This window comes from Frankia sp. R43 (assembly GCF_001306465.1).
GTDB classification, from domain to species: Bacteria; Actinomycetota; Actinomycetes; order Frankiales; family Frankiaceae; genus Parafrankia; species Parafrankia irregularis.
The window spans coordinates 461,157-518,827 of the sequence record NZ_LFCW01000007.1 but is presented as its reverse complement, the minus strand read 5'-3'; the positions used below and the strand labels follow the sequence as shown (position 1 = coordinate 518,827).

44 protein-coding genes and 1 pseudogene (1 of these 45 only partly in view) are annotated in these 57,671 nt (G+C 71.0%); 31 read left to right on the top strand and 14 right to left on the bottom strand.

Going from position 1 to position 57,671, the window contains the following annotated elements:
* Positions 1-217 precede the first annotated feature (217 nt).
* Entirely contained in the window at positions 218-829 is a 612-nt protein-coding gene (locus ACG83_RS29610) for a class I SAM-dependent methyltransferase (protein WP_054569511.1), read from the bottom strand.
* A gap of 278 nt (positions 830-1,107) precedes the next feature.
* Here ACG83_RS29610 and ACG83_RS29605 point away from each other — a divergent pair, with 278 nt between their 5' ends.
* Positions 1,108-1,347 carry a hypothetical protein gene (locus ACG83_RS29605; protein ID WP_131831086.1) on the top strand — a complete coding sequence of 80 codons (240 nt, stop codon included), beginning with the start codon at positions 1,108-1,110 and terminating at the stop codon, positions 1,345-1,347.
* Positions 1,348-1,375: 28 nt separating this feature from the next.
* Here the strand turns inward: ACG83_RS29605 and ACG83_RS29600 are convergent, their stop codons facing one another.
* The 4 genes from ACG83_RS29600 to ACG83_RS29585 form a co-directional block, all read right to left on the bottom strand.
* Positions 1,376-1,852, bottom strand: a complete 477-nt coding sequence (locus ACG83_RS29600; protein ID WP_054569509.1) for a ferritin-like domain-containing protein — start codon at positions 1,850-1,852, stop codon at positions 1,376-1,378.
* Positions 1,853-1,964: 112 nt separating this feature from the next.
* Positions 1,965-4,028, bottom strand: coding sequence for a PQQ-binding-like beta-propeller repeat protein (locus ACG83_RS29595; protein ID WP_054569508.1), 2,064 nt, complete (start codon positions 4,026-4,028; stop codon positions 1,965-1,967).
* Positions 4,029-4,305: 277 nt separating this feature from the next.
* Complete coding sequence (locus tag ACG83_RS29590) at positions 4,306-6,357, bottom strand: DNA/RNA non-specific endonuclease (RefSeq protein ID WP_054569507.1); 2,052 nt, start codon at positions 6,355-6,357, stop codon at positions 4,306-4,308.
* Between the two features lie 294 nt (positions 6,358-6,651).
* On the bottom strand, positions 6,652-7,416 hold the full coding sequence (locus ACG83_RS29585) for a hypothetical protein (protein ID WP_054569506.1): 765 nt from the start codon (positions 7,414-7,416) through the stop codon (positions 6,652-6,654).
* Positions 7,417-7,695: 279 nt separating this feature from the next.
* Between ACG83_RS29585 and ACG83_RS47085 the strand changes: the two genes are divergently transcribed.
* The 3 genes from ACG83_RS47085 to ACG83_RS29570 all read left to right on the top strand — a co-directional run bounded on the left by ACG83_RS47085 (position 7,696) and on the right by ACG83_RS29570 (position 10,308).
* A complete protein-coding gene (locus ACG83_RS47085; RefSeq protein WP_158230764.1) occupies positions 7,696-8,844 on the top strand; it encodes a sensor histidine kinase in 1,149 nt (382 codons plus the stop codon).
* Complete coding sequence (locus ACG83_RS43025) at positions 8,841-9,479, top strand: response regulator transcription factor (protein WP_235498272.1); 639 nt, start codon at positions 8,841-8,843, stop codon at positions 9,477-9,479. Before ACG83_RS47085 ends, ACG83_RS43025 begins: the two co-directional genes overlap by 4 nt.
* A 274-nt stretch (positions 9,480-9,753) precedes the next feature.
* A complete protein-coding gene (locus tag ACG83_RS29570) occupies positions 9,754-10,308 on the top strand; it encodes a DUF3592 domain-containing protein (protein WP_161934806.1) in 555 nt (184 codons plus the stop codon).
* A 44-nt stretch (positions 10,309-10,352) separates the two neighbouring features.
* On the opposite strand, the gene ACG83_RS29565 is transcribed toward ACG83_RS29570, so the two are convergent.
* Both ACG83_RS29565 and ACG83_RS29560 read right to left on the bottom strand, forming a co-directional pair.
* Positions 10,353-11,327: a zinc-binding dehydrogenase gene (locus ACG83_RS29565; RefSeq protein ID WP_054569503.1), complete on the bottom strand. Its 975-nt coding sequence runs from the start codon at positions 11,325-11,327 to the stop codon at positions 10,353-10,355.
* Between the two features lie 6 nt (positions 11,328-11,333).
* Positions 11,334-11,816, bottom strand: coding sequence for a nuclear transport factor 2 family protein (locus ACG83_RS29560; protein WP_054569502.1), 483 nt, complete (start codon positions 11,814-11,816; stop codon positions 11,334-11,336).
* 96 nt (positions 11,817-11,912) lie between these two features.
* On the opposite strand from ACG83_RS29560, the gene ACG83_RS47795 reads away from it, so the two are divergent.
* The 5 genes and pseudogenes from ACG83_RS47795 (at position 11,913) to ACG83_RS29535 (ending at position 16,341) form a co-directional block, all read left to right on the top strand.
* On the top strand, positions 11,913-12,713 hold the full coding sequence (locus tag ACG83_RS47795) for a LysR family transcriptional regulator (protein ID WP_304438447.1): 801 nt from the start codon (positions 11,913-11,915) through the stop codon (positions 12,711-12,713).
* Between the two features lie 407 nt (positions 12,714-13,120).
* Positions 13,121-13,369 (top strand): type II toxin-antitoxin system Phd/YefM family antitoxin, encoded by a 249-nt coding sequence (locus ACG83_RS29550; RefSeq protein WP_054569500.1) that lies wholly within the window; start codon positions 13,121-13,123, stop codon positions 13,367-13,369.
* Complete coding sequence (locus ACG83_RS29545) at positions 13,366-13,791, top strand: type II toxin-antitoxin system VapC family toxin (RefSeq protein ID WP_054569499.1); 426 nt, start codon at positions 13,366-13,368, stop codon at positions 13,789-13,791. Before ACG83_RS29550 ends, ACG83_RS29545 begins: the two co-directional genes overlap by 4 nt.
* A gap of 198 nt (positions 13,792-13,989) precedes the next feature.
* A pseudogene (locus ACG83_RS29540) lies at positions 13,990-14,421 on the top strand (MerR family transcriptional regulator); the annotation flags it as partial.
* Positions 14,422-14,568: 147 nt separating this feature from the next.
* Positions 14,569-16,341: a DUF2207 domain-containing protein gene (locus tag ACG83_RS29535; protein ID WP_235498269.1), complete on the top strand. Its 1,773-nt coding sequence runs from the start codon at positions 14,569-14,571 to the stop codon at positions 16,339-16,341.
* Between the two features lie 19 nt (positions 16,342-16,360).
* Here ACG83_RS29535 and ACG83_RS29530 read toward each other — a convergent pair whose 3' ends face one another.
* Entirely contained in the window at positions 16,361-16,954 is a 594-nt protein-coding gene (locus ACG83_RS29530; protein ID WP_054569498.1) for a TetR/AcrR family transcriptional regulator, read from the bottom strand.
* Positions 16,955-17,017: 63 nt separating this feature from the next.
* Between ACG83_RS29530 and ACG83_RS29525 the strand changes: the two genes are divergently transcribed.
* Entirely contained in the window at positions 17,018-18,130 is a 1,113-nt protein-coding gene (locus tag ACG83_RS29525) for a hypothetical protein (protein WP_063793235.1), read from the top strand.
* Between the two features lie 68 nt (positions 18,131-18,198).
* On the opposite strand, the gene ACG83_RS29520 is transcribed toward ACG83_RS29525, so the two are convergent.
* The gene (locus tag ACG83_RS29520; protein WP_054569497.1) at positions 18,199-19,041 is read right to left on the bottom strand and encodes an SDR family oxidoreductase; all 843 of its coding nucleotides are present in this window, start codon (positions 19,039-19,041) and stop codon (positions 18,199-18,201) included.
* An 861-nt stretch (positions 19,042-19,902) separates the two neighbouring features.
* Here ACG83_RS29520 and ACG83_RS29515 point away from each other — a divergent pair.
* The 6 genes from ACG83_RS29515 to ACG83_RS29490 all read left to right on the top strand — a co-directional run bounded on the left by ACG83_RS29515 (position 19,903) and on the right by ACG83_RS29490 (position 26,261).
* Complete coding sequence (locus ACG83_RS29515; protein ID WP_235498268.1) at positions 19,903-20,106, top strand: 2Fe-2S iron-sulfur cluster-binding protein; 204 nt, start codon at positions 19,903-19,905, stop codon at positions 20,104-20,106.
* Between the two features lie 55 nt (positions 20,107-20,161).
* Positions 20,162-20,917, top strand: coding sequence for an iron-containing redox enzyme family protein (locus tag ACG83_RS29510; RefSeq protein ID WP_054569496.1), 756 nt, complete (start codon positions 20,162-20,164; stop codon positions 20,915-20,917).
* Between the two features lie 92 nt (positions 20,918-21,009).
* Positions 21,010-22,299, top strand: a complete 1,290-nt coding sequence (locus ACG83_RS29505; RefSeq protein ID WP_054569495.1) for an acetyl-CoA carboxylase biotin carboxylase subunit family protein — start codon at positions 21,010-21,012, stop codon at positions 22,297-22,299.
* Positions 22,296-23,525, top strand: a complete 1,230-nt coding sequence (locus ACG83_RS29500; protein WP_054569494.1) for an acetyl-CoA carboxylase biotin carboxylase subunit family protein — start codon at positions 22,296-22,298, stop codon at positions 23,523-23,525. The genes ACG83_RS29505 and ACG83_RS29500 overlap by 4 nt, the downstream gene beginning before the upstream one ends.
* The gene (locus ACG83_RS45550; RefSeq protein WP_054569493.1) at positions 23,522-24,943 is read left to right on the top strand and encodes a biotin carboxylase; all 1,422 of its coding nucleotides are present in this window, start codon (positions 23,522-23,524) and stop codon (positions 24,941-24,943) included. Before ACG83_RS29500 ends, ACG83_RS45550 begins: the two co-directional genes overlap by 4 nt.
* Positions 24,936-26,261: an MFS transporter gene (locus ACG83_RS29490; protein WP_054569647.1), complete on the top strand. Its 1,326-nt coding sequence runs from the start codon at positions 24,936-24,938 to the stop codon at positions 26,259-26,261. The genes ACG83_RS45550 and ACG83_RS29490 overlap by 8 nt, the downstream gene beginning before the upstream one ends.
* A 105-nt stretch (positions 26,262-26,366) precedes the next feature.
* Here ACG83_RS29490 and ACG83_RS29485 read toward each other — a convergent pair whose 3' ends face one another.
* The 5 genes from ACG83_RS29485 to ACG83_RS29465 all read right to left on the bottom strand — a co-directional run bounded on the left by ACG83_RS29485 (position 26,367) and on the right by ACG83_RS29465 (position 39,950).
* Positions 26,367-27,245, bottom strand: a complete 879-nt coding sequence (locus tag ACG83_RS29485) for a DUF11 domain-containing protein (protein ID WP_054569492.1) — start codon at positions 27,243-27,245, stop codon at positions 26,367-26,369.
* A gap of 124 nt (positions 27,246-27,369) precedes the next feature.
* Positions 27,370-36,693, bottom strand: a complete 9,324-nt coding sequence (locus ACG83_RS29480; RefSeq protein ID WP_083473658.1) for a putative Ig domain-containing protein — start codon at positions 36,691-36,693, stop codon at positions 27,370-27,372.
* Between the two features lie 189 nt (positions 36,694-36,882).
* Positions 36,883-37,521 (bottom strand): hypothetical protein, encoded by a 639-nt coding sequence (locus ACG83_RS44635; protein ID WP_152991548.1) that lies wholly within the window; start codon positions 37,519-37,521, stop codon positions 36,883-36,885.
* Between the two features lie 524 nt (positions 37,522-38,045).
* A complete protein-coding gene (locus ACG83_RS29470) occupies positions 38,046-38,591 on the bottom strand; it encodes a hypothetical protein (RefSeq protein WP_235498267.1) in 546 nt (181 codons plus the stop codon).
* Between the two features lie 492 nt (positions 38,592-39,083).
* On the bottom strand, positions 39,084-39,950 hold the full coding sequence (locus tag ACG83_RS29465) for a TauD/TfdA family dioxygenase (protein ID WP_054569645.1): 867 nt from the start codon (positions 39,948-39,950) through the stop codon (positions 39,084-39,086).
* Positions 39,951-40,902: 952 nt separating this feature from the next.
* Here ACG83_RS29465 and ACG83_RS29460 point away from each other — a divergent pair.
* The 15 genes from ACG83_RS29460 to ACG83_RS29390 form a co-directional block, all read left to right on the top strand.
* Positions 40,903-41,205 (top strand): hypothetical protein, encoded by a 303-nt coding sequence (locus ACG83_RS29460; RefSeq protein ID WP_054569489.1) that lies wholly within the window; start codon positions 40,903-40,905, stop codon positions 41,203-41,205.
* 33 nt (positions 41,206-41,238) lie between these two features.
* The gene (locus tag ACG83_RS29455) at positions 41,239-42,114 is read left to right on the top strand and encodes a class II aldolase/adducin family protein (protein ID WP_054569488.1); all 876 of its coding nucleotides are present in this window, start codon (positions 41,239-41,241) and stop codon (positions 42,112-42,114) included.
* Between the two features lie 259 nt (positions 42,115-42,373).
* Positions 42,374-43,231 (top strand): NmrA/HSCARG family protein, encoded by an 858-nt coding sequence (locus tag ACG83_RS29450; protein ID WP_235498266.1) that lies wholly within the window; start codon positions 42,374-42,376, stop codon positions 43,229-43,231.
* A 370-nt stretch (positions 43,232-43,601) separates the two neighbouring features.
* Positions 43,602-45,062 carry an NtaA/DmoA family FMN-dependent monooxygenase gene (locus tag ACG83_RS29445; protein ID WP_054569486.1) on the top strand — a complete coding sequence of 487 codons (1,461 nt, stop codon included), beginning with the start codon at positions 43,602-43,604 and terminating at the stop codon, positions 45,060-45,062.
* The gene (locus ACG83_RS29440; RefSeq protein ID WP_054569485.1) at positions 45,059-45,835 is read left to right on the top strand and encodes a GNAT family N-acetyltransferase; all 777 of its coding nucleotides are present in this window, start codon (positions 45,059-45,061) and stop codon (positions 45,833-45,835) included. The genes ACG83_RS29445 and ACG83_RS29440 overlap by 4 nt, the downstream gene beginning before the upstream one ends.
* A gap of 604 nt (positions 45,836-46,439) precedes the next feature.
* Complete coding sequence (locus ACG83_RS29435) at positions 46,440-47,474, top strand: 3-oxoacyl-ACP synthase III family protein (RefSeq protein WP_054569484.1); 1,035 nt, start codon at positions 46,440-46,442, stop codon at positions 47,472-47,474.
* On the top strand, positions 47,471-49,603 hold the full coding sequence (locus tag ACG83_RS29430) for an HAD family hydrolase (RefSeq protein ID WP_063793233.1): 2,133 nt from the start codon (positions 47,471-47,473) through the stop codon (positions 49,601-49,603). The genes ACG83_RS29435 and ACG83_RS29430 overlap by 4 nt, the downstream gene beginning before the upstream one ends.
* Positions 49,600-49,827, top strand: coding sequence for an acyl carrier protein (locus ACG83_RS29425; protein WP_054569483.1), 228 nt, complete (start codon positions 49,600-49,602; stop codon positions 49,825-49,827). The genes ACG83_RS29430 and ACG83_RS29425 overlap by 4 nt, the downstream gene beginning before the upstream one ends.
* Complete coding sequence (locus tag ACG83_RS29420) at positions 49,824-50,714, top strand: 2-oxo acid dehydrogenase subunit E2 (RefSeq protein ID WP_063793232.1); 891 nt, start codon at positions 49,824-49,826, stop codon at positions 50,712-50,714. The genes ACG83_RS29425 and ACG83_RS29420 overlap by 4 nt, the downstream gene beginning before the upstream one ends.
* Positions 50,711-51,721, top strand: coding sequence for an alpha/beta hydrolase (locus ACG83_RS29415; RefSeq protein WP_054569482.1), 1,011 nt, complete (start codon positions 50,711-50,713; stop codon positions 51,719-51,721). The genes ACG83_RS29420 and ACG83_RS29415 overlap by 4 nt, the downstream gene beginning before the upstream one ends.
* A 699-nt stretch (positions 51,722-52,420) precedes the next feature.
* The gene (locus ACG83_RS29410; RefSeq protein ID WP_054569481.1) at positions 52,421-53,662 is read left to right on the top strand and encodes a cytochrome P450; all 1,242 of its coding nucleotides are present in this window, start codon (positions 52,421-52,423) and stop codon (positions 53,660-53,662) included.
* 89 nt (positions 53,663-53,751) lie between these two features.
* A complete protein-coding gene (locus ACG83_RS29405; protein WP_054569480.1) occupies positions 53,752-53,949 on the top strand; it encodes a ferredoxin in 198 nt (65 codons plus the stop codon).
* 385 nt (positions 53,950-54,334) lie between these two features.
* Positions 54,335-54,601 (top strand): acyl carrier protein, encoded by a 267-nt coding sequence (locus ACG83_RS29400; RefSeq protein ID WP_054569479.1) that lies wholly within the window; start codon positions 54,335-54,337, stop codon positions 54,599-54,601.
* 99 nt (positions 54,602-54,700) lie between these two features.
* Positions 54,701-55,561, top strand: coding sequence for an ACP S-malonyltransferase (gene fabD / locus ACG83_RS29395; protein WP_054569478.1), 861 nt, complete (start codon positions 54,701-54,703; stop codon positions 55,559-55,561).
* Between the two features lie 61 nt (positions 55,562-55,622).
* Positions 55,623-57,671, top strand: the start of a protein-coding gene (locus ACG83_RS29390) for a type I polyketide synthase (protein ID WP_054569477.1). 4,683 nt of this gene lie beyond the right edge of the window; the window shows 2,049 of its 6,732 coding nt (coding positions 1-2,049); it begins with the start codon at positions 55,623-55,625; its stop codon lies beyond the right edge, outside the window.

Here is a 57,671-nt window from a genome sequence, read left to right as displayed (position 1 = left end):
CACAGAGGCCGGTGAGGCTGTCGCACCCGAGTGGACTGTGGTCGGCGACGCCGGCCAGGGTGTCGAGCCGGTTGGTGATCGAGATGTGCCGGCGTTCGGCGAGCCCGTCGGCCGAGGAACGGGCCGTGCACGTCGTCGAGGTAGGTCGATTGATTCCATCAGGGTCGGTCAGTGGCCAGCCGCCGGCGGAGGTGGTGGACAGAGATGACCGGCCTGGTCAGTCGCGTCGAACCGCGACGCCCTCGTAGCCGAAGCCGATGATCTCCGGGCCGATCCGGTAGTTGTCGAGGCTCTCCAACGTCAGCCCGGCCTTCGTGACGAGCTCGTCGATGGGGCGGTCGAGGTGGCAGCCGCCGAACAGCCGGCCCCAGGCCGGGGTGAGCCGTGTCTGCCAGCGGGCGACCCGCGCCCGCGGAGACCGGCCGTGCTCGGTGAAATGCAGTGTCCCCTGGGGCCGCAGGACGCGATGGACCTCCCGCAGCGCCCGGTCGACGTCGGGGATCGTGCACAGCGTCCAGGTGACCAGCACGTGGTCGACCGAGGCGTCGGCCAGGTCCAGCCGCTGCCCGTCCCGGCCGACGAACTCGACCGGTACAGCCGTCGTGGCGATTCGCCGCCGCGCGAGCCGCTGGCCGGTTGCCGCCGGCTCGACCGCCAGCAGCCGGGTGACCTGCGCCGGCAGGTGCGGCAGGTTGCGCCCCGAGCCGAAGCCGATCTCCAGTACTTCCCCGCTCAGCCCGGCGGCCGCCCGGGCCCGTGCCGGGTCGACCATTCGCCCGAGCACCACGTCGATGATTCGTGGCAGCACCTGGTCCTCGTAGAAACCCACACCCGCTCCTTACCCGGATCGCCGTCGGCCGGATCAGTGCTCATGTGGTAACAGCAGGCGGCGGGCCGGCGCAAGGCTGCTCGTGAGCGGGATGCACCGCGCTCTCGCTGTGGGCACCGGTCGCGCTGGCGGCGCGGACCAGCGCGGCGATGCCTCGGGAGCGGGAGTGCTCGTGCCAGGCGATGGTGAGTGTCGCCGGCGGGGCGTCGGTGATCGGCACGTAGGTGATGCGTGGCCGCGGGTAGCGGGTGGCGATCGAGTGCGGCAGAACCGTGGTGGTGACCTGGAGGGCGACGAGGGCGAGGAGCCGCGGCAGGTCGGCGAACGATCGAATCGATGTCGCCAGCTACGTGCTCGACCGCAAGCCCGCGCGTCTGGCCGACCTCGCGGGAGACCTCGCCAGCGGCGCCGTCCACCCCGTCATCGGTGCGGAGATCGACCTCGCGGACGCCGCGAAGCCGACTCCGGTCGCGATCGCCGGCGCTCGAGGTAAGACCGTCATCCGTGTCCGTGGCTGAACGGGTGCGAGCCGGCTTCGGCCGGTCGCTACCGGTCTACGTTGAGAAGGGCGCTTGCGCGCGTCAGTCGGTCGGCGTGCTCTGAATCCTCACGGCCGTTGATCTGGAGCAGGTGCGCGATCTCCGGGTCGGGTTCGGCGCTGGCCCACCGCTGGTAGTCGGCGTCGCCGCCCCGTTCGCCGCGCGCGATCGCGGCCAGCAACGCCGCGTCCACCGGGGGCGGCACACCGAGGGGATATCCGCCGTCCATGTCCGCGGAAGGCTGGTAAGAGCGCCCCAGTCTGATCGTGAGGGCCTGTTGGATCCGCCTGGCATGGCCCAACTCCCCGCGGCCGTTACGGCGGAGGAATTCGGCCACCTCTTCGTTCTGGATGCTGTCGGCCAGCTGAAAGTAGAACAGCCCGGAGGTCGTTTCCAGCTTGTAGAGGATCTCAAGCTCTCGGACGTCCAGGTGATCAAGCGCCGAAAGAGACCGGGCGGCCTCCCTGAAGCCGTTCTCGCTCATTCTTCGCTGCCTCCTCGGTGACCCGGAGCACGCACGGGCTGACGAGTCACGTCCGCCGCGCGGCGCCGCTCGGTCGATGATCCCGTCGTCGCCTTCGCGTGCCCTTACGCCGTCAGGCGCCGAAGCAGAGCGCGGCGATCGCTGCCTGGTCCAACAGCTTCGACGGGCTGATGCCGTCGAGGCAATGGTCGGCACGCTGCTCGGCGTCCATCCGGACGACCCGCTGCGGCCGTACCCAGGGGCCACGACGGGTCGACACCAGGCCCGGCCTGGCGGCCCTGACCGGCGTGGCGGCCGAGATCGTTCTGGCACTGGCGGGCGCCCAGGCCAGGGCCGGGGAACCAGAACCTGTTCCCACGCTCGCCTCGGTCGTGCCGCTCGCCTGCGTCGCCGCAGCGCCTGCGCCGCCGCCGGCGTCGGGCGCCTCGTCGGTCAGTGACTGGGCGGCGACGGCCTCGAACCAGTTGAGGTTGAAACCATGCCGACCCGCCGGCACGTACAGCCGCAGCCGGTGCACGCCGGCCGGCAGCGCCACGCCGACGTTGACGGTCTGCCAGCTCTGCCATCCGCCGGTGTCGGGGACGTCCACCGTCGCCAGCACGCCCACCCCGGCCAGCTGCACCTCAAGACCGGGATCGGGCACTGGTGCGGGCATCGTGGTGTAGTTCGACGCCACCTGGAACGACAGCTGGTACGTCCCGGCGGACGCGATCTCGACCGGGTAGTCCATCACCGCACCGCCGCTCGGCAGGTAGCCCACCAGCAGGCCACCGCCGACGTCCTGGGCCGCGGTGGTGAACACCGGTGAGGTCGACGACTCCGCCTCGACCCGCCCGGGCAGTGCCGAGAGCGGCGCCGGGCCGTACGCCGCGACGTAGGAGTCGGTGTCGTAGCCGGCGCTCACCACCTGGCCGCCGGCGACGGCGAGCGTGTCCGGGAAGGGCCGCATCGAGGTCATCGACAGCGGTCGGCCGTCCGACGCGGCGAACGCGCAGAGGAACGACACCCGGTCGATCCGCGGGTAGCTGCATTGGGCGTAGATGACGTCGTTCGCGACGGCGACCGAACCGATGATGTTCAGGTCGCCCAGTTCCGCCACCCAGTGGGCGACGCCGGAGACGCCGTCCACCCGGTACAGCCGGTCGCTCTCGTCCGGCTGGTACTCCGACGCCTCCCGGGTGAAGAAGACCAGATCGTCACCGATTGCCGCCATGTTCGTCGGGATCTGGCCGCGATCGGCTCCATGGCCGTAGCTCAGCGAGAGCTTGTTGCCCACGTTCACGTCGAACGCCGTGAAGTCGGAGGCGATCGTGCCGGTCCCGGGGACGAAGAACTCCGGGGTCCACACGTGGATCCGGCCGGCGGCGACCGTGGCCTCCACGTAGGGCACGGCCCGGCCGTCCTGCGGCCGCAGTGGCGTCGACCAGACCAGTGCGCCGGTGGCCCCGTCCCGTTCGCAGATCGAGGTCCTGCCTTCGCAGAGGACGAACACCTGACCGGCCGGGCCGTAGGTGGAGGCCGCGAGGAGATCGACGTCCGGTTCGGTGACCGTCCACAGCGCGGCGCCGGTCCCCAGGGTGAAACCGCGCAGCTCGGACGTCCCGATCGACAGGAACACCCGGCCGCCGTCGACCCGGAGCCGCGACGGCGTCCCGAGCGCGAAGGTGAACGGCGTCGTCCAGGCCGGCGCGCCGGTCACGGCGTCGAAGGCCGCGACGCCGGCCGCCGGGTTGGCACCGGCGATCGTCACCACGACCAGCCCGTCGGCGGCGGCGACTGACTGCGGCAGGGTCACGCCTGCCGTGCCTACGGCCCGCGTCCACCGCACCGCCCCGTCGGAGCGCTGCCGTGCGACCAGCGACGTGCTGTTCTCCACGGAGTACATGAGGTCGCCCGCCAGCACGCCGGGCAGGTCGGGCTTGATTCCGGTGGACGGGAAGGTGAGTTCCCAGTTCCGGGTGAGTCCGGCCGCGACCCTGGAGGTGTCGAGCACCGAGGCGGCGGGGTTGTTCGCGGTGTTGCCGCCGTCGTGGTGCGACTGCCCCCAGTCGCCCCCGGGTACGGCCTGGGCGGCCCCGCCGGGCAGCAGTACCGCGGCGAGCGCGGCCGAGATCAGCGCCGCCACGATGTGGGCGGAGCGACGCCGGGCGGGAGAACCCGGGAGCCTTCTGAACACGTCGACTCCCTGCTCGGACCTGCGCGATCAGGACGCTGAGCAACCTATCGAATACATTCCGCCGCGATAAATACCACGAAGGTGGTAAATCGTCGGACTGGCGCGAGGGCTCGCCTCGCGCAGCCGACCCGAGCCGACCCGAGCCGACCCGACGAGGTCCCCGACGTCGCCCCGGCGGTCGACATCAACCGCGCCGACGCCCGCGATCGCGATCACCCCGGCCCTGACTCCGGGCGGCCGCCCCACAGGCGAAGGGCGGCCGCGAGAACAATCTCCGTCAAAGGGCGATCTGGTGAAGGTCGGTGATCTCCCGGGCGGCCTCGGTTGTTTCCAGCCGATCCAGGGGATCGGCCTCGGTGAGGGTGCCGAAGGAGAGCCGTGTGAGTGCCGCGATGCGCCGAAGGGGTACCTGGTAGGTTCTGTAGGCTCCGTAGGAGAAGGTCTCCGGTGTGATTTCCAGGCCGCGTATCAGGTCGGCCTGGCTGAGGAGATAGCCGGTGGCCGACAGCCTGCCAGCCGCCGTGACCATGACGGCGACCTTCCAGAACTGCCGGGGCAGCTGCACGCCCCGGTAGGAGTCGTCGTCGGCGGCGAGGACGGGACCGGCGAAGACGTTCACCTTGAAGTTCCGGTTGTCCGCGTTCTCCAGGATGTAGTCCTCCAGCCCCAGCCAGGTGGTTTTGTTCTGGTTGAAGTCGGCGTGCTGCGGTGTGCAGTTGGTGAAGTGGAAGGTGTCGTCGTTCGCCAGCTTGGCCTGGGTTCGGCTGGCCCCCCAGACGGGATCGAGGCGGCGGACGAGGTGGCCGCGGTCCAGTGGGTTGTTGCGGTAGACCTCCTCGCCGGTTTGCTCGTCCGCTGGCACGCGTGGGTCGAACGACCAGTGGTCCTGGTCGCGGGGCAGCCGGACCGCGCTACCGCCGTCGATGTTCACCGCGGTGAAGAACGCCAGCCGGCGTTGCCGGTTCAGCACGACGCTGAAGTGGTGGTAGGGCAGCACGTATGCGGGCCTCTGCCCGAGGGGACGCCGGTTGATCGCCGCCAACGGCACCAGGTCCGGGTGCAGGGCAGGCAGCGCGACCCGGTTGCCGCCTCCCAGGAAGTCCTCGTCGTAGCCATGCCGGCTCGTGTAGTCCGGGTCGATCCGGATCGCTTCCTCGGCGGGCGGAGAAAGGACCGGGCCGGCGAGGTCGCCGTGCAGCTGGACGTTGAACGACGGCACCGTGAGCGTCACTGACTGCTGGATTCTGCTCGCCTCGGGGACCAGCATCGGTCCGACAGCGGGTGCTCCTCCGAAGACCGGTATCACGACTTCTACCGCGGAAGCCGGTCCGCCGCGGCCGTCGAAGAGGCGGTCGACGAGTGGCTGTTGCATCGAGGGGAAGGACTGGTCGCGCAGGGACGCGAGCAGCCGGCTGATGCGAATTCCCTCGTTCAGGATGCCGCCGAGCTCTCCATGGTCCGGCGCCGGCACGGAGGCGTGGTGCAGCGCGACGATTTCCCACTGGTCGTTGAACACCGGCGACCCTGATGATCCAGGTTCCGTGTCGGTCTCGTAGTGCATGAACAGGTCAAGCACGTCCACGATCCGGTTCTCCCGCAGCGCGATCTGCTTCTTGCCGCCGCCGGGATGCTGAATGATCGTGACGAAGTCCCCGACGATTGCCTTGCCCTCCGCCGTGACCAGCCGGTTGAATCCGAACTGATTCAGCTCGGCCGGGGTCGCCCGCAGCGCGACCAGCGCGAAGTCCATCGCCTCGTCCGCGCAGAAGAACCGGTCCGGGTCAAACGCGAACTCCATCGGTGCCGCTGGCTGGCCGCCAGGCGCGTCCTGGAAGCCGAACTGGACACTGCTCAACCCGGCTGTCCGGGTGTCGCCGAGAACATGGTGGTTCGTCAGGAGAAGTTCGGGGGAGACCATGCTCCCGGTGCCGAAGCCGACCTCCCGGCCCCGGGCGTCCCGAATGACGATCCGGCCCACCGCCCGCGCGGCGGCGACGCCGTTCTCCAGATAGTCGACCCCGAGCAGGTCATTCGTCAGAATGATCTTCTCCAGGGCGACGCCCGCCTCCGCGATGGCCGCCGGATCCTCGGCGCCTATCGCGGCCGGACTGACCGACCGCGCAGCCGGGTGATATCTGGCCAGCCGCTCGATCCGGGCCGCCACCCGGGTCGGGTCGTCCGCCCGCGCGACCCCGCCTGGCTCCTGCAGCACGGAGATTTTCCCCCGGCGTGGTTCGGTCCTGTCCGCCGCCCGTGCCGCGAGCGCTGCCTCCTGCTCGGCGAGAAGTGCTGCCGCCCGTTCGGTTCGTGCACTGTCTACCGACACCATCGGTACCTCCCCGATTGCCCCCCGATCTACTGCCACGGCCTCGACACCGGTGTCTTGCGCCTCATTCCCGCAATGCGGCCGGCTGACCCCACACGCCGGCGCCAGGCTGCTCGGAAATGCGACGGCCTCGGCGAAAGGCCTGATACTCAGGCGTCCGGGCACGCCGACCGCACGAAGATCGCAGCGGTCCGGCTGACGAGTCGGAGCCCGCGGCCAGAGGTGGTCGCGGGCTCCGAAGGACGAAGCGGCGGTCAAGGCCGGCAGACCTGACCGCCGCGGCCACTTCACTGGTCCCTACTGGTCGCTGCCCTTGCGCAGCCAGTGCCAGGCGAGCGCCCCCACCCACAGTTCGAAGCCGAGCGTGCTCAGGGCGAGCAGCGGGAACACGTCGCTGGCCACCAGGGTGGCGCTGCCGACGAGGCTGACCGGCAGCAGCGCGACGCCGGTGCGCCGCAGCCACGGCGCCACATCCTGCGCACGCAGGCCGAGCAGGATCGCGCCGACGAAGAACACCCGCGGCAGCACCGAGAACGCCAGCGCGAACGGCGCGGCCGCGTCCCATCCGGCGAGAATCCGCACGTCACTTCCCGTGGTCGCCGTTTCCAGGGCGATGTCGTGTAGCACCCCGGCGAACGGCCAGATGAGGGCCAGCAGGGTGCCCGCGGCGACGGCGACCGTCGCGAGCATGCCGGTGTCGTCCACCCGGCGCAGGCGCATGTGTGTCACGCCGAGAAACCCCAACAGCAGCGACCCGGAGATCATGAACACGTAGTTGCCGATCCGGTAGGCGGTCTCGGCGTCGAGCACGTTTGTGCCGCGTTCGAGCGCCGGGTCCTCCGGCGAGCCACCGTGCGGCAGCACGAACACCGCCATACAGATCATCACGACGAGCTGGCAGACGGTGAAGGCGATGCCGAAGCGCGCGCTGAGCCGTCCGACGTCCAGGCCGCCGCCGGGGCGGGCGTGGGTGGAGCGCAGGCCACCGCTCGCGCGGTCCGGGGCGTGACGGCGGGACGCGGTGTCCTCCAGAACAGCCAGAACAGGGCTGACCGTGGTCATGATCCACCTTTCATCTGGCCCATCCGGAGCCGGATCGAGCCGGGTTTCGCCGGCCTTGGTGCCGGCACCAGAAAGGTAGGAGTCGGGCGCCCGGCCCCACATCGACCGAGGGGCTGGTCGTGGAGTCAGCCCGGGATGACGCGCGGCTCATCCGGGATGACGTGGGTTTCAGCCCTGGGGCTGATGCCACGGCCGCCCCGCGCCCATACGCTCGCGATCGTGGACCGTGCCCAGGACCGACTGCCGCGATGGCTCCGGACGCCCGGGACGGACGCCACCATGGCGGCGGCGTTCACTCTCGCCGGGCTCGTGCAGACGGCGATCTACCCGATGGCGGGCGGCGTGCTGGGCCCGTTGTATGTGCTCGGCTCCACGCTGCCGCTCGCCTGGCGCCGTAGCCGGCCGGTCGAGTCCGCGCTGGTGTCGTCGGCGTTCTGGCTGATCCCGCTCGAGGGATACCCGGTGCTCGGCTACGTGGTGGTGATCCTTCAGTTCTTCGCCCTGGGAAGCCGCGGGACGCCGCGTGCCGCGGTCGCGCTGGCGACCCTGTGGGCGTGCGCGGTCTCGGTGGTCGGCACCCTCCTCGGGCCTGAGGCGCCGGTCGCCGCCATCGGTGGTGCGCTCGCGGTGGCAGCGCCGGTCGGCGTCGGGCAGGTCGTGGCGCGGCTGCGACGGCAGAACGCCGAACTCGCCAGGCTCACCGAGGACCTGCGGCGCGAGAGGCTCAACGCGGAGGAGGCGGCGGTCGGCGCCGAACGTGCCCGCATCGCCCAGGAACTGCACGACGTGGTGGGGCATGAGGTGACACTGATAGCGATCCAGGCGGAAGCCGCCGCGTACGCGCTGCGGGTGAGACCGGAGCGAGCCGCAGAGCCGGTCGAGGCCATCAGGGCCACCGCGCACCGGACACTCGCGGAGATCCGTTCCGTCCTCGACATCCTTGCGCCTGACGGCCGGGATGGTCGGGACGGCCGAGAGCCCGCCCGGGAGGATGTAGCCGAGATCTCTCGCCGCGCCGAGGACGCGGGCATCGCCAACACGCTCGTCGTCACCGGTGACCCGTGGCCCGCTCAGTCGCCCGTGTCGCTCGCGGTCGGTCGGATCGTGCGTGAATGCCTGACCAACGCGGGGCGGCACGCCCCGGGGGAGCGGGTCAGCCTCACCGTGAACTGGACCGCGAGGGAGGTCCGCCTGGAGGCGGTGAACCCAGGTGCGCCCACCCGCCCGCCGGCCCCCGGCCGAGGCCTTTCCGGGATCCGCCACCGGGCGGACCTGCTTGGCGGAACGTACCAGTCCCGAGTCCACGACGGGCTGTTCGAGATCCGGGTGACATTGCCAGCGGCATCGCCGACCTCCACCGCCGGGCCGGCGGTGCGAGAGGCCGACCCGAGCGTACGGAGCACAACGGTGGCGGGAGGCCCGCGGTGACCCGCGTACTGATCGTCGACGACCAGGATCTCGTGCGGCAGGGACTGCGGATGATCCTGGAGCTGGCCGGGATCGAGGTGGTCGGCGAGGCGCGGGACGGGGACAGCGCGGTGCGGGCCGCGTCGCGGTATCGGCCCGACGTCGTCCTCATGGACCTGCGGATGCCCGGTATGGACGGCGCCGAGGCCACCCGCCGAATCGTCGCCGCCGGTGACGCCCGGGTCATCGCGCTGACCACGTTCGACGTGGATCAGAACGTGGTGGACGCCCTGCGCGCGGGTGCCGTCGGATTCCTGTTGAAGGACGTCACGTCGGAAGGACTGGTCGACGCGGTGCGGCGCGCCGAGGCCGGCGAGCCGATCGTCGCACCCGCCGTCCTGGCCCGGATGATGGACCACTTCGCCACCCGCCCGCCCGAACAGCCCCGCCCCCCGGCCGGCCTGGACGAACTGAGCGACCGCGAACGGGACGTTCTGGCCATGATCGGGGCCGGGCGGTCAAACGCCGAGATCGCCAGCGAGTTGTTCATCAGCATGGCCACAGTGAAGACGCATGTCCGGCACATTTTCGCGAAGCTCGGCCTGCGTGACCGTGCACAGGCGGTGGTGGCCGCCCGCGACGCCAGGCTCGGCTGATCGGCCGCCCTTCGGTTGTCCCGTGAGCTGATCACTTTCGCCGAAGCAGCCTTCGCCGTCGTCCGCGGGACAGCCGCGCCCGGCACACCGGCGAGCGCTGGAGCTTCCCACGGGGTGGGCGAGGACGAGGTGGTGGAGGACGATGTGGTGACAGCCGGCGGCTGAGCCCTGATCAGCCGCCGGGGCGGGCGTCCTGGCATCCCGCTCGCCCGCCCCGGTACGCGGCGGCCTTGCCACGGCCGGCCGGTTCCCTGCCGGCGATCGGATGCACCTGGTGGGTCGGGCCTTTTCCCGGCCCGGAATCGGACACCGTCCGATCGGTGGCTTTTATTATCCCGATATGGGGTTGATCGGAAAGGTCATCGGATGCATCATCATGATCGGTTTTGGTTGCGCCCTGGTACTTAACGCCGTCGCCGGTATGAAAGCGTTTCTGGAACGTATCTGGCTACGCGTCCGGGGTAACTACGCGACCGCTACCGTGGTCGACGTCGATGTGGTCGAGGACCCCGACCGCTACACGCGGTACACGCCGACGGTGGAATTTGTTACCAGAAGGGGTGAGCGGCGGGTCGAGAGGGTGCTGTATGCGACGGCCAATGAGTACGGCGTGGGGGACCGTGTCCGAGTCTTCTACCGGCCGCAGGACCTGACCCAGGTCTTTGTCGCGGACTTTTCCCAGGGCCTCTGGGCCATCCTGTTCTTTCCCTTCCTCGTTGCCGGCGGCCTGACGATGGTCGGTCTCGGTGTACTGACCATGATCGGTGTCGACCAGGTCCACTTCGGTGGCGGCCTGGTCCTCGATCTTTCGCGGGATGTCAGTGAATAAAGGTGGCGGAATCTGCCGCAATAAAGGCCGTCCCGGTGGTCGCGTCACTGATCGCAACGAATGACAATCTTGCCGAAGTGTTCGCCGTCGAGCATCCGGGCGATCGCGGTCCGGCCCTCGCTGAGCGGCCAGACGGAATCGATGACCGGAGCGACGGATCCGGTCGCGCACAGGCGGGCAAGACGAGCGAGCTGTTCTGGTGTGCCCATGGCGCTGCCGTGGATGGACAGCGATCGGGTGAACACCTGACCGAGGTCGACCTGGGTCGTCGCGCCGGCCGTCGCTCCGGCGGTGACCAGCCGGCCTCCCGGGCGCAGGGACCGCAGGGAATGCCCGAAGGTGGCGTCGCCGACAGTGTCCATCGCCGCGTCCACCGGCTCGGGCAGCGGTTCCCCGACGGCGAACGCCGCGTGCGCGCCGAGTTCGGCGACGGCTCGGGCACCGCGCCCGGGATCTGTGCTGGTCACCCAGACCTGGGCGCCGGCGGCCCGGGCCAGGCGGATCAGTGCGGTCGACACGCCGCCCCCGGCTCCCTGGATCAGAACCCTGTCCCCGGGTCGGACTTCGGCCGGCCCGAACAGCATGCGGTAGGCGGTGAGCCAGGCGGTGCCGAGAGAGGCGGCTGCCTCCCAGGGCAACTCCGGCGGCTTGGGCACCAGATTGTGGCGGGGGACGACGACCTGGCGGGCCAGCGTGCCGTCGACACCCTGCGACAGCATCCGCAGCTGTGGGTCGTGCATCTCGTCGCCGTGCCCGCGCCGCCGGTCAGCGAGGATCGGATAGATGATCACTTCGTTGCCGTCCTCGTCGACACCCGCGCCATCGGCACCGAGGACCACCGGCAGGGCGGCGGGCGGGGTGGTGGCACGCATGGCCCAGATATCGCTGCGGTTCAGAGACGCCGTACGCAGCGTCACCGTCGTCCAGCCGGCTGGCAGGGATCGCAGCCGGTGCTCGGCGACTTCGATCGAGGACAACGGATCGTGCGGGTCGGGCCTGGTCAGCCGGACGGCGAGCATGCCGGATCACGCTCCCGCGATGACGAACGGAAGGTCATGCATGATCCGGTGGTGCCGGATCTTCCAGCCATCGCTGTGCCGGCGAAGCCGGCTGTGGACGTAGCCGGACTCGAACGGCCTGATGCTGCCCTGCGCTCCCGCCGCTCCGGCCGGCCAGCCCGAGCGGGGCTCCGCGTCGCCCTGCACGGTGTAGTTGACGAAGTGCAGGTCAAGGGTCGCGTCGTCGCCGTCGACGGCCACGATGTGGTTGAGGGTGGTGTGATGCGTCCAGCCGAACGGCGGATGCGGGGCCATCATGCCCGCGACCGCCTGGCCGATTGCCTCCGCACCGTGCAACGCGTCCAGGGCACGTGGGCCGTCCGGACCACGGTCGAGGATCTCGACCGTGGCGTCAGTGGTGAACAGCGCGGCCATGGCGGCACTGTCACGGTGATCGGTGGCCCGCACATAGCGGGCGATGACGTGGTCGATCTCGCGTTCGTCGGTCATGGCGCCAGTCCAGCAGGGGTGGCGCCGGAAAACGATGATCGATTTTTTCCCGGTCAGTACCTTCAGGGTATGGATCGGCTGGAGACACGGGAACTGGTGTACTTCGTGACCGTCGCCGAGGAACTGCATTTCGGTCGGGCCGCCGAGCGGCTCGGCATGGCGCAGCCACCGCTGTCCCGCGCCATCAGCCGCCTTGAGCGGCGGGTCGGAACGACCTTGCTGCAGCGCACCAGCAGACGGGTCGCGCTGACCTCGGCGGGGACGGCATTCCTCAAAGCCAGCCGTGACGCGCTCGATGCGATGGACAGCGCCGTCGACGCGGCGCGCCAGGCCGCCGACACGCACCCTCTGGTCCTGGCGGTGCGACCGGGCCAGGACCCGACACTCCTCGCCGCCATCCTGCGTACGTTCGACGACCACGCCGCCGGGGTGCCGGTGGAGCCCCTGTTCACCCACGACCAGGCGCGGCTGGTGCGCGACGGCGCGGCCGAAGCAGCGCTTCTGTGCAGCAGCGACGACCTCGACGGACTACACACCACTGATCTCGGCCCGCAGAGCCCCGTCGCGCTGCTCCCCGCCACCCATCGGCTGGCTGCCTGTCCGGCCGTCTCCATCGACACCCTTCGCGACCTGGACAACTTCGATGACCGGTGTCCACAGCGGCCCCTGGAGGAAATCCTGGACCTCGTGGCGCTGGGGCGCCTCGTCGTGATCGTCACCGACGCTGTCGTGACCGGGCCCGGCGCTGCTGTGGTGACGGTTCCGGTCACCGGAACACCCGCAAGCCGGTTGCTGTTCGGCTGGGCGGCGCCAACACCCCGGCCGGCGCTGGCCGGACTGATCGGAGCATCTCGGCGGGTCGCCGTTAGTCGGCGCCGCAGGCGGGCGGCGGCCTGAGCGGGCGGCGGGGAGGGCGGCCACGTGCTGGCCGATGCAGGTTCACCCGTGGCAGCGTGGCCAGGGCGAGAGCCAGCGCGGTCGCCGGCGCTGACCCGTGCCAGCTAGCGTCGCATCGCTCTCGACGTCCGTCATGACCTGGACTGTCGCGGTCCGCACGGTCTGGGCATCCGCCGGGTCGAGGGCCATCACTGGACGAGCGGTGGCGGCACGTCGCTGGTCGTCAGCAGTGGGTCTACGGAGGCCGGCAGGCGGTAGCCGGCGAGCAGTCCCGACTGCGGATCCATGCGCGCCGACCGGCTGGGGGCCGCGCGACCCTGGTCGAGACCGCAAAGCGCGAACTGAGCTCGGCGGTCCGGCACATGAACGCCGCTCGGCGCGTAATGTAGGTACGTACCTACCGGGAGGTGGTTGTGGTGGCCATCGTGTCCTCGCGAGAGTTCAACCGGGACGTGAGCGCCGTCAAGCGTGCCGCCGCCAGTGGCCCTGTGATCATCACTGATCACGGCCGCCCGTCGCACGTCCTGCTGTCGTTCGCCGAGTACCAGAGGCTCACCGGTACCGCTGGCAGTCTGGGGGACGCGTTCGTCCTGGACGAGGAGATCGACTTCGAGCCGGTGCGGCCGAGGGACTCGGTGCGTGAGGTCGACCTGTGAGCTTCCTGCTCGACACCAACGTCATCTCCGAGCTCCGTAAGCCCGCGAAACGCAGGGATGACCGATTCAACGCCTGGGCTGAGACCCTCACCCCGTCGGACACGTTCCTCTCGGTCATCACCCTGCTTGAGCTGCGCGCCGGTATCAAGAACAAGCGGCGGCAGGACGCCCGGCAGGCGGCTGTCCTGGATACCTGGCTGGACCACAGCGTGCTCCCCGCCTACGCGGGCCGGCTGCTCGATGTCGACCAGTCGGTCGCCGACTCGGCGGCGAGGCTCCACGTGCCTGACCGGCGCCCCGCCCATGACGCGCTGATCGCCGCCACGGCGCAGGTCCATGCCCTCGTGCTCGTCACGCGTAACGAGTCCGACTTCGCCCCTATGGGCGTCACGCTCGTCAACCCCTGGACGTCCCAGCCATAGTGCGGTCCTGGTGGCGTCATGGTTGGTGTTCGGCATGGGGACGGAAGGCGGGGTTCGGTTTCGGCGATGGTGCGCGGGCTTGACCTTGACACGATGTCAAGGTGTCCACTCGGTGCGGGAGGTGGTCACGATCAACCCGACAGACGGAACCCCGCGGAGCACCCGGGTGGCCGAGGCGCTGGGCGCCGGGGACGCGGATTGCTGATCGGCGATGTGGCGCGTTGCTCGGGGGTGAACACCCGAATGCTTCGGCACTACGACGCCCTTGGGCTGGTGCGACCAAACGGTCGCACCGTCGGCGGCTACCGTGAGTACTCCGCCGAGGACATCCGCAGGATCTTCCACGTGGAGAGCCTGCGGTCCCTCGGGCTCTCGCTCAAGCAGGTCGGGGCCGTGCTCGGGGACCCGACCTTCACTCCGTCCGCCCTGGTCAGCGACCTCATCCGGTGGGCCGAGGACCGTCTGGAGCGGGAGCGGGAGCTGCTCCGACGGCTCCGCGCGATCGACGCGTCGCCGCCCACCGGCTGGCAGGGCGTCCTGCGCATCGTCGAGCTTTCGGGACCCTCCGCGCGGGAAGTCCTGCGCCACTTGGCCGACGACAACGACCCTGCTGTGGCCCTCGTCGCTGCGGCTTTCGTCGGAGTTCTCGAAGCCCGCCGCGAGGACTGACGCCTTTTCCGCCGTCGCCTCGAACGCGCGGAATCAATGCGCGGGATACGCGCCGGTGGCATATTGCCGACATTGCGCGCCTCGCCCGTGCCGGTCATGGTTGTCGCCATGTCGGAGGCTTTCTCCTCGTGGAGCCCCTTCGGGGTGGTCAGCCATGTCGTGCTGGCCGGCCCCGCACTCGCGTTGTTCGTCCTGGGGCTGAAACTGATGGCCCTGCGTTTGCGGCTCGTGTTGTGGTTCCGCCTCCGCTGGGGGCCACCCCCGTCGCAGATCGCGCCGCCGGAGCCTTCCATGAACACCGATGGCGGCGAGGGCTCGGAGGCGCGCGAACGGGAGGAGCGGCTGGAGGCGGAACTCGCCCGGCGAAGAGCCGAATGGAGGGACAGTTTCTGGGGACCGGCGGTCGCGGCGACCGTCCTGGACCTGGCGCGCCGGGGCTACCTCCACATCTCGCGGGACGCCCGACATGGTCTGCTGGTCCAGCGGTCAGCCAAACCCGTGGAAAAACCGCTGGCCGGGCACGAGAGCACCGTGCTCGATCTCATCAGCGCGGAGACGGCGGCCGGCCCGCTTCCCGCCGACGTCCTGCTCACCGAGGCCCAGCCCGACGGCGAGAAATGGCACGACTGGGTCACGGCCGACGCACTGCACCGGCCACGGCAGTATCAGCGGCTGGTGACGAAGCTCTGGGTGGCATCCGCCCTGTTCGGGCTGACCTACGCGATGATCAACGGTCTGATCGAGGCGGACTTCTGGGTCGCCCCCGAGGTCCGCACCGAGAACACGCTGAACTCGCGCTTTCAGGCCTGGTTCAACGGATTCTTCTGGGGAGCGCTGCTGACCGCGATGGTGACCGGCGTTTTCTACGCCTGGACGAACGGGTGGCGCCGCTCGCTCCACAACGCACAGGTGAAGCGGACAACGAGAGCGATCGACGCCGAACCCGCGCTGGCGACAGCCACCGCGGACGAGATCGAGCGATTCGGGATCGCACTCGTGTACGCCGCCGCGCTCGGCCGCGCTCCCGCCGCGGTCGCTCCCTTCACCCGCGCTGCCGCATCCAGCACAGGATCCTGGACCCCCCGCGGCGGGACGCCCCGGTTCGTCACCATCGACCAGCCATCGCCATCGCCATCGACGTCGACGTCGATGTCCACGTCGACATCCACCGACGCGGACATCGCTGGTTCCGAGACCCTGGTCGGCCACGTGCTGCGTTCGTGGACCGACTCGTCCGGAGTGTGGGTTGCCCTTGACGAAACCGATGGCCGCGGCGACCGGACGCCCGCCCGCCCGATCGGCGGCCTCGTCGGCCCCCTGCCGAGACGCCACACCCGGGTACGCCTGACCCGCCACAGCGGTCAGACCACCTGGGTGGTGAGCACCCTCGAACACGCCCCCGGACCACCGCCGGCCTGGGTGGCACTCCGCGACCTCCTGTCCATGGCCGAACTGGAGCGGCTGCTACCCGGGGGCGAGGTCAGGAGCAACGGCCGGGGGCAATGGGTGATCCGTCATCCGCACGCGCCGACCGTGCTGATCAGGGTCAGCCTGTGGGCTAGCCGGCGCCCGCCGGGCAGGCTCCTGCTGGCGCTGGGCGGCCGGCGCCGCCACCAGCCCACACCCGGCACGGCGGACGTCGCGGGCCGCCACCATGCCCTCGTCCGCGTCGGGGACGTCACCGCTCTCGTGCTGGCCATCGACCGGCACAGGACGGATCGACAGGACACGATCGCCGCCCTGGTCTGGCTCATCGCCGCCCGGCTCGGCGCGCCCGTCGGCGAGCCTCCGCCGGCCCTCTCCGGCCCCTCCGGCCCTGTCGACACCGCCGGCCCCGCGGACACCGAAGAGGATCGGCCGTCGCCGGCCTCGCCTTCGTAGCCGTTCCACCCGGCACTGGTCAGCCGGGCCGCCGGCCGTGACCGGCGGCTGCTCGGAGCAGCGGCATGAGGATGACGTCGACGATGGACCGCAGGGCGGCGTCGGACGGTGTCCCCGTCACGAGTATCTCGTGGCGGACGAGGTCGATCGGGAGTGCCAGCAGACGGCTGGGCAGGTGTGCGTCGCCGAGCTCGCCGCGTTGCCGGGCGTGGTCGACGATCGGCTGGACCAGCTGGGTGCCACGGGCGACCAGCAGCTCCCGCAACGACTCGGCGGCTGAGGGCGGCAGCTCGGCCATCAGAGTGAGCAGCACAGAGCGGTCACTGGCGTCGACGACCGTTCGCACCTGCTCCAGCAGGGCCAGCAGATCGCCGGCGAGACTCCCGGTGTCGGGCGACACGATTGTCGTCGCGTTCGCTCGAACGGTGGCTGCGGCGACCATCTCGGCCTTGGTCGGCCAGCGGCGGTAGAGCACGGGCTTGCTGGTCTCGGCGCGTGCCGCGACGCCCTCGAAGGTGAGTCCCGCGTACCCGTGCTCGGTGAGCTCGGCGGTGACCGCTTCGAGGATCGCCTGCTCCAGGGCCTCGCCACGTCGTCTGGTTGTCTTCGCCACAGCCCTGTAGGATACGCTACGTTTCTGAATTAAGATACGATCCGTTTCTTATGGAGGTGTCTCATGGCCAGCACTCCACCTGCCGCGCCCGTTGATGACCGCCAGACCGGGTCGGAGACCGCCCCCGCCGTGAGCGCCGCAGCCGCAGCCGCGGCCGCAGCCGCAGCCTCGGTGTCGGTATCGGTATCGGTACGCAAGATCGTCACGGTTGTCCTTGGGCTGACCGCACTTCTGGCCGTGCTGCTGCTCGCGTTCGGGCTCCCGGCGTCCAACACCGGTGCGCACGGTGTCCCGATCGGCGTCGTCGCCGACGGCGCCGGGGCGGAGCAGGCCGCGGACCAGCTCCGCGGCTTCACCGTGACCCGGTACGAGACCGCCGCCGCGGCCCGGACCGCGATCCTGCACCGTGACATCTACGGCGCCCTCGACCTCAGCTCGGGTGGCACGGTGCGGGTGCAGGTCGCCTCGGCATCGAGCTACTCCGCCGCCCAGCTGGTTGAGCAGGCGGCCGGCGCCGTGGCCTCGTCGCGGGGGGCGACCACGACGGTCCAGGATGTCCGGCCCTTCCCGGCTGACGACACGCACGGAGCCGGCCTCTCGGCTGGCGCCCTGCCGATGGCGCTGGGTGGCTGGATCGGCGCGGTCGTCATCATGCTCCTCATCCAGACACCGGGCCGCCGCGTCGCCGCTGCTCTCGGCCTCGCGGTTGCGGGCGGTTTCGCGCTCACCGCGGTCATCCGGTTCGTCATCGGGACCTTCGACACCAACTATCTGATCACCTCGACGGGCGCGATGCTCGGGCTGGCCGCCACGGCCATGACCGTCCTCGGGCTGCGCAACCTGCTGGGCGGACTCGGTCTCGGGATCGCCGCCGTCGCTCTCGTCGTGCTCGGTAACCCGCTCTCGGGCCTGGCGAGTGCGCCCGAGATGCTGCCGAGGCCCTGGGGTGCCCTCGGCCAGTTCCTTCCGCCGGGGGCGGTCGGCACGCTGCTCCGCGACCTCGCCCTCTTCGACGGCCACGGCAGCACCCGGCCACTCCTGGTCCTGCTCGGCTGGCTCGCGGGCGGCTGCCTGTGCTTCTGGCTCGGTGTACGCCGCAACCGCGACCAGCTTCAGTCCGAGCACCTCGAGTCCGAGATCGAGGAGGCCATCGGTGAAACCCCCGCCGTCGCATGACGAGCGTCGGTGTTCTCCCGTTTCCGGCCGCTGTCGGCCACGCCGTGCTGCTCCGGCGCCAGGGCCGTTCAGACGCCTCGGGCCATCGCGATCATGCCCTTGAGGGTGAGGCCGGCCCTGGTCCCGCCGTCGCAGAGGATGTCGGTGCCGGTGAGGTAGCCGGGTCGGTCGCCGGCGCAGAAGGCGAGCAGCTCGGCGATCTCGTCGGCCCGGCCGAAGCGCTTGAGGGCGGCGTGGTCGAGGAGCTTCCCGGCGCCGCTGGCCTCCTCGAGCCGGCCCATGGCGGTGTCGAACGAGCCGGGGGAGACGGACAGGATGCGGGCGCCCTTCGCGCCGAACGCCGCGGCCTGGCGCTGGGAGTACCAGATGACGAAGTTCTTGCTGAGCGAGTAGGCCGAGCCGGGGCGTGACGACTTCGGGCCGCGGCTCGCGGCCGCGACCAACTTCTGGGTGAACCTCTCGACGTCCACGTCGGCCAGCTTGTAGGCCCGCTTCGGGATGAGGAAGCCGGGGAGCATGTGCCCGGCGATGGAGGCCACGTTGACGAGCGCGAAGCCCTCGCCCGCCACGGCCAGCGCGGCCTGGGTGACGTGGATCGTGCCGAGCGCGTTGATCCGGATGATGGTGTCGGCCGAGCCCATCTGCGGGCTGACGCCGGCGGTGTGCACGACGGCCGTGACCGGTCCCGACTCGCCGGCGCGGGTGAACAGGGCCGTGACCGCGGCCCGGTCGGTGATGTCGCAGGCGACGCCGTCCGCCTCGACGCCCAGTTCCTTCAGCCCGGTGACGGCGTCGTCGAGCCGCTGCCCGTTGACGTCGCTGATGACCACACGATGGTCGCGGCCGAGGATTCGGGCGGTCGCGAGCCCCATGCCGCCCGCGCCGCCCGTGATGACAGCGGTCTTCGGCATGGTGTCCTCCGTGTCCTCCGGCGGGTCTTTCAGGCGTCATGTGCGGCCCCGTCCCATTGTCCGGGTGCACGCGCTGCGGGGCGAACGGTCGGCGGGCGTGGACGGTGACGGCGCCGGCGCCGGCGATGGCGATGGCGACGTGGACGGTGACCCGAGGCCACCAGGCGTCGGGGGATCGTCGCGCCCACGACAGGATCCGGAACCGGCCCGTTCTCGGTGGGCCGACGGCCCGACCCGAAAGGGCGCCACAAAGACAGAGTGACGCTCCGGTGGCCCGGTTCCGTGTCCTGTCAAGCCTGTTAACCCACCAATCGTGCTTCTGTTGGGACTGTCGTGTCACGCGCTGGACAGACCTGCGACGCCGTGTCAGCTGATGGTTGCGGGGAGCGGCACGTAAAGTAATTCGCGTAGCCCGTCACCGAACGGTAACCGGATGGTTTCGGTGTAGGTGGCCGACGCTATCCAGGTCTGCCGAAAGACGGTTACGGAAAACCTCCCGGACGGTGAACGCCGCTGTGGTTCCAGAATATTTGCGGTAGCTCACCAAAGGGGATTGACAAGCGTTGTCGTGTTTCCTTGCGCGGCATCCACCGTGATGTTCTGCCGGATGTCGAAGCAGGCGCGATCGGTTCAGAAGATCTTGTAGTCACCGGGACTGTCCGAAGAGAAGGCGCCGGATCCCCCCGGTGTGGGGGAACCGGGCCGGAGCGCTGAAGGAGTCACTGTGGTCGACGACGGTTCTGCGTCTGGCTGGTCGGCTGTCCGCCCGACCGGACGGCATGGAGGTGCCGAATGCCAAGTCTGAAATTTGTCAATGCCGATGAGACGGTCGAATTCGATGGTTGTGTTGAGCTCATCGAGATGGACGACATCATCACGTTCGGCTGCAGATCCGGCAGGTGTGGAATCTGCGTCGTACGGATCGTGAGCGGCGGCGAGAACCTGTCGCCGCGAACGGCCCGGGAGGAACGGCTCTTCGGGCTCCTCGGCGAAGAGAGCCCGGCGATGCGCCTGGCCTGTCAGAGCAGGGCCTACGGCGACGCCGTCCTGGACGAGATCAACTGAGCGCGCCCCCCGAACCCAGCTTCTACCAGCTTCTACCAGCACCGGGAGTAGTGACATGCAGACCTCGAACCGCCTCACCCACAGTGCCCTGCTGCGCCGCAAGCCGTTCCTTTCCGGCGCCGACAGCGCCCGGGCCAAGCAGGACATCGACGCCTTCCTGGACGCGAAGATCGAGGAGTGGAACGCGACCGTACCGTTCGCGAGACACCTTGAAGGCACCGAAATTCATATGCAGTACTACCGGCAGACGCTGATCGAGCACGCCTGGCGTATCCGGCTGATGCGCACCGCGCAGTCCTATGCACTCCACAAGATCACCCGCGTCAACGCGGAGGCGGCGAAGCTCTACGCCGCCTATCAGGACGAGGAGATGCTGCACGACGTCCTGTTCATGAAGGACGCCGAGAAGGTGGGGCTCTCGGCCGAGGACATCTTCGCGACCGAGCCGAATCTCCACACCCGCCTGCTGGCCGGCTACCTGTACTTCGTCGCGGAGCACGAGAAGGTGCTCGGCGTGATCTGCTACAGCTATCTGGTGGAATACACCACGCAGAAGATCACCCCGAAGCAGATCAAGGCCATGCGCACGTCGCTCGGCAAGGACATGATTGTCGGCCAGGCCGCACACCTGAACACGGACCTCGTCGAGGACCACACCCAGGACATGTGGAACATCCTCAGCCTCTTCGTCGAGAGCGAGCAGGACATCGTCGACATCAAGCGGTACTTCGACGAGATCCAGGAGCTGCTCAGGCAGTTCTTCGTGGACATTTACCAGCGTTTCGGCACCGCCGAGCTCCAGTCGGCCTGACACCGGCGCACAGTCTGATCCCGCCGGGTCGGCGGCCACCCCGCCACACCTGCCACCGACCCGGCCCGCGTCCTCGAGAACGGATTATCGGCATGGCTGGGAATTCTGCCTTTCTCATTCTCGCGCACCAGCTCAAGACCATGGTGCCGCCGCTGGCCGAGGCCCTGCGCCAGCGCGGGATCACCCCCTACGTCCTGTCGTCGCGTCCCGCGCAGGACGCCGGGACGCCGGAATGGCGCTCGCAGGTCGCGGGGCTGCATGTCACCGACGGCCACGCCGTGCGCCAGGCCGACGTCGACGCCGAGCTCGCACGGCTGGCGGCGTCCGGCGTCCGGCTGCTCGGCTGCATCACCGTCTGGGACGCCTACCGGGAGCTGATGGCGTACGCGAACCGCTCGCTCGGCGTCGCTGACCTGACCGAACAGACCGTCCGCGGCCTGCGGGACAAGCTGACGATGCGCGGGCAGCTGCGTGAGCACGGCCTGTCGCAGGTGGCGGCCTGGCCGTTCGACGAGGAGCGCTACGCGGCCCTGGCCGACCCGTCCCGGTACTTCGTCAAGCCGCGCACCGGGTTCGCCTCGCTGGGCGCGCAGCGCGCCGACCGGCTCACCGGTGCCGCCGAGCTGGAGCGGCTCTGGGAACGCGCGGCGAGCGACGTCGCCTACGCCGGCGCCTTCGAGGGCACCCCGTCGTTCCTCATCGAGGAGTTCATCGACGGCGTGGAATGCAGCTTCGAGGTCAGCGTCGAGCGCGGCTCGGCGACGGTGCACGCGGTGCACGAGAAGGTCGACCTGCGTGAGTCCGGGCGGACGGTGCTCGAGAACGCCTGCGCCTGCCCGCCCGTCTCGCTGGACGCCGCGGTGGTCGCGCACGGCGTCGAACACATCGCGCTCGCACTGAAGGCGCTGGGCGTGGACACCGGCGTGCACCATGTCGAGGCCCGGTACACCAGCCGGGGCACCTGGGAGATCGTCGAGGTCAACCTGCGGATCGGCGGCGCGTACATCGTCCCCAGCACGCGGCTGCACAGCGGTGTGGACCTGATGGGCCGGTGGATCGACCTGCTGCTGGGAGACGCCGGCCAGCGGACGGCCGAGCGGTCACCGGCTGGCGAGCCTGCGGGCGACGGCGTGCGCAGGACCTTCTTCCGGGTGTTCTTCGGCGAGCCGGGGCGCCACGTCGCCCGGCTGAGCCGCCGGCCGGGCCGGATCGAGGTCCTGGAGGACAAGGTCTTCGTCCACGAGGGCGACACGCTCCCGCACGTCGATCGGGAGATCTTCGTCGGCCAGGCGCTGTGGGACATCACCGCGCTCGGCCCCGACCTGCCGGCCGACTTCGTCGCCGAGACGGAGTCCTATCTGGAGATCGGCTACCGGCCATGAACATCGTCATCCTGCATCGCATCCCGTTCGCGAAGATCCGCTACGACCTGGCCGTCGACCACGGCCGCCACACCGTGCGCTACCTCAGCGCGACCGGCACCACCGACGGCCTGCCGGCCGGTGCGGGCCGACGTGTCCTGACCACCCCGACCGTGGACGTCGACGCGCTGGCCGCCCAGCACGCCGACTGGCTCGGCAGCGCGGACCGGCTGATCGCCCGCTCCGAATACGACCTGCTGCCGGCGGCGCACCTGCGCGAGAGGTTCGGCATCCCCGGCGACCGGCCGGCCGACATCGCGCCGCTGCGGGACAAGTGGCTGATGCGCACCCGCGCCGCGGCCGCCGGCATCGCGCAGCCCGCGTTCTGGAGCGTCGCGGACTTCCGCCGCAACCCGCCCGCCACCGGTACGTATCTGATCAAGCCGCGCCTGGAGGCGTCCAGCACCGGCATCGAGACCGGTGACGCCCGGCACATCCTCGACCGCCTCGCCGCACGCCCGGCGACGTCCGACACATCCAAGGCGTCCGACACATCCAAGGCGTCGGACATATCGAACACATCCGACATGTCCGATGTGTTCGTCGAGGAGTTCGTGCCCGGCCAGATCTGGCACCTCGACGGCTACCTGCGCCACGGCGTCGTCCGCACCGTGACGAGCAGCGTCTACGTCGGGGACTGCCTGAACTTCGCCCACGGCAGCCCGCTCGGCTCCGCGCAGACCCCGGACGAACCGGAGGCGCTGGCGCTGCTGCGCCGCACCCTGCCCGTCCTCGGCCAGCGCGACGGCGCCTTCCACTTCGAGCTGATCCGGACCGGCGACGGCCGGTTCCTGTTCCTGGAGACGGCGGGCCGGGTCGGCGGCGCCGGCGTCGCGGAGACGTTCGAGCTGCGCACCGGCGTCAACCTCTACCAGGTGGACCTGGCACACCAGCTGTACGGCGACATCGACGAGCCCACCACCCGGCCCTCGGCGCACTGGTACGGCTGGTTCGTCTTCCCGGCGCACCACCGCGCCGAGGGCACCAGCGTCGACTTCGACCCGGGCCGCTTCGCCGGGCGCCTGGTCTCCTACGTGCACAACGACCGCCCCGCGGCCAAGGCCGGCGAGATCAGCTACGCGGCGGCGGCGACACCGCTGTCAGGGGTGGTCCGCGGCAGCGCCGAGGGCCTGCGCGACACGCTCGCCGAGATCTGCACGCAGACATCCGTCCTGGAGCCGGTATGAGCACCGCGTGCTTCGTCCTCACCGGCTACAACAACACCCGCGTCTACGACGTCGCGAAGCTGCGCGACCTGTGCCACCAGGAGTACCGGGCCCGGCTCGTCCTGGTCACGGACCAGCCGAAGCCGCAGGACGCCGCCGCCGCCGACCTCGTGATCGCCGCCCCCCTGAGCCCGCTCGACCAGCTCAACCAGCTCGACCAGCTCAACCAGCTCGACCAGCTCAACCAGCTCGACCAGCTCAACCAGCTCGACCAGCTCAACCAGCTCGACCAGCCCGGCCGGCCCGGCCTGGACGACGGATCGGATGAGCCGCCGCCGGATGCGGCCGCCGTGGCCGGGCAGGTCGCCGCGCGGCTGGACCGCCACGACCTGCGGCCGATCGGGGTGCTGCCGTTCTCCGACCGGGGCGTTGTGCTGGGGGCGCACCTGGCGGCGCGGTTCGGGCTGCCCGGCGCCGAGCCGGCCCGAGCGGCGCTCGGCCTCGACAAGCATCGGTTCCGTGCGGTCGAGGCCGCGTCCGCCGACCATCCGACCGGCTACACGCCGCTGCGCAGCCTGGTCGTCCACTCGCTGGCCGAGTTCGAGGCCGCCGTCGCACGCTTCGGCGGCACGGCGTTCGTCAAGCCGACCAGCGAGGGCAACAGCCGCGGCTGCCAGCATGTGCCGGACCTCGCCGCCTGCCCGGCCCTGTGGGCGGCCCTGGAGCCCTACCACGACCGTGGCGTGATGGTGGAGACACTGGTGACCGGCGCCCGCGAGTACAGCTGGGACTTCGTCGGCGGCGCGCGCTGGCTGACGGAGAAGCGCACCACCTCGGGCCGGTTCCGCGCCGAGTTTCAGCAGATCGTGCCGGCGCCGCTGGACGAGGTGCAGACCGCCCTGCTCGACCAGGGCGGCGCGCATGTCCGGCAGCTGGTGTCCCCGTCCAACGGGGCGTTCCACACCGAGCTGTTCCTGCTGGAGCAGGGGGTGGCGGCGGTCGAGACCAACCTGCGCCCCGGCGGCATGCACATCTGGGACCTGGCCAGGCTCGCCTTCCCCGGCTTCGATCCCTGGCGGGAATGGCTGCGCTGGTCGACCACGGGTGCGGTGGTGCACAGCCGGCCGCAGGCCCAGGCGGTGAGCGGCATCCGCATGCTGCGCGCGCCGCGGGACGGCGTCGTCGCCTCGGTCCCGGACGTCGCGGCCGTGGCGGACGAGCTCGGCATCCCGCTGCATGACGGGGAGCTCCGCGCGGCGCCCGGGCAGCGGGTGCGCACCGAGATCGCGGACAACGCCGGCTTCGTCGGGCAGATCATCCTGGTCGCCGACGACGCCGCGACGCTGTTGGACCGCCTCGACCGGCTCAGCGAGGCCGTCGAGGAACGGATCGACGTCGACGTCGACGTCGATGGCCGGGCGGGGCGGGGTCATGGGTAGCTGGCGGCTGCGGGTGTTCCTGGGCGCCCGCGTCCTGTCGACGCTGGGCGACCAGGTGCTCCAGTTCGCCGTGCCACTGATCATCTACACCGCGACGGGCAGCGTGTCGCTGGCGGGCCTGGCGTTCCTGGTCGAATGGCTGCCGCGGCTGAGCTCCCTTCCGCTGGCCGGGGTGCTGTCCGACCGGTTCGGTGGACGTCGGGTCTACGCGGCCAGCGACAGCATCCGGGCGGTGGCCTGCCTGCTCACCGCGCTGGCGCTGGCCAGCTGGCCGGGGCATGCCTTCGGGCTGACCGCGGCGCTCATGGCGCTGTGCGCGTTCTGCTACGCCCAGACGTTCATCGCGCTCGAGTCGACCATCCCGCAGCTGGTGCCGCAGAAGGACCTGGCGAAGGCCCAGAGCGTGCTGCAGATCATCAACAGCGGGTCCGGGGTCTTCGGACCGGCCCTGGGCGGGCTGATGCTGCTCTGGGTGTCCCCGACGCGGCTGCTGTGGGTGAGCGGGGTGGCGTTCGCGGTGGGTGCGTGCGGTGTCGCCGCGCTGCGCGGCCTCGGCGCACCGGCCACACCGGCCACGGCCGCGCGGGCCACGGCCGCACCAGCCGTGCCAGCCGCGGGCGGACCGGTCGCGGGTGGACGGGCCGCGGGCGTGCCGGTGGACGCGCGGCGCAGTGTGCTCGGCGACCTGCGGGTCGGCGTCCGCAGCCTGGCCGGGGCGCCGATCCTGCTGTCCCTGGTCGGGCTGACGATGGTCGCCAACCTGATGGTGGGTCTCGCCGTGGCCACCGGAGCACCCCTGACCGTCGGGCATTTCCACCAGCGCGACGCGGTCTTCGCGACGCTGCAGATCACGGTCGGGGTGTTCTCGATCGTCACCCTGGCGTCGATGACGTGGCTGTTGCGGCGCCTGTCCGTCTACCGGATCGGCGTGCTGTCGTTCCTGGTCAGCGTCGCCGGGGTGGTTCTCATCGGGGTCGCGCCGCTGTTCCCGCTGTATGTGCTCGGCTATGGCCTGTGCCTCGGCATGACCGGGCTGTTCAACGTCTTCATCCGGGTCGAGCGGCTGCACTGGATCGCCCCGGCCGAACGGGGCCGCGTCATCAGCCTGATCGTGCTGCTGAACCAGAGCACACTGCCCCTGGCCGGTGGGCTGGTCGCGCTGGTCGGCGCGGTGCTGCCGGTGCAGGTGCTGTTCCTCGCCGTCGCGGTGCTGGCCTGGCCCGCCTATGCGCTGCTGTTGCGCCCGCTGGGCGCGCAGGCCATGACGGCCCGCCCGGCCGCCCCGGCCGTGCCGGTGCGAGTACCGGTGGCGAGGTGACGCGTCCTGCCGAGGGTCTCCTCCGCGCCGACCCACCACCGCCCGCGGTCCTGCGGGCGGAGGCGCCATCAGCGAGGGCCGGGCTCGCCTCCGTCTTCACATTTCCTATCGCCTCGGACGCGGGACAGCGCCGTGGTCTGCGGAACGATCCCAGGCATCGTCCGGGGCGGGCGGCTGGGCGGGAACCTCGACGGTCTCGCGGGCCGCGATCGGGTCCTGGGGAAGGGCTGCCCCGCCGCCGGTCACCTGGCCGCCGGTCACCTGGCCGCCGGTCACCTCGCCGGTGGTCACGAGCCGGCGGCGGTGAAGGAGCCGCCGGCCAGCGAGCGCGGCCCCGACCCCGAGCACCACAACCCCGCCCAGCGTGGCCAGCGACGCGGCCAGGCCAAGCGGGCCGATGACCCCGTCGGACCGGTCGTCCCGGTGCGCGGCGTCGGTGGCGGCGGCGGACGGCAGCACGTCGGAGTCGGCCGCGCAGACGACCGGTCTGTCCGCGTCCTCGAGTGCGACGCAGGAGACCACCGCCAGCCGGAGCTGGTTGGGCGGTACCTGTCCCACCTTCAGCGAAGCGACGAACGTGGACGTCTGCCCTCGCGGTATGTCGGCCTGCCAGACGACGCTGTCGTCGACGGCGGCATCGCCGTCGGCCGAGTCGACGCGGGTTCCCGGCGGCAGGGACAGGGTGACGACCAGATCCTCTGCGTCGGTGGTGCCGAGGTTGCGGATCGTGGTGGTGTAGGTCCGCCGGTCGCCATCCCTGACGGCGGTACTGCCGTCGTCGACCGTGATCGTCAGGCTCGGGCCGCTCTGTCGCTGGTCGGGCGTTGCGGCGGCGGCCGTCGCGGCCAGCGCCCCGGAGGGCATGAGGACGGACGCGGCGACGGCGAGCGCTCCCGCACCCAGTGCGCCGAGGAGGCGGGCCGCGACGGGCGGCGGCACGCCGGGTGGGGACGTGCTGGGGGAAACGGTGGGGGAAGCGGCCATCTGAGCCTCGTTCCTGAGTTCCTGATGAGCCCGGTGACGTTGCCGCGCGGCCGGTCATGGCACGGCGAAGGGTGCCCCGTGCGGGTGGGCCGTCTCCCGGCGGCGAGCGGCGGTGCGGCGCGGGTCATTGCGTGGCAGCTATGTAATCGAGTGTCGTGCTGTAGGTGTCGGATGCGACGAAGGGGATGTCGACGGAGTAGTCGTTACTGATCGCGTCTCCGCCCGGCGCGGACGGGACGTCCTGGCTGTGCACCAGGACGGCGGTGGTGTGCGACAGCGGCTGGAAGGCACCGTCTCCGGTGGCCCGGACCGACAGCAGGTCCAGCGGGATGGTGTCGTCGTTGCCGGGAAGCGTTCCGGCCAGCGCCGGGGCGGTTCCCTGCACGGAGACCGTGTAGCCGTCCGCGCTGTTCGTGAGGACGGTCATGGTGACCGCGTGGTCGGCGGTGACCGTCTGGTTCGGCACGCCGGACAGGGTGAAGGACGTCGGGAGGTCGGTCAGGCTGAGCGTCTGCGCCTCGATCGTCGTCGTCGCCGTGCAGGCCGGCCCGGACCCGCTGCCGGTGCAGGTGCTGCCCGGGGCCGCGGAGGCGGCCTGGTTCGCCAGCACCGCCCCGGGTGTGGCCGCCGGGTCGACGGTGACGGAGTAGGTGATGGTGACGCTCGCGTCGACGGCCAGGCTTCCGGTCCAGGTCAGTACGGGGGCGGTGTAGCTCACCGTGCCCGTGGTGGCGGTGGCGTCGTTGTTCCAGGTGGCGTTGTCGGTCAGCTCGGTGAGGTCGTCGCTGATGGCAGCCACCGGGTACGGAGCCTCGCCGGTGTTCGTCGCGGTGATCGTGTACTGGATGGTGCCGCCGACCACGGCGCTCGACCGGTCGGCCACCTTGGTGATCGTCAGGGTCGGGACCAGGACAGTGGTGGTGGCCGTGCAGGTGGTGTCCGTGCCGCCGGCCAGGCAGTTGGCGCCGGAGGTCGCCGAGGAGACCACGTTCGTGGCGGTGTGGTCTCCGGTCGCCGGCAGCGCGGTCGTCACCGAGTAGGTGACGGTCGCGCTCGCGCCGACGTCGAGGTCGCCGGTCCAGGTCAGGTGCGGGCTGGTGAAGCTCACCGTGCCGGTGGTGGCGGTGGCGTCGTTGTTGTACGCGGCGTCGTCGAGCACGTCGGACAGGTCGTCGGTGAAGGACGCCCCGGTGTAGGGCGTCTGACCTTCGTTGGCCACGGTGACCGTGTAGGCGATCGGGCTGCCCGCGACCGTGGTGTCGCTGGTGGAGGCCGTCTTGGTGATGGTGAGCCGGGGGATGAGGATCAGGACGATGGTCCGGCAGGGGGAGGGGTTGTTCCCGCCTGCTGGTGGGCAGGTGCTGCCGAGCTCTGTCGAGCTGACGGTGGTGATGAGCGCGTGCGGGCCCAGGATCTGCTGGTGCACGGTGGCCGAGTAGGTGATGGTCACGCTGGCGCCGACGTCGAGGTCGCCGGTCCAGGTCAGCTGCGGTGCCGTGTAGGTCAGGGCGCCGGCGGTGGCGGTCGCGTCGCCGTTGTAGTCGGCGTCGGGGGAGAGACCGGTGAGGTCGTCGGTCAGCGTTGCGGCTGTGTACGACGTCTGTCCGGTGTTGGCGACGGTGATCGTCCAGGTGACGGTTCCGCCGGGGAGGGTGGCGGTCGTGCTCGGCGTCTTCTGGATGGTGAGCTGCGGCACCAGCAGGGTGAGGGTGGCGCTGCAGGCCGGGTCGGTCCCGCCGGCGGGGCAGGTGCTCCCCGGGGTGGGGGACTCCGCGAAGTTGGTCACCACACCTCCCTGGGTGATCGGGCCCACCGTCACCGACAGGGTGATCGTGGCCGTCTGCCCGGGGGCGAGGTCACCGTTCCAGGTCAGCTGGAGACTGCCCGGGCCGAACGTGAGGGTCCCGACGGTCGCGGCCGCGTCCCCGTTGTAGGCCAGGTTGTCGGCGTCGTCGTTGCCGAAGCTCACCGTGACCCCGGGGTAGGCGACCTGGCCGGTGTTGGTGATGGTGATCGTCGAGTGGATCACGTCGCCCGGGCCCGCGGACGTCCGGTCGATCGCGGTGGCGATCGTGAGCTCGCTGATCCGCGCGGTCGCCGAGCACCGGGCGTCGCCGCTCCCGGCTGGGCAGTTGTTGCCGGCGGCCGTGGAGACGGCGGTGCTCGTCAGCACGCCGTCGCCGCCTCCCACCCCCTGGGCGCGCACGGTGACCGAGAAGGTGACCGTGGCGGAGACGTCCGGGTTGAGGTCGCCGGTCCAGGTCAGGGTGGAGCCGGTGACGTCGACGGTGCCCACGGTCGTGGCCGCGTCACCGTTGTAGGTCGCGTCATCGAGCACGTCCGCCAGCGCGTCCGTGACCGTGGCGCCGGTGTAGGGAACCTGGCCGGCGTTGCTGATGGCGAGGGTGAAGGTGACCGTCTCGCCCGGCAGGACCGTCGCCGCGCTCACCGAGCTCGTGACTGTCAGCGCGGGGGTCAGGACCGCGACGCTCACGAGGCACCCGGCGTTGGCGCTGTTCGGCGGGCAGGAGCTGCCCGTCTCGGTGGACGCGAGCGTGGTCACCAGCACCTTGTCCCCCGGGTCGGGGTCACGCACCGTGAGGGAGTAGGACACCGTGACCACCACGCCGACGGCGAGGTCGCCGGTCCAGGTGAGGGTCTGGCCGGCGAACGTCGGGGTCCCCGCGGAGGCGACGGCGTCCCCGTTGAAGATCGCGTCGTCGAGGGCGCCGGTGAGGTCGGCCGTGACCACGGCGCCGGTGTAGGGCGTCTGGCCGCTGTTGGTGATGGTGGTGGTGTACCCGACCACCTGGCCGGGCTCGGCCGAGGTGGTGTTCGCGGCCGTGGTCATCGTCAGCCCGGGGATCAGGACCTGTACGGCCCCGCCGCAGGCCGGGTCGGTCCCGCCGGGCGGGCAGTTGCTGCCGGGCGCGGAGGTGACGAAGGCTCCCTGGACGATTCGGTCACCCAGGTCCGGGTCGTTGATCACAGAGCTCGCGGTGATGGTCACCGTCGCCCCCACCGCGATGGGGCCCCTCCAGACGAGCGCCTGGCCCGGGATGGTGACCAATGTGCCCGAGCTGGCGGTCTGGTCGCCGGTCGGGGTCGCGTCGTCCCTGATGCCGGCAGAGGCCAACGTCACCGTGATGTCGCTGTACGGGGTCGCTCCGGTGTTGGTGAACGTGGCGGTGAACGCGATCCGCTGGCCGGGAACGGCGGAGGTGACCGTCGTCACGTTGATCGCCAGTCTGCTGACGGTGACCGTGGAGGTGCAGCGTGGGTCGGCGGACCCCGCCGCGCAGTTGGAGCCGGGCGACCCGGACTCGAGCTGGTCGGTGAGGGTGCCGTCGCTGAAGGTTCCCACGGTCACCGAGAAGGTGATGGTGACCAGTCCCGATGCCGGGACGTTCCCGTTCCAGGACAGCGTGGACCCCGTGACGCCCACCGTGCCCGCCGAGGCCGCCACGTCGCCGTTGTAGGTGCTCTGGTCGAGCACCTCGCCGAGATCGTCGGTGAGCGCGGCGCCCGTGTACGGGGTGGCGCCGCCGTTCGCGACCGTGACGGTGTAGGTGACCGTGTCGCCCGCGGGAGCGCTGGGCACGTCCGTGCGGGTGGTGAGGGTCAACAGTGCCGGCGCCGTGATCGGCACGGTGGTGGTGCACGACGGATCGGTTCCGCCGGCCGGGCAGTTCGCGCCCGCCGAGGTCGAGACGACCGTCCCGGTCAGCGCCTGGTCTCCGGGCGCGGGATTGCCCACGGTGGTGGTGAAGGTGATGGTCGCGGTGGCGCCGGGAGCGAGCGCGCCGGTCCAGGTCAGAGTGGGAGCGGTGTAGGAGACCGAGCCCGTCGAGGCCACCGCGTCGCCGTTGTACGCGGCGTCGTCGAGGATGCCGGCCAGTGACTCGCTGATCGTGGCCGCGGGGTAGCTCGACTGGCCGGTGTTGGCCACCGTGATGGTCCAGGCGACCGTCTGCCCGGGCAGGGCGGTCGCGGCGTCGGCGGTCTGGTGGATCGTCAGCGCCGGGGTGAGAACCACGACACCCGAGAGGCAGCCGGGAGTGGTGACCTGCGGGCAGGAGCTTCCGGCCGCGGTCGACGTGGTCGTGATGAGAACCGTCTTGTCCCCCGGGTCGGGGTCGCGGACCGTCGCGGAGAAGGTGATCGTCGCCGTCGCGCCCACGGCGAGGTCGCCGGTCCAGGTGAGGGCGGAGCCCGCGAGGCTCACCGTCCCGGCCGAGGCCACGGCGTCGGCGTTGTAGACCGCGTCGTCGAGGAGCCCGCTCAGCCCGGCCGTCACCGTCACGCCGGTGTAGGGGGTCTGGCCGCTGTTGGTCACCGTCGTCGTGTAGGCGATGGTGCCCCCGGGCAGCGCGGTGGAGGTGTTCGCGGTGGTGCCGACGGTGAGGCCGGGGACGACGACCGTGGCGTACAGCGAGCACCGTGGGTCGGTGCCGCCCGGCGGGCAGTTGCTGCCCGGCGCGTCCGTCGTCGAGGAACCGCTCAGGACACGGTTCCCCGGGTCGGGGTCGCGGATCGTCATGGTGGCGGTGACGACGAGCGTTGCGCCCACCGGGATGTCGCCGGACCACACTCCACCGGCCGCGGAGACGGAAAGTGTGCCGAAGTTGGCCGTCTGATCACCGTTGCTGATCACGTCGTCCCCGATATCGGTGCCGTCGCTGCTGATCGTGATGCCCGTGTACGGCACCTGCCCGGTGTTCGTGACGGTGGTGGTCGCTCTGATCACCGATCCGGGGGTCGCGGTCGGCCGGTCGAAGGCCGAGGAGATGACCAGCTGGGCGATCGGGACCGTCACCGTGCAGCGGGTGTCCGTCCCGCCCGCGGGGCAGTTGCTCCCCTCGCTCGGCGAGGTGATCGTGTTGGTCAGCAGCCCGTCCCCCGCGGCCGGGCTGTCGGTCGTGACCGAGTACACGATCGTCGCGCTCGCGCCGGCGGCCAGGGCGCCCGCCCAGCTCAGTACCGGCGCCGCGTAGCTGGCGGTACCCGTGGTGGCCGTGACGTCGTTGTTGTAGACGGCGTCGTCGAGCACCCCGGCGAGCGGGTCGGTGAACGACGCGGCCGGGTAGGGGACCTGGCCGGCATTGGTCACCGTGACCGTGTAGGTGGTCACCCCGCCGGGCGTGGACGTCGCCGCGCTCGCCGACTTCGCGATGGTCAGCCGCGGGACCAGGATCTGCACGGCCGCGGTGCAGGCCGGGTCGGTTCCGCCCGGCGGGCAGTTCGCGCCGAGTGCCGAGGAGGTGGCCGTGTTGACGAGGGCTCCGTCACCGGTGGTGGAGCTGAGCGTGGTGATCGAGAAGGTGATGGTCGCGCTGGCCCCCACCGCCAGATCGCCGGTCCAGGTGATGGTCTGCGCGGCGTAGGTCACCGAGCCGGTGGTGGCGGTGGCGTCGCCGTTGTAGTCGGCCTGCTCCAGCAGCGCGGCCAGCGAGTCGGTCACGGTGGCGCCGGTGTAGGGGGCCTGGCCGGTGTTCGCCACCTGGATCGTGTAGGTGACGGTGCCGCCGGGGGTCACCCCGCCGGTGTTCGCGGTCTTGGTGATGGTCAGCGCGGGGATGAGCACCGTCACCGTCGTGGTGCAGGCCGGGTCGGTTCCGCCGGGCGGGCAGTTGCTGCCCTGCGCGATCGAGGAGATGGTCGTCCGGACCATCCGGTTGCCCGTGTCCGGGTTGCGTACCTGGACCGACGCGGTGATCGTGACCGATGCTCCCGGTGCGAGGTTGCCGGTCCAGTACAGGTTGTGGGCGTCCGCCGTCAGCTGGCCGGAGGTCGCCTGGCCGTCGCCGAGGTAGGTCGCGTCGTCCTGTTCGTCGGTGAGGCCGATCGCGAACAGCCGTCCGCTGTACGGGGTCTGGCCGTTGTTGACCGCGGTGAAGGTGCGTCGGATCACGCCCGTCGGGATGGTGGTGCTCACGTCGGAGCTGGCGGTCAGCGTCAGGATCGACACGGTCACCCTGCTGGCGCAGCGCGGGTCGGTCCCGCCGGCCGGGCAGATCGTCCCCACGGTGGGCGAGGTGACCGAGCTCGACAGCACCTGGTCGCCGGTGTCCGGGTTGGCGACGGTCACCGAGTAGGTGACGGTGACGGTTGCCCCGACAGCCAGGTCTCCCGTCCAGGTGACCGCGGACCCGGTGAAGGCGGCGACACCGGACGAGGCGGTGACGTCGGCGTTGTACGTGGCGTCGTCGAGCACGCCGCCGAGGGCGTCGGTGAACGTCACCCCGGTGAACGAGCTGGCGGCGGTGTTCGTGGCGGTGACGGTGTAGGTCACCGTCTCGCCCTGGGCCGCTGACGGGGCGCTCGCCGTCTTCGCGATGACGAGCGGCCCGGCCGCGACGGCGAGGGTGGCGGCCCGGCTCGCGGTCTGGCCGAAGGAGTCCGTCACTGTGACGGTGAAGGGGTAGCTGCCGACTGTCGTCGGCGTGCCGGCCAGCAGGCCGGTCGACGGGTCCAGGGTGATACCGGGCGGCAGGCTGCCGGAGCTGACCGCCCAGGTGAACGGGGCGGTCCCGCCGGTGACCGTGAGCTGTTGGCTGTAGGGGACGCCCGCCTGGGCGGCCGGCAGCGACGAGAACGTCAGGCTCGGCGGCGCCGCGATCGTGAGGGTGAGGCTCCGGGTCGCCGACTGGTTGAACGCGTCGGTCACCCGGACGGCGAACGAGGCCGTGCCGGCGGTGGTCGGCGTCCCGGACAGCAGCCCGGTGGACGGGTTCAGCGTGAGGCCGGCAGGCAGCGCGCCGGCGCTCACCGACCAGACGAACGGGCCCGTCCCGCCGGAGACGGTCAGCTGCTGGCTGTAGGCCACGCCGACCTCACCGGCCGGGGGAGCGGGGAACGGCAGCGTCGGGGCCGAGGCGATCGCGATGGCCAGGTTCTGGGTCGCCGACTGGCCACTGGCGTCCACCACCCGCAGAGTGAAGGGGTAGTCCCCGGGGGCGGTCGGGGTGCCCGTCACCAGGCCGGTGGCCGCGTTGAGGATGAGGCCGGGCGGGAGGCTGCCGGAACTGAGCGACCAGGTGAAGGGGGACGTACCGCCCGCCGTCGTGAACTGGACCGTGTAGGCCGCGCCCACCTCGCCGGCTGGTGGTGCCGGGTTCGCCAGACCGGGCGAGACGTTGGCCGTGACCGGGGCGGAGATCGCCGACGCCGGCCCGGTGCCCGCCGCGTTGACGGCCGCGACGGTGAACGTGTAGGTGGTGCCCCCGGTCAGGCCGGTGACCGTCCGGGTGGTCGCGGTGCCGGTGAAGGTCTGCGGCGCCTGGGCCACCCCGTTGATGTAGGGGGTGACCACGTAGCCGGTGATCGGGCTGCTGTTGTTCGCCGGGGTCGTCCAGGTCAGGGTCGCCGACTGGCTTCCCGCGCTCACCGCGGTGATCGACGGCGCGGCCGGCACGTTGTAGGGCACCACCGCGGCCGAGGGCTGGCTGGCCGCACCGCTGCCGAGCGCGTTCACCGCCCGCACGGTGAAGGTGTAGGAGCCACCCACCGTCAGCCCGGTCAGCGTCCGCGTCGTCGTCGAGGCGTCGAACGTCACCGGCGTCTGCGCCACCCCGTTCAGAGCGGGGGTGACGACGTAGCTGCTGATCGCGCTGCCGTTGGCCGGGGGGGCGACCCAGCTCACCGTGGCGCTGGTGACCCCGGCGGTGGCGGTCGGTGCCGCCGGGGTGCCGGGGCCGCTGGTGTAGATGTACGGCACCAGCCCGGCGATGCCGGCGGTGACCACGGTGACCCCGACCACTTCGACCGTCGACCGCGCGGGCATCGAGGAGATGGACAGCGAGCCGTTGGGATTGACGGTGAAGCAGCCCGCGGCCGGGCCGGCCTGGCAGGGCAGCAGCACCACGGGGGTGCCGGCGCGCTGCTCGGTCGTGGTGCCGATCTCGATCGCGGTGGCGCCCGCGATGTTGGTGCCGGTCACCGTGACCGAGCCGCCGCCGGACACCGAGCCCGAGGTCGGTGTGATCGCGAGCCCCGTGGGGGCCGACGGCACTGTCCCGGCCGTCGTGGAGCTGGTGTAGCCGGGGGCGACGTCGCCCGCGCCCACGGTGCTGACCGAGGTGGTCTGGATCAGCGATGGCGTGACACCCGACCCGGTCACGATCGCCACCACCGTGATCGGTGGCAGGGACGTCCCGGCCGCGAACGGCGCGCTGCTGTTGGTGCAGCTGATATTTCGCCCCGAAGGCGCCTCGCAGACCCAGCCCGATCCGAACGCCCCCACCGGCACCACGTTGACCGGCACCGTCTGGGTGACCGTGACAGGCTGCGTCACCGCGGCGCCGGCTGCCACGGCCGCGGTGACCGTGTAGGTGACCGGGTCTCCGGGCTGCGGGCTCGACCCGTTGTAGCTCGTGGTCGCGACCGTGAGGGTGGGAACCGCGTCGATCGTGGCCACCTTGACCTCGTCGATCTCGTGGTTGTCGTTCTCCCCGCCGGTGGCGCCGACCCAGCCGAAGGTGAGCTGGCGCGGGACGCCGTCCGCGTCGGTCCAGGACGACGACGGGTACAGGCCGGCCGGCGCCGCCGGCAGCAGGCCGGTCAGGACCACGGCCGACCCGCCGATCGGGGTCACCTCGACCCGGTAGCGTTCGGGGCCGACGGACGTCCCGGTGTCGTCGACGATCGTCGACGAGGTGGGGTTGATGATCACCTTGACCGGCACCCGCGCGCTCGCCCGGTTGCTTGTCCGCAGGTTCAGCGGCGCGGCGGAGGTCGTGGTCGCGGTGCTGTTGACCGCGCAGTACCCGGTCGTCCCGTTGCCGGGGCCGCGGACGACGACCTGCGCCGGCACTCGTGCGCCCGAGGCGATGTAGGGCGGGTCGACGCAGTTCGTGCCCTCGTACTGGTTGTTGCTGAAGTCGCCGTAGAGGTCCACGCCGACGCCCAGGTAGGCGTTGCTCAGCCCGACCGCGCTCGGCCGGCTCGGCGCGTAGCCGAGGGCACCGGCGGACTGCCCGAGGTTCGCCGGCGCCGCCGGCCGCGCGGGATCAGTCGCCGCCAGGACGAACCCGATGCCGTCGCCGCCGGACGAGCCGCCGTACTGGTAGGTGTTGAAGCTGACGACCAGCCCCCGGGAGGTCGGCACGCTGGTCGCCCCGAAGACGCCACCGACCAGGCTGGCGGAGTGAGTGGTCAGCCGCAGTTTCCCGAACCCCTGGGTGTCCTTCTCGGTCTGGCAGCTGCGCAGCACGCCGATGGTGCTGTTCCCGTTGGCCGTGAGGCAGGCGGCGTTGCCCCCGCTCTGCCCGGGGGCGAGAGCGGGCAGCACGACCGCGCCGGTGCCGTTCGGCGTGTTGTTGTGGAACGGCTGATCGAAGACCACCGTGCCGGCCGCGAGCGCCGGCGGCGACGTGAGCATCGAGATGGACCCGGTCAACAACGTGGTGATGACCAGGAGTACCAGGACTCGCTCCGGACCGCGCCCCATTCGGGAAACCTGGCCCGGTGCCCTTTCCCGTTCCGATTCTCTCGCCGTGCTCACCGCGGCCACGATAAGGGTCTTTACGCCGAACAACAGTGAGGCGTTGTCCCCTAGGAATCCGGTGTGTCGCGGCGGATATCCGGCGGCGGCTCCCGAGGTTTCATGAAGTCGTCTTCTGCTGCCCTTGTTCGAGTATCACCGACCATCGGTAGTATCGGGCATGGTGCTCTTTCCGGCCGCAGTGGAACTCTCGGCATCCTCCTGTCGGCGCAGCACCTCGGCGGCTGCCGTGACCCGGCCGCGGTAGAAGCGCCGGCCGAGCAGGCCGACCAGCCCGAGGAGTACCAGGCCGACAAGAACCACAGTTGCCCTGACTACCGGGAAAATCGTTACCGAGGCCGCTGCCCGCTGCATCGATCCATCCCGCGACGGAAAGGCCAGCTCGGCCCGGCAGCGACACATCGCAGGCGGGTCGTTCCACTGCACCGAGACATTACGGGTCTCGCCGCGCGGCACCGTGAAATCAGGAAGGGTCACCGTACCGCCGCCCACCCGGAGGCGCAGCCGGCCCTTTTCGCCGCGGAAGTCGCGATGCACGGTCCCGGTGTTCCGGAAGGTCGCCGAAATCCGAATCGGCCCGCCCGGTGAGAACGACGGAATCGCCAGTCTCGTGATCTTCACCGTGTCGTCCACCGGGCCCGGGACAGTGATGTAGATCGGCGCGCCGATTCCCCGGTTCAGCCGGATCTGCTCACGCCCCTGCGCGGGAACCATGAACAGGATGGCGACGTGATGGTCGCCCGGCTCAGGTCTGGGCGGCACCGTGATCCGCACGGTGACGACCTGTCGGGCGCCGGGAGCCAGGCGGAACCGCTCGGGCTGTACCTTCACCCAGCTCATGGCCGAGTACGGGGTTTCCTCCCGTAGGAACCGGACATTGCCCTCGTGATCCGCGGAGAAACCGGTGTGGCTCACCGCCAGGTCGAGCGGGTCCCGTCCCCGGTTGGTCACCGTGAACTCATGCCTGCCATCGATCTGCTCCGGCGAGACGACCATCCTGGTCGGACTCACCGAAAGCCCGAACGCGGGGGCCGGGGCCGTGGGCGCCGGCGCGGCAGGAGAGGCAGCCGCGGCAGCCGGGCCCGCGCCGGCCAGCGCGAGCTGCCCGAGGAGGCAGCCGAGCACGACGAGGATCCGGGCAACACGTCCGGTTCGGGCCCTCCGGCATTCGTGAATCTGGTAGGTCACCATCAGGCCATCACCGTTTTGGAACCCTTCTGCGTGGTCGCGCTGTCCGGTTTCCGGCCCGGCAGCCGCCTATGTGCGGCTGTTATCGGACCGGAAACCGGGCACAACCATTACAGGGTGGTGGCGACGTAGTCGAGGACCGCCGAGTAGGTGTCCGGCCGGACGAACGGAATGGTGATCTGATAGTCGTGCGAGACGGAATCGCCCAGTTCGGCCGATGGTGACGCATGGCTTTCGACCACGACCGGCGTCCCGAATGTCAGCGGGGTGAAGGCCCCGCTCCCGGTCGGACGCACCTGCAGCGAACTGATGGGGATCGTGTCGGTGTTCGTAGGTGCCGGCGGGGCGAGGGTGGCCGTCTGCGGCGAGACCGAGACCGTGTAACCCTCGAAGTTGTTGGTCAGGACGGTCATGGTGACCGGCGTGGTGGTGGCCACGGTGTCTCCCGGGTTACCCGAAAGCACGAAACTTGCGGGAAGACCGGTGAGGGTGATGGCCGAACCGACCACCACCTGGGCGGTCGTGGACTGGGGTGGCGAGGTCTGCCCCGGGGCAGCGCTCGTCTCGATGCTCGTGGTGCCGACCACCATCGCGGCCCCGGTGGCAATGATCAGGCCGCGCCGAAGCGTGACCTGCGATCTGCCTTTCTTGGACATTCCGAACTCCGCTCGCTTGAAACGACTACGGAGAGTGTTCGGATCGAGTTTTGCCTGGTCAAGGAAAGGCTGGCCGCGGCGCGTGCTGTCCCGCTCTGGCATAGGGAATATACGACGGAATGGCGTGTTCGCCCGGCTGTCGCGAGACAAGCCGGGAGCGTCGCGGCGACCGTGTCGCCCCGGGCACGCCGGCGCGGGTCTCGGTTATGGGAAATCGAGGCGGTTGCTGTCCGGCCGTGCCTGCTGCCCATCACCAGTCGGCCGGGGCGGCCTGGGTGCGCACAGGCGGGCGATAGGGGCCGCGCCGGTTCGCACGGATAATTATCCAACCGAACACCGCCTTGTGGCAGGAGGTAGCCAGGGCGCCCGAGCGCCCGAGCGCCGGCGGGTCGGAATCGGTCTCCCGAGGACGAGTGGCATCGCTACCTCCCGACGTGCCCTGTCAGCAGAGGTGCCCTGTCAGCAGAGGTGCCAAGGCCCGTCCTGGACCTCCTACAGGTCGGCATGGAGTGTTTCCTCGGCGATGAGGATCCTTTCCAACAGCCGCGGGAACGTTCCGTAGTTGCGTACCGCGTAGTGGACGGTCGCGCGATTGTCCCAGAACGCGACTGAGCCCGGTCGCCACGAGAACCGCACCTGGTTCGCCGGCCTGCGGTACTGGTCGATGACCGCCGTCAGAAGTTCCCTGCTCTCGGCACGGTCGAGCCCGAGAATCGTCGGCCGCTGGGTGAAGTTCACCCAGAGGATCTTCTCGCCGGTTTCCCGGTGTGGGCGGATGGCCGGATGGGCGACCACCGGATAGTCGTGTCCGGACTGGTGCAGTGCGGCGCGGTAGTCATGGGTGACGTGGTGGCCCTCGAGCCGGGCCTTCACATCGTCGGGCAGGCCCTGGTAGGCGAGTCCGGCGTCGACCCAGATGGTGTCGCCGCCGACCTCGGGCAGGTGGACCGCCCGCAGCACCGCTCCCCAGGTCGGCACGAGCCGCCAGCTCGTGTCGGTGTGGTACGGCTCCCAGACGTCGTCGCCGGCCTGCGGAGTGTGGGCCTTCTCGTACTTCTTGAGGTCCTCGCTGGCGATGCGGTGAATCGCCGGGCTGATGTCAGGGCCGGCGGTGCCCGCGCCCGGATGGGTGTAGAGGGGGCCGAACTGCCGGGCGAAGGCTTCGTGCTGCGCCTGGGTCAGTTCCTGGTCCCGGAAGAAGACGACCTTGTGCTTCAGCACGGCCGCCCTGATCTGGTCGCGTACCTCGGGAGTGAGCGGCTCCCGGAGGTCGACACCGCTGATCTCCGCGCCGATTGTCGGTTGCAGAGCCTGGACGGCCAAAGAAGACTGGACGGGCGTTTCGGCGACTGTGGTCACGAGGTGTCCCTTCGGTGGATGCTGCCGGTGGGTGCCGCTGGTCACTGGTGGACGGGTCTGGGTGCCGCCGCCGGTGCCGATCGCCCGCCGAGCCGAAATCTGAAGATCTGCGTACGTCCGCTGTCATGTCGCCGAGGTCCCGGCCGCTTCGTCGTCGCGGCGAAGTTCAGGGACGGCGTCCGGTGGCGCGCGTCGGCGCATCTGGTGGAGCGGATGCGCGCCAGGCACGGATGGTCGTTCGGAATGCGGCGGCCGGCGCCTCTCCGACGCCAGCCCAACGCGTCTGCCATACCGCGCCGGTGCCGCCGCGTGGCCTCTTGATTCCGGCGCGCGGAGGGCGCCGTGGCCTGGTGGCCGCTTCAGCTCGACGTGGCTTCGTGCCCGTCGTTCGCCGGGCCGTTCGGGTCCCTGATGCTGGGCGTCAGTGGTCGCTGTGGCTGTCGGGACAGCTCGCGGAGGCCACTCGCAGCCGGTCGATGTGCTGTCGCGACACCAGGTACGCAGTTCTCAACACAGGTCCAACATGACCACAGTTTGTCGATCGGTCAAGTGTAAGAATAAAGTGACCCGCGTCACATGGGGGCGTGTCGGGATGGGTGTGATCCGGATCGATTGCCGGGGCGGCCGGGGCTGCTCACCTTTACCGTTATCTCCACCGAGAAACTTGACAAGCCTCGACGTCTGCCGCATGTTGCTACCTGTGCACCCACCCCACGCTGGCCCGCCGTCTGTGCGTGGACTCACACGAGTGTGTGTCGGCCGCTGTAGCGGGCTCGGATTGCCCACCGGGTGAACCGGCGCACGCTGTGTTACGTCGGGAATGGTCAGGTCTCCCGTCTGTGGCGGATTTCTGCACTTTCCGTCCTCCCAGCTCTGGCCGGGAGGCGGACGACTGCTTCCGAAAGGCATTGGATGAGGAGGGAATCCTATTAACCAGACCGTGGCAGCGCCCGTGACGATCCAGGGTCTGTTGGACCAGCTGCAGGCCACCCGGGACGCGGAATGGGCGCCGGAGCAGCTTCGGGCTCATGCCGACCTGCGGCGCTCCCTCGAAGCGAACGCGGACCGTGCACGCTTCGTCAAGCCAGGCGACGTGGTGCCGCCGTTTGTGCTGGCCGAGGTCGGTGGCGGCACCGTCATCCTTGACGACCTGCTGGCCGAGGGGCCGGTGACGCTGGTCTTCCATCCCGACTGGATGGTGCGCACCGAGTCCTCGGCCGTTCTGGCCGCGGTGCGGCCCCTTGTCGGTCAGTAACCGGCCCCTTTATGAGGAAGGGCAGGCCAGGGCATGACGCTTTCCACCCATGACGTGCCGGCGGCGGCGATCGGGCCGGCGCCGGACGCGTCCCCCGAATCATCCGCCGGCGAGCGGAGGAGCCCGTGGGCCGGGCTGGTCGCACCGGCCGAAGGCGGGCAATGGCCTCGCCCGGAGCCGGTCAGGACGCTGGCGGAGGAGCGGCTGCACCGTAAGCGCAAACTCGCCGCCGCGTACCGGCTCTTCGCCAAGCTCGACATCGCCGAGGGGCTGTCCGGCCATATCAGCGCCCGTGATCCCGAGCTGAGCGACCATTTCTGGGTGAACCGGTTCGGCCTCGACTTCAGCCGGATCAGGGTCTCCAACCTGCTGCTGGTCAACGGCAACGGGGGGATCGTCGAGGGAACGCCGCCGCTGAACCCGGCGGCGTTCAACATCCATTCGCAGATCCATGCCGCCCGGCCTGATGTTGTCAGCGCTGCGCACACCCATGCGCTGTACGGCCGGGCGCTCGCCGCCATCGGCGAGCCGCTGCATCCGATCTCCCAGGATTCCCTCGCGTTCTATGAGGATCAGGTGATCTTCGACGAGTACAACGGAGTCGTGCTGGACGAGGCGGAGGGCCGGAAGATCGCCACCGCCCTCGGTCCGCACAAGCTGGCGATCCTGCGCAACCACGGCCTGCTCACCGTCGGCACCAGCGTGGAGGCGGCGGCGTACTGGTACATCGCGGCGGAGCGGGCGGCGCGGACCCAGCTCGTCGCGGCCGCGGCCGGCGCGCTGCGAATCCTGGACCACGAGATCGCCAGCGCCACCGCCGGCGAGGGCTGGGGTGACGACGGCGCTCGCTGGGCCTTCGAGGCCCTCTACGACCTCATCGTCGAGGAACAACCCGACCTGCTCGAGTGACGCCCCGCTCGGCCGGTACCCGTGCCCTGGACGGGCTTGCCGCGGGCGGGCCTGCGCCGTACGGGTGTGATCTGTGTCGGACTCGTGCGACACGTGGAGATCGCCGCCAGCCTGGGGAACTGCTCTCGTAGTGTGCACGACAATCACGTTCGGTGATTATTCGTGTGCTGATGAGGTCGGATGGTCCGCTCTCTGGTTCCATCCGGCAGCAGAGAGAGGCGGTGTCGTCATGGTCGGTGGTGGCAGGGATGTAGTCCTGGTGACAGGGGCGACGGGTAACCAGGGTGGTGCGGTCGCGACGCGGCTGCTAGCCGACGGCTGGGCGGTGCGGGCGCTGACGCGCGACCCAACGGGAGCGGCGGCCCGCCGGCTCGCCGACCGGGGTGCGGAGATCGTGGTCGGCGATCTCGCCGACCCGCAGTCTCTGGACGTGGCGGCGAAGGGCGTCCACGGGGTGTTCAGCGTTCAGCGGGGGGCGCTCGGCTATCCGCCCGTGCCGTTCGCGGACGAGGTCGCCTGGGGTCGCAACGTGGCCGACGCGGCAGCGCGGGCCGGTGTCCGTCACGTGGTCCACGCCTCGGCGGCGGGGGTGGGGCCGGCGGCTCCGCGGGCGCTGGCGAGCAAGTGGGAGATCGAGGAGTACCTGCGCGGCAGCGGGCTGCCGGTGACGATCCTGCGGCCGGTGTCGTTCATGGAGAACTACGCCTCGCCGGCCTTCGGGGTGCACACCGGCACCCTGGCGAGCCCGTTCGCGCCGGACGTCGCCGAGCAGCTCATCGCCCTCGACGACATCGGTGCGTTCGTCGCGCTCGCCTTCGCCGATCCCGCCCGGTTCGCGGAGCGGACCCTCGCGATCGCCGGCGACGAGCTGCGCCCCGCCGAGACGGCACGGGCCCTGAGCCGGGCCACCGGCCGCGACATCGGCCACGTGCAGCTGCCCGTCGACGTCGTCCGCGCGGCGAACGAGGACTTCGCCGACGCGGTGGCCTTCGTCAACGAACGCGGCGGTTACGGTGCCGACCTCGCGACCGCGCGGGCACTCCACCCGGAGCTGATGACGTTCGAGACCTGGCTGGACCGTCGCGGCGCCGCGCTGGTGGCCGCCCTGTTCGACTGACCGCCCTGTTCGACCGACCGCTCGGTTCGGCTGGTCGCTCGGTTCGGCTGGTCGCCCGGTTCGGTTGAGCGCCCTGGTCGAGTAGTCGCGGGTGCCGTCCCGCAGCACCTGTCCGTTCCGTCAACGTCCACCGGGGCGTGTTCTGGATCACTTTCCTACTTCTTGACTCGACAAGGTGTATTTACGCAGAGTGCTTTCCTGGGCCGCATTTCGACATGTCGGCCGGGAAGGGACGGGACCGATGCCCGATTCCACTCCGCTCCATCTCGCCGTCGCGCTCGACGGGGCGGGGTGGCACCCTGCACCCCGCCCCGCCAACCGCTGCGCCGACGCCGACATCGCCGCCGTCTGACTCCGAAGGGCCGCCCTCGTGAGCAAGCCGCGCAAGCAGATCATCCTCGGCGCCTACCTGGCGGGCGTGAACCACCACACGGTGTGGTCGGACCCGGCCGCAGGCAGCCAGATCGCGTTCTCCTCCTTCCAGCACCTGGCGCAGACCGCCGAACGTGGGAAGTTCGACTTCTTCTTCCTGGCGGAGGGCCTGGCCCTGCGGGAACGGTTCGGGGCGTTCCTGGACACCGACGTGGTCGGCCGCCCCGACACGCTGCCGGTGCTCGCCGCGCTGGCGGCCGTCACCGAGCACCTCGGGCTGGTCGGCACCGTCAACGCCACCTTCAACGAGCCCTACGAGCTGGCCCGCCAGCTCGCCTCCCTGGACCACCTCTCCGACGGCCGGGTCGGTTGGAACGTGGTGACGTCCCTCGACACCTTCACCGGCCGCAACTTCCGGCGCGGCGGTTTCCTGCAGCCCGCGGACCGCTACCTCCGGGCGGAGGAGTTCCTCGACGCCACGCGGGCTCTGTGGGACAGCTGGCCGGCCGACGCCGTCCCCGCCGACCGCGACCGCGGGCGATTCCTGCGGGACGGACAGGTGGGCCGGTTCGCGCGGCACGGTCGCCAGTTCGACATCGCCGGCCGCTTCACCGTGCCCCGCTCCCCGCAGGGCCGCCCGGTGATCCTGCAGGCCGGGGTCTCCCCACAGGGCCGGGACTTCGCCGCCGCCGGCGCCGACGCGATCTTCTCCCCGTACCACAGCCTCCCCGAGGCCCAGGAGTTCTACCGGGACATCACCGCCCGGGTCGCCGCCGCCGGACGTCCACCTGGCTCGGTGCGGCTGCTGCCCGCCGCGCTGTTCGTCCTCGGCGACACCGCGGCAGACGCCCGCGAACGGGCCCGGGAGATCGCCCGCGCGCAGGTCACCGGCCGGACCGCGCAGATCCTGCTGGAGGCGGTCTGGAACCGTGACCTGTCCGGCTACGACCCGGACGGCCCGCTGCCCGACGTCGAGCCGGACACCGACGGGCCACCGGCGATCGAGGGCCGGACCACGCGGCACGGCGACGCGCACGCGACGGTGAAGGCGTGGCGCGAGCTCGCGGAGGCGAACGGGTACTCGCTGCGCGAGCTGGCGATCCACCTGTTCGCCCGCGCCGAGTTCGTCGGAACGCCGACCCAGGTCGCCGACCGGCTCGACGAGTTCGTCCAGAACGACGGCTCGGACGGCTTCATCCTCGGGTCGCACCTGACGCCCACCGGGCTCGACGAGTTCGTCGACAAGGTCGTCCCACTGCTGCAGGAACGGGGATCGCTGCGCACGGAGTACGAGGGGACCACGCTGCGCGCCAACCTCGGCCTGCCGGCATTCCCAGCGCCGGCACTCCCAGCGCCGGCCATCCCGGAGGCAGCCGGCCCGGAGCCCGCGATTCCGGCGGCGGCGATTCCGGCGGCGGCGATTCCGGGGGCGGCCGGCCCGGAGCCGGCCCCGCGGTGACCGAGGCCGCAGCGGAGGCGGACCTGGGGCGGCCCGTCCCCGCGCCCGCCGCCCCCGCCCCCGCTCCCGCCGGCTCCGGCTCGGGCGGGCACCACGTGCTCGACAATCCGGTGCGCTCGTCGCTGTGCGGCCCGCACGCCCCGTTCGCGCAACGGCGCGGCGACGTCCGGCGCTACCCGCCGCAGATGTCGCAGTTCGCGGCCATGCCCGAGCGGCCCGACGCCGCGGACTGGGCCGATCTTGCCGCGCTCGCCGGCCCGGGAGCCGTCGTGCCGCTCGCCGCCGTCGAGACCCCGCCGCCCGCCGGCTGGGAGGTCGTACTGCGCGGCACCGGGGTGCAGATGACGGGAGAGGGGGTCGCCGGCGCCCCGGGTGGCTCCGAAATCGTCCGTCTCAGCCCCGCCGATGTGCCGGAGATGCTCGCACTGACCGCCCGCACGAATCCCGGGCCGTTCCTGCCCCGCACGATCGAGCTCGGGACGTTCCTCGGGATCCGGCGCGGGAACCGGCTGGTCGCGATGGCCGGTGAGCGGGTCCGCCCGCCCGGCTGGACCGAGATCAGCGGTGTCTGCACCGAAGCCGCCCACCGGGGGCAGGGCCTGGCCTCCCGGCTCGTGCTGGCCCTCACCGCCGGCATCGCCGCCCGCGGCGAGCTCCCCTTCCTGCATGTCACAGGCAGCAACGACACCGCGCTGCGGCTCTACGAGGCGCTGGGTTTCCGCGCGCGCCGCACGCTCACCTTCACCATCGTGCGCGTCCCGCCCGCCGCCTGAGGGGCCTGGGCTCCGCCATCTGAGGGGCCTGCTGTCAACGATCAGGTCGTCTCGGTGACCAACGGCCCGCGTCGGCCGTGGCCGGGCCACCCGGAGGTGATCGAAAGCTGGCCGGGGTGGTGCTGGCGCGGCGTCGCGGTGCTTCCTTGTCTCCGGCCATCGCCGCATGGCGCCGATAATTCGCCCCAAGAAGGGCAAAAGGGGTGCAGTTTGCCTGGCAATCCGCAAGAATGAAGGATTTTGGTCGTTGGAATGACCAAAATCTTTCATTCTTGCGACTCGCCAAACCGCCAAACCGCCAAACCGCGCCATGGAGCTACCGGGCGTGCTTGGGCGCTTGGGCGCTTGGGCGTGCGGAGGTCCGGTGGCGTTCGTGGAGCGCGAACCTCTCTGCCTGCCGACTAGCGATCTTGATCGGTGTCAGCCTGTGACAGGCGGAAGGTGGCGACCCATCTGCGCTGCCAGGGGGTCTCGACTGCCCGGCGCTCTGCCGTCTGGCGGCCCGGAGCCGCTTGGCCGCCCGGATGTCGGCTTAGGGCGACGTTAGCCGGCGCGGCGACGATGACGTCCGTTCCGGAAACAGCACGACAGCTGGAGGCAACCGGTGGCGGACGTTTCGGACGTGCACATTCTCGGGGTGGGGACCGCCCTGCCGGGGGCGCCGGTGGACAACCCGACGCTCGCCGCCCGGCTCGGCCTGGACACCTACTGGGGACAGTGGATCGATCACTTCGTCGGTACCGACACCCGCCACATGTCCGTCGACCTGGACAGCGGCGAGGTGGTGTCCACGCTGGCGGACCTGGGGGAGAACGCCGCCCGGCTGGCCCTGGCCGCCGCCGGACTGGGGCCGGACGCCGTCGACCTGATCGTGATGGGCACGGCCACCCCGGACAAGCTGATGCCGACCACCGTCAACGTCGTCGCCGACCGGCTCGGCATCGACGGGGTGCCGACCTTCCAGCTCCAGTCCGGCTGCACGGGGGCGTTCCAGGCCCTCGCGGTCGCGTCCCGGCTGCTGGTCGCGGGTGGCCCCCGCACGGCGCTGGTCCTCGGCGGCGACGTCGGCACCAAGGTCTTCGACTACGGCGCGGACTTCTCCCGGCTGCCGCCCCGCGAACTGATCAACTACATGCTGTTCGGTGACGGCGCGGGCGCGGCGGTGCTTAGCGTCGACCCCACCCCGGCGGCGGTGACGATCCGGCAGGTGAGCACCCGACTCACCGGTCTCGGCCGGGCACCGGGCCAGTCGCTGGACTGGTTCGGGGCGCGCCCGCCCGGCCCGGACTCGCCGACCGTCGCCGAGGACTACAAGGCCATCGAGGAACTGGTCCCGGTGATGAGCGAGGAGATCCTCGCCGAGCTGCTGGCGGACGTCGGCTGGAAGCCCGGCGACGTCGACTACGTTCTGCCGCCGCAGCTGTCGGGACGGATGACGACCCAGATCATGGAGCGCCTCGCGCTGCCCGGCGCGCAGGAGGTCAGCTGTGTGCGCCGGACCGGCAACACCGGCAACGCCACCCCCTTCTTCCAGCTCGAACGGATCCTCGACCAGATGTCGAGCGGCGACCGGGCGGTCGGCGTCTCGGTCGAGTCCTCCAAGTGGATCCGGGCCGGCTTCGCCGTGGAGAAGGCGTGAGCACCGTCGAAGGCACGGGCACCGTCGAAGGCACGGGCACCCTCGAAGGCGCGAGCACCTCCGAAGGGGCGAGCAGCTCCGAAGGCGCGAGCAACGTCCCAGGCGCGAGCACCCTGCTGGAACTGCACCGCGCCGGTGAGCTCGCCGCCCGCTACCCGCTGGTTGCGCCCCTGCTGGCCGGGCTCGGGCCGGAGGAGCTGGCTCGGGCGGGCGCGTTGCTGGCCCGGGTCCCGGCGGCCGAGGTGCGGCGACACCATCCGACGGTCCCGGTGGTGAAGATCGCGATCACCGGGCACGGCACCCTGTCACCGCTCGTCGCGCCGCTCGCCGCGGAACTGGCCCGGCACGGCCTGGTCCTCGACCCCGTCGTCTCCCCGTTCGACAGCTACGTGTTCGACCTGACCGACCCGGGCAGCGCGCTGTACGCGGCCGGCGCGGACCTCGTCCTGTGCGTGCTGGACCCGATGATCGTGCTGGACGAGCTGCCCGTCCCGTGGACGCTCGCCGACCTGGAGAAGATCGTCGACGAGAAGGTCCGGCTGCTGACCGGGCTCGCCGACCGGTTCCAGGCGACGGGCCGGGGGACCCTGGTGCTCAACACCCTGCCGCTGCCCCGGCTGCTCGCCGGGCAGCTCGTCGACTACCGCTCCCGGGCCGCGCTGGGCGCGCTGTGGCGGCGTGCGGCCACGGCGCTGCTCGGGCTGGCCGAGGACCGTCCGTCCGTCGTCGTGCTGGACCTCGACCCGATCCTCGCGGACGGGACGGCGGCCCGCGACCCGCGGCTGAGCGTCTACGCCAAGGCGCATCTGGCTCCGGGCCTGCTCGCCGCCTACGCCCGCGAGGTCGGCCACCTGGCCCGCCTGGTCGCCGGGCAGACCCGCAAATGCCTGGTGCTCGACCTCGACGGAACCGTGTGGGGCGGCATCCTCGGCGAGGACGGACCGGACGGCGTCGAGGTCGCCGACACCTACCGAGGGGAGGCGTTCCGCGCCTTCCAGAAGGTGGCCCGCCAGATCGGCTCGCAGGGGGTCCTGCTGGCGGTGGTGAGCAAGAACGACCCCGAGCCGGTCCGCCGGATCCTCGCCGAGCACCCCGGGCTGACGCTGCGTGCGGAGGACTTCGCCGACGTCACCGCGAACTGGCGGCCCAAGCCGGAGAACCTGCGGGAGACGGCCCGCCGGCTCAACCTCGGCACCTCGAGCTTCGTGTTCGTCGACGACAGCCCGTACGAGCGGGCGCTGGTGCGCCGCGAGCTGCCCGAGATCGCCGTGGTCGACGTCGACGACGAGCCGGCGTCGCACGTGGAACGGCTGCTCGCCGACGGCTGGTTCAACGTCCGGGAGGTCACCGCGGACGACCGGGCCCGCCCGGCGCGCTACCGCGAGGACGTCGCCCGCGGCGATTTCCTGGACACCTTCGACTCCATCGAGGACTACCTGCGCGAGCTGGGCGTCGCCGTCCGCCTGGAGGCCGCGCGGGCGTCGCAGGTCGGGCGGCTGTCGCAGCTCACGCTGCGGACCAACCAGTTCAACCTGACCACCCGGCGCCTGCAGCCGCGGGCGGTGGCGGCACTGCTCGACGACCCCGCCGCGCTGGTCCTGGCGATCCACTCCGCGGACCGCTTCGGCGACAACGGCCTGGTCGGCGCGATCCTCGCCCGCCGCGTCGGGCTCGACGGGCCAGCGGGGACGGGGCTCGGTGGGCCAGCCGGGACGGACGACACTGGCGGCGCGGTCCTGCGGATCGACAACTTCCTGCTCAGCTGCCGGGTGTTCTCCCGCGGCATCGAACAGGCCTGCCTGGTGGCCCTGCTGCACCACGCCCGCGACACCGGCGCCCGCGAGGTGCTCGGCGAGTACGTGCCGACCGCGAAGAACGGCATCGTCGGCGACTTCTACCCTCGCTACGGCTTCACCGCGGCCCCCGCGCCCGCCACTGCGGCCCCCGCGCCCGCCACTGCGGCCCCCGCGCCCGCCGCCGCGGCCCCCGCAGCCGACGACCGCGCTGCCGGGTCGCCTGGCGGGACCGGCGGGACCGGCGGGACGACCTTCCGGCACGACCTGCGCGACATCGTCGCCGCGCCGACGCATGTCGCGCTCACCACCGTCTTCCTGGGAGAGCATGAATGATCAACTCGACGGAGTTCGCCGTCCTGGTCAGGGACGAGCTCGGGCTGCCCCTGGCCGAGGAGGAGCTCGGGGCCGCGTTCGACGAGCTGCCCGGCTGGGACTCGGTGTACCTGCTGCGCCTGCTGACCGTCATCGAGCGGGAGACCGGCGCCCGGGTCTCGCTGCCGGACGTCCTCGAGGCACGCAGCCTCGCGGAGGTCTACACGCTGGCGGTGGGAGCGTGACCGTGACCGTGGAGCCGGTGGCCCCCGCGCGCCGCCACACCCTCTACTTCCTCGACCAGATCCGGTCCTTCTCCCCGGTGTTCCTGGACACCGAGGTCGACATGACCCACGTGCTGGCGCACCGCGCCGCCCGCCGGGAACACACCGGACGGAAGCTGTCCCTGGTGACGTACATCGTCGCCGCCGGCGGGCGCGCGCTGGCCGCGCACCCCGAGGCCAACGCGTCGATCCGCGGCTGGCTGCGCCCGGTGGTCGCCCGCCACCCGCAGGTCAACGGCAAGGTCACCTTCGACCGGACCATGGGCGGCCAGCGCGTCGTGCTCGCCACCGTTGTTCCGGACGTCGCCGCCGGTGATCTCGACGCGATCCAGGACCGCATCGAGCAGTTCCGCGACCTCGACCCCGACACCGCCCCGGCCCTCGCCCCGATCCGCAAGCTCCAGGGGCTGCCGGTGCCGCTCGGCCGGCTGCTGGCCTGGCGCGCCGCCCGGCCGCCGGAGCGCCGCGCGCTGCTGCTCGGGACGTTCGCGGTGACCTCGCTGGGCCACCGCCCGGTGGACGGCTTCCACTCCGTCGGCGGGACGACGGTGACGCTCGGCGTCGGCCGGGTGCTGGACCGCCCGGTGGCCCGCGACGGCCGGGTCGAGGTCGCCCCGGTGCTGCGGCTCAGCCTGGCGTTCGACCACCGCGTGATCGACGGCGCCGAGGCCGCGGACGTGCTCGCCGAGATCCGCCGCGTTCTGGAGGAGCCCTGGCCGCAGCCCATCGCCGCGATCCCCTCCACCGAGAGCCCTTCCACCGCGGCTGCTTTCACCGAGAGCACCTCCGCCGAGAGCCTCGACGACGTCCGGCCGACTGTTCCCGAGACCGTCGGGGGGCAGGCGTGAACGACGTCGCCGAGCTCAAGCAGTTCGGGTATGTGCACACCCAGACGCAGGGCATCCCGGTCGCCGAGTTCGAGCGGCTGCGTGACCGGATCGTCTCCGACGCGGGCGACGAGCCCGGATCCTGGGTGCACGAGTGGTCACACGAGGCGGCGGAGCTCGACCGGGCCGGCCGGGTCGACGAGGCCTGGCGCTACCACGCGATGGCGCGCTTCCCCTTCCCGGACGGGGCGCCGCGGCGCGCCGCGCAGGCACACTGCGTCGACGCGTTCGCCCGCTCGGCCACCGGCAGCGCGCTGGAGCGCCTCGACGTCGAGGCGCCGGAGGGCCGGATTCGTGGCTGGGCCGTCGGCCTGTCCGCGGCGGAGCCGAAGCCGCTGCTGGTGATCTCCGGCGGGATCGTCGCCGCCAAGGAGCAGTACGCGCCGATGCTGCGGATCGCGACCGGGCTGGACATGGCCGGGATCGTCACCGAGATGCCCGGCGTCGGCGAGAACACCGTCGGGTACACGGCGAAGAGCTGGCAGACGCTGTCCTACCTGCTGGACGCGGTGGGTGACCGGGCGCAGGCGTCCCGCACGGTCGCGATGGCGCTGAGCTTCAGCGGGCACCTGGCGCTGCGCTGCGCCGTCAACGACAGCCGCCTCGTGGGTGTCGTCACCGCCGCGGCGCCGATCTCCGACTTCTTCACCGACGCGCAGTGGCAGCGTGGCCTGCCCCGGATCACCGTCGACACCCTCGCCCACCTGACCGGGGTGGACGCCGAGAAGCTCAGCGGGCACATTCGCGACTGGGCGCTGTCGGACGACGAGCTGACCGCCCTCGCGGTGCCGCTCTACTACATGGCCAGCGACCGCGACGAGATCATCCCGCCGGGGGAGCTCGGCCATCTGCAGCGGTCCGTCCGGGAGCTGCACGTGCTGAGCCACGACGACGAACACGGCGCTCCGCGCCATCTCGAGGAGACCCAGCGGTGGGTCGCCGCGGCCATCCACACCCTGCGCGGCTGACAACTCCGGTCTCCGACTCTCGAGCCCGTGGCAAAACCGCTCTTTCCCCACCCGGAATCAGGCACGGCGGTGGTAGCGGTAGCGGTCGCGGTGGTGGCGGCGACGGGGCGAAGAGTGAAGGATTTTGGCTGTTCTGGCGACCATTATCCTTCAGCCTTACTCGGAAGCGGCCGCGTCCAGCCGGCTACCGCTCCCAGCGGGCGCGATTCCGCCGCGTTTTCTTCCGGACGATGACTGAGGCCGGCGCGTTCATGTTCCGATCGTCTCCGGCGGTAGCCATCGGCGTCCAGAACCCGTCCGGAACCTTTGGACGGGTGTCCTCCCGGCCCCGTCCGGCAAAGTGACAGTGGTGTTTGAAAACCGAATCGTTCCGATGCGTTGGATGAATGAAACCCAGAAGCTCGACGAGCCCCGCAGTCCCGGCAGCCCCGCAGTCCCGGGTCCCACCAGCCCGCAGCGCGCGATGTGTACCCCGGCCTGCGGTGGGAAGCTCGCAGCACGCCAGGCACGACGCGCAGGGAGCCTGTGACGCGTTGCACGTCGTCCGCGGCGTGATGCTCCGAGTAGTCGCCACGGCCTCCGCCTGATGCCAGGCAAGCGTGACTTTGCTACGGGCTCCGCCGGCATAAGCCTGGGATTAGCGGCCGCGCGGATAGTGATTCGACGCTCACGCATTATCCGACATGCTGGAGATGCCAGATGACCGAAGCGCAGGCGGTGCCCGCACTGACGCACGAACAGCCGACCTCCGTACCTCCGACCTTCCCGATGCCCCGGGCCTGCCCGTTCGCCCCGCCGGCGGCCTACTCCGAGCTCGCGGAGAAGGGCCCCCTCACCCCGGTGGTCGATGTGGAGGGCACGGCGGGCTGGCTGACCACCCGCCATGACGTGGCCCGCGATCTGCTGGCGCATCCGAAGGCCAGCAAGAACCTGACCCGGCCGGGCTTCCCCGCCCTGTTCCCCGGCGCGGCGGCGCTCACCGGGGAGATCAAGGGCTTCCTGATCTGGATGGACCCTCCGGAGCACACCCTCTACCGGCACATGCTCGCCGGGGAGTTCACCCTGCGGCGCGTGCAGACCATGCGCCCGCAGATCGAGAGGATCGTGGACGAAGGCATCACCCGGCTGCTCGACGGTCCCCGCCCGGTCGACCTGGTGCACGAGTTCGCGCTCCCGACCGCGTCGCTGCTGATCTCGGAGCTGCTCGGCGTCCCCTACTCCGAGCGGGACCTCTTCCAGCACGCCACCGGCGCGATTCTCAGCCACGAGAGCACCCAGGAGCAGCGCAAGAACGCGTTCATCCAGGTCCGCGGCCTGCTCAGCCGCGTCATCGCCGAACGTACCGAGAACCTCGGCGACGACCTGCTGAGCACCCTGATCCGCAAGTACCGCGAGGCGGACGTGTTCGACCACGACCACCTCGTCGGGATGGCCGTGATGCTGCTGGGCGCCGGGCACGAGACCACGGCGAACATGATCGCGCTGGGCACGCTCGGGCTGCTCCAGCAGCCCGAGGCCCTCGCCGAGTTCAAGGCCGACCCGGCGCTGGCCCCGCGGGTCGTCGACGAGCTGCTGCGTTACTTCAGCATCGGCGACCACGTGACGTGCCGGGTGGCGACCGAGGACATCGAGGTCCACGGCGTGCACATCCCTGCCGGCTCCGGGCTGATCGCGCCGAACGCGGCCGCGAACCGGGACCCGGCGGTGTTCCCGAACCCGGACGCGTTCGACATCCACCGCAACTCGCGATCGCATCTGGCGTTCGGCTTCGGCATCCACCAGTGCCTCGGGCAGCACCTCGCCCGGCTGGAGCTGGAGATCGTCTTCACCGAGCTTTTCCGCCGCATCCCCGACCTGCGGGTCGACGGCGAGGTCGCGGACCTGCAGTTCAAGGACCAGGCGCTGTTCTACGGCCTGCACCGGCTGCCGGTCACGTGGTGACACCGGCGCAGCGGGTGGGAGCAGAGCCGGTAGGAGTGCGGCCGGCAGGAGCGGAGCCGGCAGGGGCGGAACGGGCGGGGGAGACGACGATGCGGGTCACCGTCGACCACGACCTGTGCGTCGGTGCCGGCCAGTGCGTGCGCGCGGCGCCCGAGGTGTTCGAGCAGCGCGACCCGGACGGCAAGTCGACGGTGCTGCAGCCGGTTCCCGACGCGCGGTACCAGGCGGCCGTGCGGGAGGCCGCCGCCCGGATGTGCCCGGCACGGGCGATAACCGTGGTGGGCTGACGCGCAAGGCCGCCTGGCGATCGACAAAAGGTGAGGATTCTGGTCGTGCGAGCAGCCAAAATCCTCAACCTTTGCCCGCCAGCAACGAAAACTCGAACCCTCGGCCCGAAGATCTGAGGGCTTTTGTCGTCCTGGCGACCAAAATCGTCATATTTTGCGCGGCAGCAACGGCAGCAACGGCAGCAACGGCGGCGGGAGCAACGGCGGCATCGGTGGCCGGACGCGTCGGGCGCCGTATAAGGAGGAGATTAGCGGTCGGTCGGACAATGAATTCATGGAACCTGGGCGGTACGTTCCCGGCGCCGGCATCCGGCCGGTGGGCGTACCGCCCGATCCGTGTACCCACAAGGTGGTCGGAAGGTCACCGGCCGGAGGGAGAAGCGCCGTGAGCCAGCAGGTCGAGGACATCGAGATCTTCATCATCGACATCGTGTCGCAGCGTCTCGAGGTTCCCGTCGAGGAAATCCCGTCCGACGCCGCCATCGGCAGTTTCGGCATCGATTCGTTCGGTGCTGTGGAGATCGCCGTCGCGCTGAAGAACACCTACGACGTGCTGTTCGTCGCCGGTGAGATCGGCGTCGACTTCACGATCGCCGACATCGCGGAACTGGCGGTGGAGAAGCTCGCGCAGCCGGTCGACGTCGGCGCCTGACGCACGTCCACGCCAGGCGGCCGAACGCCGCCCTGCGGCCGAACGATGCCCCGTGGCCGAACGAGTCACGGTCACCCGACAGACGAACGGGAGGCGACGATGAAGGTGATCGGATTCCCGGGGCAGGGTGCCCAGAAGGCGGGAATGGGCGCGGACCTCTTCGCCGACTTCGGGGAGCTGGTGGCCGCCGCCGACGCGGTGCTCGGGTACTCCGTCGCCGAGCTGTGCGTCGAGAACCCGGACGGCGCCCTGCTGCTCACCCAGTACGCGCAGCCGGCCCTGTACGTCGTCGAGGCGCTGGCCTATCTGCGGCACCGGCAGGCCGACCCGACGCCACCGGACTACCTGCTCGGCCACAGCATCGGCGAGTTCGCCGCCCTGTTCGCAGCCGGCGTCTTCGACTTCGTCACCGGGCTGCGGCTCGTCGCCCGCCGCGGCGAGCTGATGAGCCGGTGCACCGGGGGGACGATGGCCGCCGTCCTCGGCCTGGCCGCCGAGGAGATCGACGACCTGCTCACCCGCCCGAGCCTGGCGGAGCTGGACGTCGCGCTGTACAACGCCCCCGGGCAGATCGTGCTCGCCGGCCCGGAGGACGCCGTCGACAGGCTGCTTCGGGAAACCGCCGGCACCGCGGTCCGGGCCGTCCGGCTCAACGTGAGCGGCCCGTTCCACTCCCGTTACATGAAACCCGCCGCAGTCGAGTTCGAACGGTACGCGCGGGAATTCGACCTGGCGCCGCCGGAGATTCCGGTCATCGCGAACGTGACGGCCCGCCCGCACGTTCCCGGCGAGATCGCGCACACCCTCGCCCGGCAGATCTGTGAGCCCGTCCAGTGGGAGCGCAGCATTCGTCTGCTGCTGGCAGCCGGTGCGGTTGATCTGGTCGAGCTGGGCCCTGGAACAACGCTTGCGGGAATGGTCGCCAGGATCCGCGGGAAACGGCTGCGCGCCGCCGCGTGAACCGGACCGCCCGAACGAGGAACTCCACCGTTCGGGAACTCCTACCGTTTGGGAGATCGATGTGTTGCAGGAACCGTCCCGGCTCCTCGCGGTGGTGGGTGTGGCCGGCCGCTTTCCCGGCGCGCCTGACGTCGACAGCTTCTGGCGGCTGCTCGTCGACCGCGGTGACGCGATCCGTCCGGTGCCGGCCGACCGTTGGGACCGCACCGCCCAGCTGGACCCGGAGAAGGTGATCCAGGACGTCGGAGGTTTCCTCGACGACGTCGGCGACTTCGACGCGACGTTCTTCGGTATCTCGCCGAGGGAGGCCGTCGCGATCGACCCGCAGCACCGGCTGATGCTGGAGACGTCCTGGCGGGCGCTGGAGGACGCGGGGACCCGGGCCGCGAGCCTCGCCGGCACCCGCACCGGCGTGTACGTCGGCTCGTCCTGGCATGACTACGAGCTGCTGCGCAAGGACCGCGGCGCGGCCCCGACCCAGCACAGCGCGTTCGGGACGGCGATGGACATGGCCGCCACCCGGATCTCGTACTTCCTCGGGCTCACCGGGCCGTCGCTGGCGGTCGAGACGGGCTGCTCGTCGTCGCTGGTGGCGCTGCACCTGGCCGGCCAGGCACTGTTGGCCGGGGAGATCGACGCGGCGCTGGTCGGGGGCGTGAACCTGATCCTCTCCCCGGAGGGCTCGGTCGGCCTGACCCACTTCGGCGGCCTGTCGCCGACCGGGCGATGCCAGGCGTTCGCCGCCACCGCCGACGGTTTCGTCCGCGGCGAGGGCGTCGCGGCGGTGTATGTGAAGACCCTCGCCCGGGCACTCGCGGACGGCGACCGGATCCGCGGTGTCATCGCCCGCACCGCGGTGAACAACGACGGCGGCGGCGAAAGCCTGGTGACGCCGAACCCGGGCGGGCAGGAGGACCTGCTGCGCACCGTCTACGAGGACTCGGAGATCCCCCTCGACCAGGTCGCCTACGTCGAGGCGCACGGCACCGGAACAGGCCGCGGCGACCCCGTCGAGGCGGGTGCCATCGGGCGGGTGCTCGGCGCGCGGCGCTCCCCGGGCGCCGGCCCGCTGCCGATCGGCTCGGTCAAGACCAACATCGGCCATCTCGAGCCGGCGGCCGGCATGGCCGGGCTGGTCAAGGCGCTGCTCGCGCTGGAGCACCGGGTCGTCCCGCCGAGCCTGTTCGCCGACGACCCGCACCCCGATATCCCCTTCGACGAGCTGAACCTGCGCCTCACCGGCGAGCCGGTCGGGCTTCCCGCGGACGCCCCCGTCTTTCTCGGCGTGAACTCGTTCGGCTGGGGCGGCACGAACGCCCACGTGGTGCTCACCGACCCGCCTGCCGCGTCCCGCGTCCCGGCATCGCCTACGGCGCAGCCGCCCGTGGCGCAGTCTGCCGTGGCGCCGTCTGCCGTGGCGCAGTCGCTCGTCGAGCAGCCGCCCGCGTCCCAGCCGCCCGTGTTGCTGGCGCTGTCGGCGCAGACCGACGGGGCGCTCACCGCCCGGGCCCACGACGTCCGCGCCACGCTGGCACCCGCCCCGGCCGACGGCGGTGACGCGGTGCCGCCGGTGTCGGCGTCGGCGCCGACGGAGCTCCCGGCGCTGGCGGGGACGCTGGCCTGGCGGCGCGACCAGTTCACGTCGCGGCTGGCGGTCCTCGCCACCACCGCGTCCGGCGCCGCCGCGGCCCTGGACCGGTTCACCGCCGGCGACACCTCCGACGGCCCGGACCTGCTCGTCGGCAAGGCGCGGGCCGCGGGCCGGACCGCGTTCGTGTTCCCCGGGCAGGGCTCCCAGTGGGCGGCCATGGGCCGGGACCTGCTCGCCACCGACCCGACGTTCGCCGCGACCATCGACCGGTGCGCCGCGGCGCTGCGCCCGCACGTCGACTGGAACCTGCGGGAGCTGCTCGCCGGAGCCGCCGGCGACGAGTGGCTGGCCCGGGTCGACCAGGTCCAGCCGGCGCTGTGGGCGGTGTCGGTCGCCCTCGCCGAGGTCTGGCGTGCGGCCGGCGTCGAACCCGACGTCGTCATCGGTCACAGCCAGGGCGAGGTCGGCGCGGCCACCGTCGCCGGGATTCTCAGCTACGACGACGCCGCGCTGATCGTC

Excerpts from the sequence above, each read along its gene's own strand:
- ACG83_RS29560 (WP_054569502.1), bottom strand. The coding sequence starts at position 11,816 with ATGACCGACGAACGCGAGATCGACCACGTCATCGCCCGCTATGTGCGG.
- ACG83_RS29510 (WP_054569496.1), top strand. The coding sequence starts at position 20,162 with ATGCAGACCTCGAACCGCCTCACCCACAGTGCCCTGCTGCGCCGCAAG.
- ACG83_RS29520 (WP_054569497.1), bottom strand. The coding sequence starts at position 19,041 with ATGCCGAAGACCGCTGTCATCACGGGCGGCGCGGGCGGCATGGGGCTC.
- ACG83_RS29505 (WP_054569495.1), top strand. The coding sequence starts at position 21,010 with ATGGCTGGGAATTCTGCCTTTCTCATTCTCGCGCACCAGCTCAAGACC.
- ACG83_RS29585 (WP_054569506.1), bottom strand. The coding sequence starts at position 7,416 with ATGACCACGGTCAGCCCTGTTCTGGCTGTTCTGGAGGACACCGCGTCC.
- ACG83_RS29470 (WP_235498267.1), bottom strand. The coding sequence starts at position 38,591 with ATGTCCAAGAAAGGCAGATCGCAGGTCACGCTTCGGCGCGGCCTGATC.
- ACG83_RS29525 (WP_063793235.1), top strand. The coding sequence starts at position 17,018 with ATGGCCAGCACTCCACCTGCCGCGCCCGTTGATGACCGCCAGACCGGG.
- ACG83_RS29590 (WP_054569507.1), bottom strand. The coding sequence starts at position 6,357 with ATGGTGTCGGTAGACAGTGCACGAACCGAACGGGCGGCAGCACTTCTC.
- ACG83_RS29455 (WP_054569488.1), top strand. The coding sequence starts at position 41,239 with ATGACGCTTTCCACCCATGACGTGCCGGCGGCGGCGATCGGGCCGGCG.
- ACG83_RS29410 (WP_054569481.1), top strand. The coding sequence starts at position 52,421 with ATGACCGAAGCGCAGGCGGTGCCCGCACTGACGCACGAACAGCCGACC.
- ACG83_RS29490 (WP_054569647.1), top strand. The coding sequence starts at position 24,936 with ATGGGTAGCTGGCGGCTGCGGGTGTTCCTGGGCGCCCGCGTCCTGTCG.
- ACG83_RS29425 (WP_054569483.1), top strand. The coding sequence starts at position 49,600 with ATGATCAACTCGACGGAGTTCGCCGTCCTGGTCAGGGACGAGCTCGGG.
- ACG83_RS29485 (WP_054569492.1), bottom strand. The coding sequence starts at position 27,245 with ATGGCCGCTTCCCCCACCGTTTCCCCCAGCACGTCCCCACCCGGCGTG.
- fabD (WP_054569478.1), top strand. The coding sequence starts at position 54,701 with ATGAAGGTGATCGGATTCCCGGGGCAGGGTGCCCAGAAGGCGGGAATG.
- ACG83_RS29565 (WP_054569503.1), bottom strand. The coding sequence starts at position 11,327 with ATGCTCGCCGTCCGGCTGACCAGGCCCGACCCGCACGATCCGTTGTCC.
- ACG83_RS29535 (WP_235498269.1), top strand. The coding sequence starts at position 14,569 with ATGTCGGAGGCTTTCTCCTCGTGGAGCCCCTTCGGGGTGGTCAGCCAT.
- ACG83_RS29480 (WP_083473658.1), bottom strand. The coding sequence starts at position 36,693 with ATGGGGCGCGGTCCGGAGCGAGTCCTGGTACTCCTGGTCATCACCACG.
- ACG83_RS29405 (WP_054569480.1), top strand. The coding sequence starts at position 53,752 with ATGCGGGTCACCGTCGACCACGACCTGTGCGTCGGTGCCGGCCAGTGC.
- ACG83_RS29600 (WP_054569509.1), bottom strand. The coding sequence starts at position 1,852 with ATGAGCGAGAACGGCTTCAGGGAGGCCGCCCGGTCTCTTTCGGCGCTT.
- ACG83_RS29515 (WP_235498268.1), top strand. The coding sequence starts at position 19,903 with ATGGACGACATCATCACGTTCGGCTGCAGATCCGGCAGGTGTGGAATC.
- ACG83_RS45550 (WP_054569493.1), top strand. The coding sequence starts at position 23,522 with ATGAGCACCGCGTGCTTCGTCCTCACCGGCTACAACAACACCCGCGTC.
- ACG83_RS47085 (WP_158230764.1), top strand. The coding sequence starts at position 7,696 with ATGGCGGCGGCGTTCACTCTCGCCGGGCTCGTGCAGACGGCGATCTAC.
- ACG83_RS29500 (WP_054569494.1), top strand. The coding sequence starts at position 22,296 with ATGAACATCGTCATCCTGCATCGCATCCCGTTCGCGAAGATCCGCTAC.